This is a genomic window from Glycomyces harbinensis, from assembly GCF_900101745.1.
Lineage (GTDB): Bacteria > Actinomycetota > Actinomycetes > Mycobacteriales > Micromonosporaceae > Glycomyces > Glycomyces harbinensis.
Genome location: NZ_FNAD01000012.1, coordinates 57555 through 113905, shown reverse-complemented (window position 1 = coordinate 113905; position 56351 = coordinate 57555). Strand labels below are relative to the sequence as shown.

Genomic DNA, 56351 nt, shown 5'->3' with positions numbered 1-56351 from the left:
GCCAGGACCAGCAGCCACACGGCGCGCTTGCGCGCCAGCATGAACACGCCCGCCGAGAGGTAGGGCCGCTCCAGCGGTTCGGAACCGCCGGCGCGGACCGCGTCCTCGGTGTCCTCGGCTTCGAGGACCTCCATGGCGTCGTCCCAGGTGATCATCCCGACGAGGCGGTCCTCGTGGTCGACCACGGACAGCGCGTTGAGGTTGGCCTCCTGGATGAGGCGCGCGGCCTCCTCCTGGTCGGTGTCGGTGGAGACCTGGTAGTGCTCGTCGGCGATGAGCTCGGCGACGCGGACGTCGGGGTCGGCGCTGACGAGGTCGGCGAGCGTGACGGTGCCGAGGAGTTTGCGGTGCCCGTCGGTCACCGGGAGGACGTCCAGGTGGCGGGGGCGCTCGCGCAGGTGCCGGATGCGCTCGATGGCCGCGGCGGCGGTCATCGAGGCGCGCAGCGACACGTAGTCGGGCGTCATGATGCGTCCGGCCGACTCGGGCTCGTAGCCGAGCAGCCGGGCGGTGGTGCGCCGGTCGGCGGCGCTCAGCTGGGACTGGAAGCGGGTCGTGACCTTCGCGGGCATCTCGTCGAAGAGCTTGGCCCGGTCGTCGGCCTCCATCGACTCGAGCAGCTCGCGGACCGTGTCGGTCTTGAGCCCGTCGAGCAGTTCCTGCTGGTGGACGGGGTCGAGCTCTTCGAAGACGGCGAGGGCGCGGTCCTTGGAGAGCAGCCGGAACCGGACGGCCTGGTCGGCCAGGTCCATGCGCGGGAGCTCTTCGGCGAGTTCGACGGTCGAGAAGTCGGCGAGTTCCAGTCGGAGCGCCGCGAGCTCGTCGACGGCCGCGGGCGAAATGGGCTGGATGGTGTGTGCCATGTCAGCCACCTCCATAACATGAGGAAAGGGCCGTGCCCCCAACGCATGTGCGGAAGTCGCCGCAGGTCAGGCCGCCCGCTTCAATCTAAGAGGACGCGGGGCACGGTAAAGGGAAATCGGGAAGAACGCGTCGGTATCTCGACTGGATCCGGGGTCGTCGCCCATGGCCCTCACCTCCTCGGGTCGGAATGAAGCTTGCGGTCTCCAGGGTAGCAATGCGCTGTGAAGAACGTCGCTCTCTGGGGTTCCCAAAGACTCGCGGCTCACACTGGGACTGAACGGACAGTGAACGCAAAAGGGCCGGATCTGACGACCCGGCCCTCGCGATGGTGAACAGGGGGTGGCTGGGGAGCCCGGGCGAGTCGGTATCCGAGTCCGTTTGTTCGCTCGCAAGGCGGAAGGCCCTCCAGATACCGGTGTTGTATCTGGAGGGCCGACAACGAAGCGAGCGGGCAAACGGGCCGGATAACGGCCGTCCGGGCTCCCCAGCCACCCCCTAGCTCAGCTTGTCCAGGATGATCTGGCGGACCGTTCCCGCGTCGGCCTGGCCCTTGGTGGCCTTCATGACCGCGCCGATGAGGACGCCGGCGGCCGCGTGGGTGCCGCCGCGGATCTTGTCGGCCACGGCCGGGTTCGCACTGATGGCCTCCTCGACGGCGGCCTCGAGCGCACCGGTGTCGGAGACGACCTCCAGGCCGCGCTTGGCGGCCACGTCCGCCGGGTCCCCCTCGCCGGCGAGCACGCCGTCGATGACCTGGCGGGCGAGCTTGTCGTTGAGGCGGCCGTCGTCGACCATGCCCTGGAGCTGGGCGACCTGGGCGGGCGTGATCTGGAGCGCGCCGAGTTCGTCGCCGTTCTCGTTGGCGCGGCGCGACAGCTCGCCGAGCCACCACTTGACGGCGCCCGAGGGCGTGGCCCCGGCGGCGACGGTGGACTCGATGAGGTCGACGGCGTCGGCGTTGACGACCGACTGCATCTCCTTGTCGCCCAGGGACCACGAGGCCTGGAGGCGTTCGCGGCGCTTGCGCGGGAGTTCGGGGAGGCCGGCGCGCAGCTCCTCGACCCATGCACGGCTGGGCTCCATGACGGCGAGGTCGGGCTCGGGGAAGTACCGGTAGTCGGTGGCCTCCTCTTTCGAGCGTCCGGCGCGGGTCTCGCCGGTGGTCTCCTGGAAGTGGCGGGTCTCCTGGAAGATCCGCTCCCCCGCGTCGAGGAGCGCGGACTGGCGGCGCACCTCGTAGCGGACCGCGCGCTCGACCGAGCGCAGGGAGTTGACGTTCTTCGTCTCGGTGCGCGTGCCCCATCCGTCGCCGGGGAGGTTCAGCGAGAGGTTGACGTCGCAGCGCAGGGAGCCCTGCTCCATGCGGACGTCGGAGACGCCGAGGGAGCGGACGATGTCGCGCAGCTCGGCCGTGTAGGCGCGGGCGACCTCGGGGGCGAGGGCGCCGGTTCCGGGCACGGGCTTGGTGACGATCTCCACGAGCGGGATGCCGGCGCGGTTGTAGTCCACGAGGGACTCGGTCGCGCCGTGGATGCGCCCGGTGGCGCCGCCGACGTGGAGGGTCTTGCCGGTGTCCTCCTCGAGGTGCACGCGCTCGATCTCGACCCGGTACTCCCTGCCCTCCACGACCACGTCGACGTAGCCCTCTTCGCAGAGGGGCTCCTCGTACTGGCTGGTCTGGAAGTTCTTCGGCATGTCCGGGTAGAAGTAGTTCTTCCGGGCGAAGCGGGTCCACTCGGCGATGTGGCAGTTGAGGGCCAGGCCGATCTTGATGGTCGCCTCGACGGCGGCCCTGTTGGCGACCGGGAGGGCGCCGGGCAGGGCCAGGCACACCGGGCAGACCTGGGTGTTGGGCTCGGCGCCGAAGACGGTCGAGCAGCCGCAGAACATCTTGGTGTTCGTGTCGAGTTCGATGTGGGTCTCGAGGCCGAGGACGGGCTCGTAGGTCTCGACGGCCTTGTCGTAGTCGTTCAGCTTGGTCATGTCGCTACTTCCCCTCGGGCTCGGGCTCGGGCGCGGTGTCGGCCAGCAGTGCGTCCTGGGTGGACTCGTAGGCCGCCGCGACGCGGTAGGCGACGTCGTCGCCCATGACCGGGCCCATGACCTGGAGGCCGACGGGCATCCCCTCGGAGAGCCCGACGGGCACCGAGACGGCCGGGCCGCCGTACAGGTTCGTCGGGATCGTGTAGAGGTCCGCGAGGTACATCTGGTACGGGTCGTCCATCCGCTCGCCGAACTCGAAGGCGATGAACGGCGTGGTCGGGCTGATGATCGCGTCGACCTGCTCGAAGGCCTTCTCGAAGTCCTGCTTGATGAGCGTGCGCACGAGCTGGGCCTTGCCGTAGAACGCGTCCACGTACCCGGCGCTGAGCGCGTAGGTGCCGAGGATGATGCGGCGCTTCACTTCCGGGCCGAAGCCGGCCTCGCGGGTGAGGCTCATGACCTCTTCGAGCGAGTGCTCGCCGTCGTCGCCGGTGCGCAGGCCGTACCGGACGCCGTCGTAGCGGGCCAGGTTCGAGGAGGCCTCGGACGGGGCGATGAGGTAGTAGGTCGGCAGCGCGTAGGTGAAGGACGGGCAGGAGACCTCGACGATCTCGGCCCCGAGCTTCACGAGCTGCTCGACGGCGGCCTCGTAGGCGGCGATGACGCCCGGTTCGGCGGCGTCGGAGCCTTCGGCGAACTCCTTGACGACGCCGAGCTTGACGCCGGCGAGGTCGCCGTTCGCGCCGGCGCGGGCGGCGCGCACGACGGGCGGGACCGGCGCGTCGATGGAGGTCGAGTCGCGCGGGTCGTAGCCGGAGATGATCTCGTGGAGGATCGCGGCGTCGAGGGCGTTGCGCGCCACCGGGCCGGGAGTGTCCAGTGAGGACGAGAAGGCGATGAGCCCGTAGCGGGAGTTGGACCCGTAGGTGGGCTTGGCGCCGAAGGTGCCGGTGACGGCGCCGGGCTGGCGGATGGAGCCGCCGGTGTCGGTGCCGATGGCGACCGGGGCCATCTTCGCGGCCACCGCGGCGGCCGAGCCGCCGCCGGAGCCGCCGGGGATGCGCCCGGTGTCCCACGGGTTCAGGGTCTTCTGGAAGGCCGAGTACTCGGTGGAGGAGCCCATGGCGAACTCGTCCATGTTCGTCTTGCCGAGGATCGGCATCCTCGCGGCCTTGATGCGCTCACTGATCGTCGCGTCGTAGGGCGGGATCCAGCCTTCGAGGATCTTCGAGGCCGCGGTGGTCGGCAGGCCCTTGGTGACCACGACGTCCTTGATCGCGATGGGGACCCCGGCGAACGCGAAGGTCTCCTTGCCCGCGGCGATGTCGGCGTCGACTTCGCGGGCGGTGGCGAGCGCGCCTTCGCGGTCGACGTGCAGGAACGCCTTGATCGTGCCGTCGACGGCGTCGATGCGGTCGAGGAACGCGGTGGTGACCTCGACCGAGGTGAGGCGGCCCTCGCGGATGTCGGCGGACAGCTCGGCGGCGGTCTTGTCGATGATGCGGCTCATGCGCTAGGCCTCCTCGTCCAGGATGCGCGGAACCCGGAAGCGGTCCTCGAACGTGTCGGGGCCGCCGGAGAGGGCGGCCTCGCGGGACAGGGACGGCTGGGGCTGGTCTTCCCGGAAGACGTTCACCAGCGGCACCGCGTGCGAGGTCGGCTGGACGCCGTCCGTGTTCACTTCGGCGAGCGTCTTCATCGATTCGAGGATGACGTCGAGCTGGCCGGCGAAGGCGTCGAGCTCGTCATCGGTGACTTCGAGGCGGGCCAGCCGCGCCAGGTGCGCGACTTCCTCGCGTGAAATCGTACTCACGACAGGTGTTTCCTAACGGTTACTAGCTGCGGGAAGACCAGTCGAGTCTAGGCCGTGCACGGCGGGGGCCCGAGGCGGGCACCGGCCGGTGTGGGCCCGGTCCGAGAGGGCTTGCCGGGCCCTGTGATGAAGACTGCGCGAAAAGCGGTTGTCACCGATCGAGCAGGGTGGATATGACCCTCTAGCCACGGCGAATGTGACGTGATAGTCTCTCGATACTGGTTCGGAACGGGTTTCCTGGTTTCCTTTCTGTTTCCTTGCTAAGAACGAGTCGGTGGGTGTTCCGACTTGTGGTGGTGTTCTCGAGCCAGTGCAGGCCCCGGGCTTCGGCCCGGGGCCTGGTTCGTACCCGCCGCTTTCTGCGATGTTGCGCTACAAGGCGTTCCCTGCCGTGGCGAACTCGTCCTGCTCCCCCGACCTGCGGCGCTGCGCGCCTTGCGGACCGCGGTCCGCCTCGTCGCCGTGCCACGCGCGCCACAGCGCCGCGTAGTGCCCGTCGAGGGCGATGAGCTCGTCGTGGTTCCCCAGTTCGGCGACGCGGCCGTCCTCGACCACCGCGATGCGGTCCGCGTCGTGCGCGGTGTGGAGCCGGTGGGCGATCGCGATCACCGTGCGGCCCTCCAGGACAGCGGCGAGCGCGCGCTCGGTGTCGCGGGCGGCGCGCGGGTCGAGCATCGCCGTGGCCTCGTCGAGGATCACCACGTCGGGGTCGGCCAGGATGATGCGCGCGAGCGCGATCTGCTGCGCGCTCGCCGCGTCGAGCTCGCGTTCCTTGCCGCCCAAGGGCGTGTCGAGGCCTTCGGGCAGGTCGAAGGCCCAGTCGGCGCCGACGGCCGCGAGCGCCGCGTTCAGCGCCGCGTCGGTGGCGTCGGCCTTGGCGAGGATCAGGTTGTCGCGCAGGGAGGCCGTGAAGACGTGGTGCTCCTGGGTGACCAGGGTGACGCGCTTGCGGCGCTCGTCCAGCGGCAGTGCCGCGACGTCGACGCCGCCGATGGCGGCGCGCCCTTCGCGGGGCACGTCGGACCCTGAGATGAGCCGCGCCAGTGTGGACTTGCCCGCGCCCGAGGGGCCGACCACGGCGAGCCGCTGGCCGGCGGGGACGCTGAGGGTGACGCCGTGGAGGACGTCGCGCGGGCTGGTCGGGTAGGCGTAGCGGACGTCGGTCAGGTCCACGGTGCCGTCGACCGGGCGCTCGCTGGTCGCGCCGTCCCCGGTGTCCTCGGCCTCGGCGACGCCTTCGATGCGGGACATGGCCGCGAAGCCGCGCTGGACCTTCTCGACCCACATGAGGATGTGGTCGATCGGGAACATGATCTGGCGGGTCAGGACCGCGGCCGCGGCGACGGTCCCGAGGGTGATCGTGCCGTCGAAGTAGAACGCGCCGCCGACGAGCAGGACCGCCGCGGTCGGGAGCGCGTAGGCGCCGTCGAGGAACGGGAAGAAGACGCTGCGCAGGAACAGGGTGTAGCGCGCGGCGGCCCAGTGGCGGGAGACCGTCGCGTCGCCGGCGCCGTCGCGCGCCTCGCGCAGGCGGTAGGCCTCGGTGGTGCGGGCGCCGTCGGCGGAGGCGCCGATGGTGTCGCCGATCGCGGATTCGGCCTCGCGTTCGGCGAGGTAGCCGTTGCGGGCGCGCTTGAGGTACCAGCGGGTGCCGACGACCAGCGGGGGGACGACGACGAACATGCACAGGCCCAGCAGCGGGCTGGCGATGAACATGGCGGCGAGGAAGACCACGACCTTCAGGACCGACACGGTGATCTGCGGGAGGCCGTCGCGGAAGAGGACCCCGGCTTCGGGGACGTCGGCCGAGGAGCGGGTCATGAGGTCGCCGGAGCCGGCCTGCTCGACCACGGGCATCGGCAGTTTCAGTGCGCGGTCGACGAACTGGACCCGCATGCGGGCCGAGAGCCGCTCGCCGAGGCGGTGGGACACGAACGTCCCGGCCCAGGTGAAGGCCACGACGAGCACGATGGAGGCGACCAGGCCGAGGGCCAGGCGGTCGATCGCCCCGGCGTCTCCGGCGGTGAGCCGGTCGAGCATCTCGCCCAGGAGCAGCGGCGCGACCGCGGCGGCCACGGCGGCGACCAGGTGGAGGCTCACGGCGACCGCGGCGCGGCGCTTCTCGGACAGGAGCAGGCGCACGAAGGCGCGGCGCACGGCCGGGGTGTCGGCCACGGGCAGCTGGCCGGCGGCGGTCCGCTCGGGTGCGGTGGTGCTCATGCTTCCTCCCGGGAGACGAGGGCGCGGTAGTCGGGGTGCTCGGCGGCCAGGTCGTGGTGGCTGCCGGTGGCGATGACCTTGCCGCCCTGGACGAACGCGACGCGGTCGGCGCGCCCGAGCCACAGCGGCGAGGTGGTGGCGACCGCGGTGGCGAGGCCGGTGCGGGCCTCGGCGAGGCGCTCGACGATGCGGGCCTCGGTGTGCGAGTCGACCGCGGAGGTCGGTTCGCGGAGCAGGAGCGTCTCGGGGGCGGCGGCGATGGCGCGGGCCAGTCGCAGTCGCTGGCGCTGGCCGCCGGAGAGGGTGCGGGCCTGGTTGTCGAGTTCGGTGTCGAGGCCGTGCGGTAGGGACTCGACGACGTCGGCGGCGGAGGCGGCCTCGATCGCGGTGTCGACGCGGTCGCCGCCGTCGCGGGCGGCGATCGCGGCGGTGAGGGTGCCCGCGAACAGGTAGGCGTCGTGGTCGGCGACGAGCACGCGGCGGCGCAGTTCGTCGCGGTCGAGGTCGGCGACGGGCACGTCGCCGAAGCGGGCCTCGGACTCGGTGTAGCCGCCGAGGCGGTCGAAGGCCCGGGCGACCTGCTCGGAGTCGGCCGAGGCGACGGCGAGGAGTTCGCCGCCGGCCACGGTGAGGTCCGACTCGGGGTCGTGCAGTCCGGCGCCCGCGGCGGGGCCGGGGAGCGTCGCGGCGGGGGCTTCGCGCTCGGGCGTGTTCAGCAGTTCGCAGATCTTGGCGGCGGCGACGCGGCCCTCGATGATCCGGTAGGTGCAGCCGATGAGCCAGTGGACGGGCAGCAGCAGCGCGCTGGTGTAGCCGAAGGCGGCGACCATCTGGCCGGGCGTGAGGTCGCCCGCGGCGACCTGGCGGGCGGCGATCCAGATGACGACGCCGAGGAGGATCGCGGGCGTGCCTTCGCCGAGGGCGTTGAGCCACGCCTGGGGCGCGGCGACCTTGTACCCGGCTTCGCGCAGCGCCTCGGAGTCCTTGCGGTAGGAGGCGGTGAAGCGGGCCTCGCCGCCGATGCCGCGCAGGACCCGCAGGCCCGAGACGATGTCGGAGGCGCGGTTGGTGATGTCGCCGACGCGTTCCCGGTAGGCCTCCTGGCGGTCCTGGAGCTTGTTGAGGACCGGGCCGGTGACGAGGCCGACGATGAAGACGCCGATGAAGATCGTCAGGCCCAGGGCGACCGAGGTGTTGAACAACAGGACGCCGACGGCGACGAGGCCGATGATGCAGCCGGCGGTCGGCGAGAGCGAGTCGACGGCCCAGGAGATGCGGTTGATGTCGGTGGCGCCGACCGAGACGACCTCGCCGGTGGTGACCTTGCGGCGCAGGTCGTCGCCGAGGCGGTTGACCTTGCGGGTGGCGAGCTGGAGCGTCCGGTAGGAGGCGTCCATGCGCCAGTAGACGGTGAGGCGGTGGGACCAGACGATCATCGCGGCGGTGACGAGCCCGGCGCCGACCATGCCGAGGGACCAGCCGGCGAGGGCGCCCCAGTCGCGTTCGCGCAGACCGTAGTCGACGGCGCCGGTGAGGAAGAAGGGGAGCACCGGGAGCGAGCCGAGGGCGATGCCGGAGGTGATGAGCGCCGCGGTCATGAGGCCCTTGCGGCGCGTGGCGACCCAGACGAGGAACCGCCACGGCGTGATCGGCGGTTGCGTCGGGCGCCCCCTCGAACCGTCGGGTCTGAGGGGGTCGGCCATGGGCAGTTCGGGAGCGCGGAGGAACCTCACTTGCCGAGCGTAAAGGGAGGGTGTGACAACCGGCAATCGGTTAAACGGTGATGCGGCTCGCGCCGGGCGGGCGGCCGCGGCCGGGCGGGCCGGTCGCGGCCGCCCGGAGGCGGTCGCGTCGTCAGAGGGCGGCGATGATCTCGCGCGACTCGGCGACGACCGGCCCGGACGTGCGCTGCTCCCAGTGGCTGAGCGCGACGACGGTCCACTCGTCGTCGGGGAACCACTGGAGGTCGGCCGACAACCCCATGTTCGAGCCGCCGCTGATCTGGTGGACCCATGTGCCGTTGGTGATCGCGCCGGGGCCGAAGTAGGTGCCGAACGCGGTGTCGGTGCCGCCGAGCGGCGGCTTCGGCGACGAGGCGCCGGTCAGCAGGCGCAGGTGCTCGGCGCCGATGAGGTCGTGCGCGGCGGGCGCGGCGGTGAGGCGGTGCATGTCGTCGACGGTCGAGAAGGCGCCGCCGGCCGGGCCGCCGAGGTAGACGTGGTCGGCGACGACGTCGATGCGCTCGCCCTCCTCGCCGATGGGCGCGTAGGGGTGTGCGATGCGGGGGTTCTCGGTCCACTCGGGCCTGGTGCAGAAGTCCGAGTCGGCCATGCCCGCCGGTGCGAACACGTGCTCGCGGACGTAGTCGTAGTAGGTCTGCCCGGAGGCGGCCGCGATGATCGCGCCGAGGATCGAGAACCCGGTGTTGCTGTAGACGTCGCCGGTGCCGGGGGCGGCCTGGAGCGTGTCCTCGCGGATATAGCGCATGAGGCCGTCCCAGCACTCCGCCTCGCTCGCCCACTCGGCGGCCTCGTCCAGGTAGCCGTCGAGCCGCATGTAGTCGCCGAGGCCGGAGGTGTGGGTCAGCAGGTGGTGGACGGTGACGCGGTCGGCGACCTCGGCGGCGAAGCCGTCGAGGTAGTGGCCGACGGTCTGGTGGTAGGCGACGTCGCCGCGCTCCACGAGCTGGCCGATCGCGAGGCCGGTGAGGGCCTTGGTGACCGAGGCGAGGGCGTAGATCGTGTCGTCCTCGTTCGCGACGCCGGCCTCGACGTTCGCCAGGCCGTAGGAGCGGCGCAGGGTCCTGCGGCCGCGGTGGTAGACCCCGAAGGTGCCGGAGAACTGGCCGTTCTCGGCGAGTTGCCGGACGTGCCGGTCGAGTTCGCCGCCGGGCTTGAGGCTCTTGGGGACGCGCCCCGGGTCGGCGTGGGCCGCGTCGGCGGTGAGGGCGATGCCCGCGGCCACCGGGACGGCGCCGGCGGCGCCGAGCAGGGTTCGCCGCGTGGAGCGGTGTTCGCTTCTTCGCATGGGATTCCTTCGTGTCGGTCGCATGGATTGGCGCCGCCTCCGCGGGTACGCAGCGGAGGCGACGGCACCACGCTAGGGACGGCGGTGTTGCTTCGGCGTAACCGCGGACGAGATCCCTTGCGGGCGAGGGGCGACGGGCGCCGCAGGGGTTCGGCGGGCCGGGGCGAGCGGTTGCGCGGCCGCGCGCGGTGTTGCGAGACTGGGGAGATGAGAACCGAACTCGCACCGCTGCTCGCGGTCTCCGGCGCCCCGGGCGCAGGGAAGTCCACAGTGTTCAGGGAGCTGGTCGCGGTCGCCGAGGGGATGGTGGTGATCGACATCGACGAGCTGCTGGAGGAGGGCCGGCTTCTCGGCGTACTCATCGCCGCGCCCGAGGCCGAGCCTATCTGGCCCGCCTACCGGCGCATGTGGCGCCGGATCACCGACATGCCGCGCCGCGCGGGGCACCCGGTGCTGTTCTTCAGCCCCGACACGCCGAGCGACGTCGACGGGGCCACCGCGCATCTGCTGCTGGACTGCGCCGACGAGGTCCGGGCGGGGCGGCTCCAGGCCAGGGGCTGGAACCTCGACCAGATCACGCTGGCGCTGGAGGACGCGCAGGTGTACCGGGCCCAGTTCGAGGCGGTCGTCTACACCGACGACGCCGAGCCGCCGGAGGTCGCCGAGCGTGTCCTGGAGTGGGCGAAGATCTTCGCGCCGCAGTGAGGGTCCGGCCCGCGCGGGTGCGGGCCCGCGCGGGCCGGAGTCATGGCCGAGCATCCCCGGCCCGGGATGCTCGATCAGGCCTTAGGCGAGGGACTGGAGGTGGTTGATCGCGAACACCTCGGTCGCCTCGCCGCGCATGACCTTGCCGGGCCAGTCGGGGTCGGCGATGAGGCTGCGGCCCACCGCGATGAGGTCGAACTCGTCGTTCTCCATGCGGTCGAGGAGCTTCTCGATGCCGGTGGAGCCGGGCGTGAAGGCCATGCCCTGGGGGCCGGTGAACTCCCTGTCGAGGCCGACCGAGCCGACCGAGACGACGGGCTTGCCGGTGAGCTTCTTGGTCCATCCGGCCAGGTTGAGGTCGGAGCCGTCGAACTCGGGGAGCCAGTAGCGGCGGGTGGAGGCGTGGAACGCGTCGACCCCGGCGTCGGTGAGCAGGGCCAGGAGCTCGCCCAGCTGCCCGGGGGTGTCGGCGAGGCGGGCGTCGTAGGCGCCGCCCTTCCACTGCGAGAAGCGGAAGAGGACGGGGAAGTCGGGCGAGACGGCGGATCGGACGGCCGCGACGGCCTCGGCGGCGAAGCGGGTGCGGGAGGCGAGGTCGCCGCCGTAGGCGTCGGTGCGGTGGTTGGTGCCGGCCCACAGGAACTCATCGATGAGGTAGCCGTGGGCGCCGTGGATCTCGACGGCGTCGAAGCCGATCCGCTCGGCGTCCGCCGCGCTCTGGGCGTACGCGGCGATCACGGCTTCGATGTCGGCCCCGGTCATGGCGCGGCCCTTGGGGTTGCCTGCCAGGTCGAGCCCTGAGGGGCTGAGCACGTCGGCTTCAGGGACCGGGCCCGAGCCGGGGTCGCGGGCGGCGCCGACGTGCCACAGCTGCGCGGCGATCGTGCCGCCGGCCTCGTGGACGGCGTCGACCGCGCGCTTCCAGCCCGCGAGCTGCTCTTCGCCGTGGACGCGCGGGACCTTCTTGCCGGCCCAGGTGCTCTCGTGTCCGATGTAGGTGCCTTCGGTCACGATGAGCCCGACGCCTCCGGCGGCCCGCCGGGCGTAGTAGGCGGCGACGTTCTCGCCGGGGATGCCGCCGGGCGAGAACTCCCTGGTCATGGGCGCCATGACGACGCGGTTGCGCAGTTGGAGGCCGTTGATCGCGTACGGGCGGGCGAGCAGTCGTTCGGCTCGGACCGCGGTGCTCGGGCGGCTGTCGTTCACGGAGAACTCCTTGTGTACATCGTATCTGACAGATACAACGTACACTGAAGGAGACGGTGTCCACCACTGCTACCGTGTGACGACGAGCCCGGAGGTGACGGCCATGGCGGACAAGGCGACCGAGACCGAACCGGTCACGCTCTGGGAGCGCCTCGAACGTCCCGCCCGCGCGCCCCGCCAGCGCCTGTCGGGGCGGATCATCGCCGCGAAGGCGGTCGCGATCGCCGACGACCAGGGCCTCGAAGCGGTCACCATGCGCAACCTCGCGACGGCGCTGGAAGTCGCCCCGATGGCCGCGTACCGGTTCGTCAACGGCAAGGACGACCTGCTCGCGCTCATGGTCAACGAGGTGCACGCCGAACTGGCGATCCCCGAGGGCGAGTGGCGGGACGTGCTGCGCGCGTTCGGCCTCCAGACCCGCGACCTCATGCGGCGCCACCGCTGGCTCGCCCAGCTCCCGCCGCACGTGGCGATGTCGCCGACGCCGAACCGGCTCGCGGCGATGGAGCGGGCGCTCGCCTCGCTCGACGGGCGCGGCCTGGACGTCGAGGGGATCATGACGGCGGTGCGCACGGTCGACGCGTACGTCCACGGCGCGGTCGGCGACGAGGCTGCGATGTCCGACATGATGGAGGTCTGCCAGGTGCAGAGCCGCCAGGCGGTCAAGGAGGCGCTGGGGCCGCAGCTGCAGTGGATGCTCGCCACCGGGCGGTTCCCGGTCTACGAGCGGTACATCTACGAGGCCGGCTGCGCGGAGGATCCGCAGCAGTTCTTCGGCGCCGGACTCGAACTCGTCCTCGACGGCATCGGCGCGTGCCTCGACCGCGCCGAGGACTGAACCGGTCTCCGCGTCCATAGGATGCGGTCATGGAGATCATCGACATCGAGCCCGGCGACGCCCGGATCACCGCCGAACTGCTGCCGGTGCTGCGCGAACTGCGCCCGGATCTGACCGCGGAGGCCTACGTCGGCGTGTACGACGAGGGGTACGGGCAGGGGCTGCGCTTCACCGGGGCTTACACGGACGAGGGCCGCTGCGTCGGGGTGGCAGGCTGGCGCGTCGTGGCGAACACCAACCGGCTGCGGATGCTGTACGTCGACGATCTGGTCACCGCCGCCGAGGCCCGCTCGACCGGGGTGGGGCGCGCGCTGCTGGGGTATCTGGAGGAGCGGGGCCGCGAACTCGGCTGCACGGCGCTCCATCTGGACTCGGGCACGCACCGCCGTGACGCGCACCGGTTCTACATGCGCGAGCGGATGACGATCGCGGCGTTCCACTTCGCCAAGGAACTCGACTAAGGCCCTAGTTGCCCTTGAGGCGGTCGAGCCAGGTCTGGCCGGTGTGCGCCTGCTGGCTGCGGCGGGTGCCCACGATGTCGACCACGGTGTCCACCAGCTTCTCCGGGCTGTTCGTCGTGATGACGACGCGCGGATGGAGTTCGGCGTTGGGGTGCGAGGAGTAGAGGACCGCGGGCGTGGGGACGCCGACGGCGATCATCTGGTCGAGAAGGTGGATGCCGGCCGAGCTGCCGTTGGCCTCGTTGATGCGGCGCAGGTCGGTGATGACCAGGTCGTAGGAGCGGTCCTTGAGCGCCAGCATCGCCCGGGCGGTCGAGACGACGGCGTCCACAGTGATCCCGGCGGTGCGGAACAGGCGGATGAGCGGCTCGTTCCACTCCGGGTGGTCGTCGGCCCACAGGATCGCGCCGCCTTGGAGGAGGTCGGCCGAGAGCGCGAGCCGGGTGGCGGCGCGCAGACCGCGCTGGTCGGCCGACGGCGGCTGCCGCTGGTAGGCGGAGGGCATCGCGTACGGCGGCAGCGGTGCGGCTGCGGCGTAACGGGATCGGCTGCCGGGCACCGGCTGGCCGTAGTAGGAGCCGCCGGAGGCGGCTCCGCTCACCGGGTAGACGGGCGGGACCTGCTGCGTGGGTTGCGGCTCGGTCATGGGGACCGGGGGGTTGTCGTCGTGCTTCTTGCCGGCGTTCGCGTTGTCGGCGGGACCGTCGGCGGGCGGCGTGGCGAGCGGTTTGGCGGCCGGGTCGGCGGGGGGCTCGGTCGGGAACGGCTCCTCGTCCTCCTCTGCGGCGTCGGCGGTCTCGGTGTAGGGCGGCGAGGCGGGGCCGGCCGGGACGGGGCCCGCGTAGGGCGGCTCGGCGGGGACGGGCTGCGCGGGGACGTTGAACAGCGAGGACCAGTCCGGTTCGGGGACGGCGATCTGCTGCTGCGCGGGGCCGCGCACGGCGGCCTGCTCGATGGCCTGCTGGGCGAGTTCGACGGTGACCCAAGGGGTCTCGATCTTGCTCATGCGCGGGGCCTGCTGCGTGAAGATGCGCTTGGCGACGGCCAGCGCGATGAAGCCGAAGCCGATCCAGAGGAAGGCCGGGAGCACCTTGATCAGTTCGATCCAGACGGCTTCGCTCATCAAAGGCTCCAAAAAGGGGGTACCGGGGCCGGGCGACTCCACCTTAAACGGCAACCGCAACCGGCCCCCGACCCCCTTGACCCCTATTCGGTGAGGGCTTTGAACAGGGTGATCCAGCGGTCGGGCGGGACCAGGCCCACCGGTTGGTCGCGCGCGATGCCCGCTTCGGCGCACGCGCCGGAGGCGGCGCGGGAGGAGACGACGCGCCGCAGCGAGGCCCAGAGCGAGCCGCCCACGCCCGAGAAGCCGAGGTCGACCAGGTCCCGGTAGTCGGTCAGGTCGGCCTCGGGCAGCAGGGGTTTCTGGCGGCGGCGGACGTGGATCACCGCGGCGTCGACCGCGGGCACGGGGCGGAACAGCCGGCGGCCGATCCTCATGCCGAGGTCGAACCGGTGCTCGGGCCAGGCGGTGACCGCGAGTCGGGTCCAGCGGCCGTAGTCGCCGGTGTGCTTGCGCGCGAACTCGAGCTGGGTGACGAGCGTGGCGTCGGTGAGGCGGCGCGCGTCCAGGCACCAGCGGACGATGTCGGTGGTGATGCCGAAGGGCGCGTTGGCGACCACCATGAAGGGCTCGCGGGGCTCGCTCGCGTCCCGGAAGTCGCCCAGGTGGCAGCTGAAGTGCTCGTGGTGGCCGAGCCTCGAGCGCAGGCGCTCGGCGAAGTGGCGGTCCTTCTCGTAGGCGATCACTCGGCGGGCGCGGGCGAGCAGCGGCCGGGTGATCATGCCGTCGCCGGGTCCGACCTCGACGACGAGGTCGTCGGGGCCGACGCCGGAGGACTCGACGAGGCGGCGGGCCACGGCCGAGTCGGTGAGGAAGTTCTGGGACAGGGTCTTGCGGGTCGACGCATTCTGGCGGGCGCGCGGGTCGTTGCGGGAATGGCTGCGGGACATGGGAGTCCTCCGTGCGGAGTAGTCGAATCAGGACCTGTGATTCGCCTAGGCCGGTGGAAGGCACCGCAAAGGAACGGCTTGCCGCCGTGGAAGATGCGGGCGAGGGCCTAGGCCGCCGCGCGCAGCCTGATGAAATACGGGCCGAACGCGACGCACGCGTTCAACCCGGGACTCCCTGACATGCGGCCCACGATAGCCCGGCGAGGGCGGGCTGTCGAACCGGTTTTCAGTCGGTGCGGCGGGCGCGCGGGATCGCCCCGGTGTCGCCGGTGGAGTAGCGGCCGGGCACGTGCAGGCGCAGCACCGCGTCGCTGGCCCAGTCGGGGACCGAGCCGGGCCGGGAGGCCGCGGCCATGGTGGCGAACGCGAGCGGCACCGTCCACAGCGCCGGCTGCGACAGCAGGATCGAGATGACGCCCGGTTCGAGGTCCAGGACCACCGAGGCCAGCGCGGCGCCCGTGGAGGAGCCCGCGCCGACGAGGAGGCCGACCGTGGCGCCGGTCGCGGTCAGGCCGCGCCACCAGATGCCGAGGGTCAGCAGGGGGCAGAAGGTCGAGGCGGCGACCGCGAAGGCCCAGCCGACCAGGACGTTGATGTCGACTTCGGCGGCGGGCAGCGACAGTGCGACGGCCAGGGCCGTGCCGACGGCGACGCCCAGGCGCAGCCGGGAGAGCGAGCCGCCGAACAGGTCGTGCGACAGGCCGCCGGCGAGGGCGAGCAGGAGGCCCGAGGAGGTCGACAGGAACGCCGCGAACGCCCCGGCGGCGACCAGGGCGGTCAGGACCGCGCCGAGGGTGCCGGGGGCGATGGCGCCCGGCACGAGGACGGGGACGACGTCGGTCTCCTCGGGGTCGGGGGTGACGACGCGGCCGAGGAGCCCGTAGACGATCGGGAACAGGTAGAACACGCTCAGCAGGACGATCACGGAGACGGCGACGCGGCGGGCCGCGCGGGCGCCCGCGACGGTGTGGAAGCGCATGACGACGTGCGGCAGTCCCATGGCGCCCAGGGTGGTCGCGACGAGGACCGAGATCGTGGCGAGCAGCGAGTGGCCCGAGCCGTCGAGGTCAAGGAGCGGCCGGGCCCAGTCGGGGTCGGCGGAGACGGGCTCGAGCGCGGCTTCGCGGCGGTCGGACCCGGCCAGGACGATGAGGAACACCGCGGGCCCGGCGATGAACGCGAGCTTCACGATGTAGTGGAAGGCCTGCACGTAGGTGGCCGAGCGCATCCCGCCGACGGCGATGGTCGAGGAGACCACGAGCCCGGCGCCGACCACGCCGATCCAGTAGGGGATGCCGGAGACGAGTTCGAGCACGACGCCGGCGGCCTTGAACTGCGGCAGGAGGTACAGCAGCATGATGACGAGGACGACCAGGCCGCACATGCGGCGGATGCGCGGCGACCCGAGCCGGTATTCGGCGAAGTCGGGGACGGTGTAGGCGCCACTGCGGCGCATCGGGCCCGCCACGAGCGCGGCGACGAGCACGTACCCGGCGGTGAAGCCCACGGCGTACCACATCGCGCCCACGCCGTTCTTGACCAGCAGGCCGGCCAGGCCGAGCACCGAGGCGGCCGAGACGTACTCCCCCGCGATGGCCAGGGCGTTCCAGCCGGGCACGATGCTGCGGGAGGCGACCAGGAAGTCCGGTGTGGACCGTGCGGCCCGCACGCCCCAGACGCCGATGACGACGCTGGCGGCGAGCACCAGGCTGATGGAGGCCAGGCCGAGCATCAGGCCCCGTCCTCGGGGTCGGCGAGGTGGTCGTCCTCGATGCGCTCGGCGCGGCGCACGTGGACGGCGGCGAGGGCGAGCAGGACCGGGTAGGGCGCGAAGAACAGGACGGCCCAACCCAGGCGGCCCGGGGTGAGGACGGCGGCGGTCAGCAGCACGGCCAGGGAGAGCACGAGGGCGGCGGCGGTGCGGACGGCGAGGCGGCGCTGGCGGCGCAGGGCGCGTTCGGCCGCGGCGAGGTCGATCGCCGAGGAGGGGACGGGCGGGCGGCCGGCGAGATGGGAGAGGCGCCCCATCGCGTCGGAGCCCCGGCGCTGGGCGAGCCGGGTCTGCGGGCTGGTGACGCGGGTCCGCTGGTTCACGGCGGCTCCGGTGCGGTCGCGTGCGGACCGCGTTCACCCGGGTTCGGGGAGGGGCGGGCGGCCCTCGATGCGGGGTGGCGGCGGGTGGGGGTCGGGGTCATCGTCGGCCGCGCGCGGCTTCCAGGAGGCGGTCGCGCAGCTGCCGGGAGTGGCGGCGGCTCACCGGGACCTCGCCGGCGTCGGTGACGGCCACGAGCCCGGCCGTGGAGGTCACGCGCAGCTCGGTCACGGCGGCGAGGTTGATGAGGAAGGACCGGTGCGCGCGCACGAATCCGGCGGCGTCCCAAACCTGTTCGAGGTAGGTCAGGGACTGGCGCAGCAGGTGCGAGGCCTGGCCGGTGTCCTTCTGGGCGCAGTGGAGGCGGACGTAGTCGCCGTGGGCCTCGGCGTAGGCGATGTCGTCGCGGCGCACGAAGACGGTGCGCCCGGCGAGTTCGACCTGGACGACGGCGAGGTCGTCGGCCTTGTCCCCCGCCGCGGGCGGGCCGGGTCGGCGGCCGATGCGGGCGACGGCCTCGGCGAGGCGCTCGGGCCGGAAGGGCTTGAGGAGGTAGTCGGCGGCGCCGAGTCCGAAGGCCTCGACGGCGTGGTTGTCGTAGGCGGTGACGAACACGATCGCGGGCGGGTCCGAGAGGCGTTTGAGGATGCGCGCGACGTCCATGCCGGTGAGGCCAGGCATGGCGATGTCGAGGAACACCGCGTCGAAGGTGCCGCCGCCGAGGAGGCGGACGGCCTCGTCGCCGCCGGCGGCGCTGACGACGTCGCCGACGCTGGGCAGTTCGGCGAGCTGGGTGGCGAGTTCGGCGCGGGTCGACGGCTCGTCTTCGACGACGAGCACGCGCAGTGCGTTCATCGGCGTTCACTCCGGTTCGGGGGAGGCCCCGCGAGGCGGGTCGGCTCGGATCGGGGGCGAATGGCGGTTCGGCGGGGCGTGCGGGTCATGCGTGCACTCCTCGGGCGTAGCGGGGGATCCTGACGGTGGCCTTGGTGCCGGCGCCGGGCGCGGTGTCGAGCCACAGGCCGTACTCGGGGCCGTAGACGGCCCGCAGGCGCCGGTCCACGTTCGCCAGCCCTATGCGCCCGGCGCCCTGGCGGCTGCCGGTCAGGATCGCCTTGGCCGTCTCCGGCTCCATGCCCGCGCCGTCGTCCTCGATCTCGATGACGCACAGGGCCCCTTCGGAGAAGCCGCGCACGGCGATGTGGCCGGTGCCGGGCCGCGACTCGAAGCCGTGGCGGACGGCGTTCTCCACCAGCGGCTGGACCACCAGGAACGGGATGGGCACGGGCAGGACCTCCGGGGCTATGCGCACGGTGATGTCGAGTCGGTCGTCGAAGCGGGCCCGCTGGAGCTCGAGGTAGGTCTGCACCGCCTGGAGCTCGTCGGCCACGGTCGCGTAGTCGCCGGTGTTGGCGAAGGAGTAGCGCAGGTAGTCCGAGAAGTCGGTGAGCAGCTCGCGGGCGCGCTCGGGATCGGTGCGGGTGTGCGCGCTGATGGCGGCGAGGGCGTTGTGCATGAAGTGGGGCGAGATCTGGGCGCGCAGGGTGCGCAGGTCGGCGGCGGCGATGCGGTCGCGGGAGCGGTCGAGGTCGGCGTGGTCGAGCGCCGAGGCGACCAGGTGCGCGGCCTCGGCGAGTTCGGCGTCGGAGACGTCCCCGGCGACGACGAGGCACCCGACGACGTCGCCCGAGACCACCAGCGGCGCGCCCCGCAGCGGCGGGGCGGTGACCGGTTCGAGCACGTCGAGGGTCTCCACCAGGAGGCTTTGGGCCGCTTCGGCGTCGAGGTTCCCCGAGACGGCCAGGAAGCGCTCGCAGTCGGCCAGTCCGACCGCGTCCGCCGCCAGGAGCCGAGCGAGCCGGCGGGACGCGGTCTGGGCGCCTTTGTCGGTGAGGCCGTCGGCAAGCGCCTCGCCGATCTGGCGCGAGAGCCTCATGGCGGCCAGCGTCGCCGCGCCGCCGGCGCGCCGTCGTTGGCGTTGAGGGGATCTCGCTATCACCTGCTCACTGTAACGTGGCGCACATTAGCGCCCGCCGAAGAACCCCCGGCGGGCGCTGAATGGGCGGGGAGGGCCGCCCCGGCCCTCCCCGCCCCGGGGCAGACTCAGTGATCCACGGCCCGCTCCGAGCCCGCGCCGGTCAGTGCCCTCACCTGGAGGGTCTGGAACCGATCGGTACGGGACTCATCGCTCGTCAGCGTGCCGACCACGGCGCAGACGAGACCGAGCGGGATGGAGACCAAGCCCGGGTTCGACATCGGGAACCATGCGATGTCGACCCCTTCGCCGAGCAGCGAGGTTTCGGCTCCGGAGAACACCGGAGAGAAGACGACCAGCGTCAGTGAGGCGATGAGGCCGCCGTAGATGCCCCAGAGGGCGCCGTTGGTGTTGAACCGCTTCCAGAACAGGCTCAGCAGCAGCGTCGGCAGGTTCGCGGAGGCGGCGACGGCGAACGCGAGGCCCACCAGGAACGCCACGTTCAGGTTCTGGGCGAAGATCGCCAGCACGATCGCGACGATGCCGATGCCGATCGAAGCGAGCTTCGCGACGCCGACCTCCTGGCGTTCGGTGGCTTTGCCCCGCTTGATGACGCTGTTGTACAGGTCGTGCGCCAACGACGAGGACGAGGCGATGACCAGCCCCGAGACCGTCGACAGGATCGCCGCGAACGCCGCCGAGGCGATGATCGCGAGCATGACGGCGCCGAGCGTCGAGCCGCCGACGTCGCCGCCGACGACTTCGGCGAGTTGCGGAGCGGCGGTGTTCCCCGCCGGGTTCTGGGCGGTGATCGCCTCGACCCCGACGATCGCGGCCGCGCCGAAGCCGAGCACGAGCGTCATGAGGTAGAACGCGCCGATCAGGCCGATGCCCCAGTTGATGGACTTGCGGGCGATGCGGGCGTCGGGGACGGTGTAGAACCGGATGAGCACGTGCGGGAGGCCCGCGGTGCCCAGGACCAGCGCGATCCCCAGGCTGAGGAGGTCGAGCTTGTTCCACATGGTCTGGACCGCGTCGCCCGGGACCTCCACGCCGTAGCGCAGGCCCGGTTCGAGGAACCCGGCCTGGCCGGAGGCGGCGGCGGCGTCACCGAGGAGTTCGGAGACGTTGAAGCCGTACTGCCCCAGGACCATGACGGTGAGCACAGCGGCGCCGCCGACGAGGATGCAGGCCTGGAAGATCTGGACCCAGGTGTTGCCCTTCATGCCGCCGAGGGCGACGTAGAGGGTCATGATCAGCCCGACGAAGACGATGCCGACGATCTTGGCGGTCTCGGCGTCCATGCCGAGGAAGGTCTGGCCCTCCTTGATGCCCAGCAGGAGCGCGATGAGCGCGCCCGCGCCCACCATCTGCGCCAGCAGGTAGAAGATCGACACGCTCAGGGTGGAGACGGCCGCGGCCGTGCGGACCGGGCGCTGGCGCATCCGGAACGAGAGCACGTCGGCCATCGTGAATCGGCCGGTGTTGCGGAGCATCTCGGCGACCAGGAGGAGCGCCACGAGCCACGCGACGAGGAAGCCGATCGAGTAGAGGAAACCGTCGTAGCCGAACAGGGCGATCGTCCCGGCGATGCCGAGGAACGAGGCCGCGGACATGTAGTCGGAGGCGATCGCGAAGCCGTTCTGCCACGCGGAGAAGCCGCGCCCGCCGGAGTGGAAGTCGGTGGCGGTGCGGGTGTAGCGGTGGCCCCAGATGGTGATTCCGATGGTGATCGCCACCGTGAGCAGGAACAGCACCATCGTCAGAGTGCGGCCGGTGCCTTCGGCCTGCGCGAGGATGTCCATCAGTTGTCCTCCCCGTAGTGGATCGCGTCGTGGAGCTCGGTCGCCTTGGGGTCGTAATGGCGGGCCGCGTAGCGCGAGTAGCCCCAGGCGATGGCGAAGGTGGAGAGGAATTGTCCGAGGCCCAGCACGAGGGCGACGTTGATGTGACCGAAGAGGACCGTTCCCATGAAGTCGCGGGCGTAGGCGGACAGGAGAACGTAGAGCAGGTACCAGGCGAGGAAACCGAAGGTGGCGGGGACGATGAACCGGAACAGGCTGCGCTTGAGCTCGGTGAAGCGGGGGTCGTCGTACTTGGCGGCGAGCTGTTCGTCGGTGACCTCGGGCGGGGGTCCATCACGAGTGGGCGTTGCCATCGGGCCTTCCTCCTTGAAGGGTTGCCGTGTCGGCTTCGGGTCTGGCGCGAGTCGGCACGGTGACGGGTTTACAAGGAACCTATGAGGCGCGCGGGGCACTGAGAAGCATCGATGTGACGTGGGTCGCCGGAGCGTCGCCATCCTGCGGCGAGGGCGCGACGAGACGTCGGCGAACGGGCGGTGAGCGGTCGGCGGGCGGTCGGTGCGATTCCCTGCGCGCGAACGATGAATCAGGCGTGCGGATCTCGTCTCAACGGGGAAGGGCACCGGAACCCCCGAACGAAGGAGCGGCCCATGGCGACCAAGATGATCTTCCTGAATCTGCCGGTGGCGGACCTGGCCGCGGCGAAGTCGTTCTACGGGGCGCTCGGCTGGAGCATCAACCCCGAGTTCACCGACGAGAACGCCGCCTGCGTGGTGGTGGACGCCAACATCTGCCTGATGCTGCTCACCAAGGACTTCTACACCACCTTCGCGGAGCGCCCGATCGCCGACACCGGCACGTACTCGGCGGCGGCGTACGCCCTGGCGCTGCCGGCCAGGGAGGCCGTGGACGAGCTGACGGACGCCGCCCTCGCGGCGGGCGGCACCGAGGAGACGAGCAAGCAGGAGCGGCGCGTCCAGGAGGCCGAGGTCGGCATGTACGGCCGCACCTTCATCGACCTCGACGGCCACCAATGGGAACCGTTCTACATGCCGTACCCGCAGTAACAAGGGCCGCAAGGAAACCGGAGACGATGAGGGCCGCCCCGCCGTCGCAGGGGCGGCCCTTCGCCGTCAGGAGTGGACGCAGAACTCGTTGCCTTCGGGGTCGCCGATGACGACCCAGGTGGCGCCGCCTTCGTCGAAGCGGTCGCTCAGGCGCGTCGCGCCGAGGGCGACGAGGCGCTCGACCTCGGCGTCGATGTTGTCGATGCCGACGTGGAGGTCGAGGTGGATGCGGTTCTTGACGGTCTTGGGCTCGGGCACGACCTGGAAGAGCACGCGCATGCCCGTGGTCCTGCCGGTCGCCGGGTCCAGCGGAGCGTCGGGGTCGTTGACCGCCGCGAACTCCTTGAACGCCCGGCGCCCGTCGACCTCGGTGAGGATCTCCTCCTCGATGAGCCCCTGGTCGAGCAGGTTCGCGATGAGTTCTGAGTGGTCCTCCACGCGGTAGCCCATCGCCTCGGCCCAGAAGGCCGCGAGCAGGTGGGGGTCGGCGCAGTCGACGCAGATCTTGAAGTGAACAGCCATACCGCGAGCTTAGGTCGGGGGTACGACGGCCGCCCCGCTTTCGCGGGGCGGCCGTCGCCCGCTCAGGACTCGCGGTACTCGCTCGCGAGGCCGAACAGCGGGAAGAGCCGCGCGGTGTCGAGGAAGTAGTTGAGTCCGGCGATCCTGCCCTCCCGGATCTCGAGGACGGTGATGGACCAGGGCGTCCACAGGCCGGGCTCGTCGTCGCTCGGCTTGTAGTGGCCGAAGGCCGGGAGACCGTTGGCGCCCACGGGGACGAGCTTGGAGCCCCGGCAGGCCGAACCGGTGCCGAGCATGAACTCGGCGACGGCGGCGTGCCCCTGGACCCACAGCGGGAACGGCGGCATCGAGAGGGCCACGTCCTGCGTGCACAGGGCCGTCAGTGCGGTCATGTCGAAGGCCTCGAAGGCGCTCACGTAGCCGTCGACGAGCTTGCGCGCCTCCGCGTCGTCGACCGAGTAGTCGTCGGTGGGCCGCGCGTTGACCTGCTCCATCGTGGCGCGCGCCCGCTGGAGGGCCGAGTTCACCGAGGCGGGGCTGATCTGGAGGGTCTCGGCGGTCTCGGCCGCGGAGAAGCGCAGGACCTCGCGCATGAGCATCACCGCGCGCTGCTTGGCGGGCAGGTGCTGCACGGCCGCGACGAACGCGAGCCGCAGCGTGTCCTTGGCCTCGGCCGCGGCGGCCGGGTCGGCGCCGAAGGCCATCGAGTCGGGGATCGGCTCGACCCACATGTAGTCGGGCTCGGGCGCCGGCAGGGGCGTGCCGGCGTCTGAGGCGGGGGCGAGGTCCATGGGCCGGGCCCGGCGCTGCGGGCCCTTGATCATGTCCAGGCACACGTTGGTGGTGATCTTGTAGAGCCACGAGCGCAGGGAGGAGCGTCCCTCGAAGGCGCCGTGGGACTTCCAGGCCCGGGTGAAGGCCTCTTGGACGGCGTCCTCGGCCTCGAACGAGGAGCCGAGCATCCGGTACGCGTAGGCGCACAGTTCGCGGCGGTGCGGCTCGAACTCGGCCAGCACCTCGTCGTTGAGTGCAACGTTCATGCAGACAGCCTTACACAGGCCACCGACAATCGGCCAGACGGTGCGCGAACCCTCCCGCACAGGCCAGCGGGTGTCCGAAAACTCCCTTGTGGGACCCGGGCGCGTCCGCGGACGGGGAGGTTCGCGAACACTCCTCGGGCAGGCGCTACCGCTCTTTGCGGCGGTCGGCCATCCAGCGTTCGAACGCGTCCGCGCTCATCGGCTTGGCGAAGTGCCACCCCTGGCCGGCGTGGCAGCCCCAGCCCTCCAGCTGCTTGCGGACCTTCTCGTCCTCGACGCCCTCGGCGACCACCTCGACGTCCAGGGCGCGGCCCAGGTCGATCGTGGTGGAGACGATCGCGGCGTTGTCCGGGTCGTCGCTGAGGGTGGTCACGAAGGACTTGTCGATCTTGATCTCGGTGACCGGCAGCCGGCGCAGGTGCTGCATCGAGGAGAAGCCGGTGCCGAAGTCGTCGAGGCTGATGCCCACGCCGAGGTCGGAGAGGCGCTGCACGTTGACGACCACGCGCCGCGGGTCGGCCATGAGCGCCGACTCGGTGATCTCCAGTTGGAGCTTCTCCGCGTTCACGCCGTACGCGTCGATGCGCTCGGTCAGGAAGTCGGTGAACTCCGGCGACTGGAGGTCGCGGACCGAGACGTTCACGGCCATGCGCAGGTCGTACCCGGACTCGTTCCAGGACCGGAGCTGGCGCAGGGCGATGTCGACGACCCGCTCGGTGAGCATCCGCATCACCGAGGAGTGCTCGGCGGTCTCGATGATCTCGGCCGGGTTCACCACGCCCCGTTCGGGGTGGTGGTAGCGCAGCAGGGCCTCGGCCCCGATGACCGCGCCGTCCACCAGGCGCACCTGCGGCTGGTAGAAGAGGTTCACGCCGGGCGCGTCGGGGTGGTCCAGGGCCCGGCGCACGTCGCCCAGGAGCAGGAGCCGCTCGGGCGAGTGGTGGTCGAACTCGGGCGCGTAGCGCGCGAACGAGGAGGCGCGCTGCTTCGACTCGTACATCGCGATGTCGGCGTGGCGGAACAGGGTCTGGAAGTCGGGGCCATCGTCGGGGAAGACCGCGATGCCGACCGAGCCGTCCACCTCGATGCTCGCGTCGCCCAGGACGATCGGGGCGTCCAGGCGGGCGCGGATCTCGCGGGCGCACTCCATCGGGTCGGTCATGCCGTCGAGTTCGCCCCACACGAAGGCGAACTCGTCGCCGCCGAGGTGGGCAATGGCCTTGCCGGGCGGGATGTCGGTCTGGAAGCGCTTGGCGAGCTCGACCAGGAGCTGGTCGCCCACTTCGTGGCCGAGCGCGGAGTTGACGTCGGCGAAGCGGTCGAGGTCGAGGATGAGCAGGGCCACCGCGGTGTGGGTCTCGGCGGCGTCGGCGAGCTTGCCGTCGACGAACTCCTGGAAGCCCTTGCGGTTGAGCAGGCCCGTCAGCGGGTCGCTGTCGGCCTCGCGCTCGCGGTCGGCGGCGGTCTGGAGGATGCGGTACACGGCGAAGATGGGGATCGCCGAGGCCGCCACCAGCCACCAGGACGCGGTGGCCGCGGTCGCGAGGATGGGCGCGATCGCGACCTGGGTAGCGCGCAGCGCCCATTCGCTCTTGAGCCACTGCCAGAACAGGTCGTGCCACGGGACGCGGGTGCGCAGGCTCTGGCGCATCGCGACCAGGGAGCTGCTGGTCAGCGTCCAGGCCGTGCCCGCGGCGAAGACCGCGAGCAGCTGGGCCACGCTGCCGCTCCAGACCTCGCCGCCGCCGATGCCGAGCCACACGAACCAGCCGACGCACAGCGCGATGCCCTGCTGCGAGGCGTTGAAGACCATCCGCCAGGCCGAGGACTTGATCTGCATGGACAGCACCACGATCGCCCCCGTCTGGACGATCAGCGCGGGGACGAAGCCCCAGGTGATCATCGTGGCGAGGACGTAGACGAGGTAGATCGAGGCGATCGGCGACATCCACAGCCCGCCCCAGCGGGTGGGCCTGAACTCGGCCACGAGGGCGAGTCCGGCGGTGAGCCAGAAGGCGAAGGGCACGTCGAACCAACCGCTCGCGGGCGCGCCTTCGCGCACGGCGGTGAAACCGGCGCCGACGACCGCGCACACGGCGACCGCCGACATGAAGCCGTAATACCGGCCCGGATGCTCTCTCGGCGCAGTGTTGCGCATGAGCGTCGTGGCCATATCGCTCCTCCCACTGCCACGGCCTTCCGCGGTGACGCGCCAGAATCACCTCGGACAGGTCGTGGCCGACTCCTCTGTCATATCGCGAATTCCGCTCCCAGACAACGCTGGGGGCACATGCGGCACACTTGTGACCAGGCGCGACATGCTCGTAACAGAAACCGTTATCCATTCGTCGGCGGCAGGGTACCCCGAGGTCGATTTCGGACTCGGCGGCCCGTTCGGGCGCCGGGTCCGGCCGTTGGCACGGCAAGGGGCGAGCTTCCACAAGATGACTCTGCCTTGAAGTAACGAGGCTCCCCCCACCCCTGAATACGGATCGTTATCGATTTGTGATCATTCTGGGTCGGAGCCGTCATCGTCCGGTTCGGGTTCCGGGAGCCCTTCGGCGAGGAAACGCTCGAACTCGTCGCCTTGGACGATCGGCACGCCGAGTTGGACTGCTTTGTCATATTTTGATCCGGGCTTGTCGCCCGCGACGACCGCGCCGGTCTTCTTGGAGACCGACGAGGTGGTCTTGCCGCCGCGGGCCTTGACGGCGGCCGCGGCGCCCTCGCGGGTGTACTCGGGGATGCCGCCGGTGATGACCACGGTCAGGCCCTCCAAGGTCTGCGGGAGGGCCTCGGACGGGTCGGGGGCGTCGTCCTGCATCCGCACGCCCGCCTCGCGCCAGCGCTCGACGATCTCGCGGTGCCAGTCGACGGCGAACCAGTCCTTGATGGCGGCGGCGATGGTGGGGCCGACGCCGTCGACGGCGGCCATCTCCTCCTCGTCGGCCTCGGCGATGCGGTCGAGGTCGCCGAAGTGCTCGGCGAGGGCCTGGGCCGAGACGGGGCCGACGTGGCGGATGGAGAGGGCGTTCACGACCCGCCACAGGGGCTGCGACTTGGCCTTGTCGAGGTTCTGGATCATCTCCTCCGCGTTCTTGCGGGGGAGGATCTCACCGGTCTTCTTGTCGGGCTGCCTGGCGAAGGGCGTGACGACCTTGTCCTCGCCGGTCTTCGGGTCGGGCTTGGGCAGGCCGGAGTCGGGGTCGCGCACGACCACCTTGATCGGGAGGATCTGCTCGATGGTGAGGCTGAAGACGCCGCCCTCGTTCTCGATCACCGGGTCCATGCCGAGGGGCTCGACGAGCGCCGAGCACGCGATGTAGCCCATGCGGTCGACGTCGAAGCACGAGCGGCCCGAGAGGTAGGCGAGGCGTTCGCGCAGCTGCCCGGGGCAGGTGCGGGCGTTGGGGCAGCGCAGGTCCACGTCGCCTTCGGCGGCGGGGGCGAGCACGGCGTCGCACTCGGGGCAGCGCTCGGGCATGGTGAAGTCGGTTTCGGAGCCGTCGCGGGCGGCGGCCACGGGCGCGACGACCTCGGGGATGACGTCCCCGGCCTTGCGCAGGACGACGGTGTCGCCGATCTTGACGCCCTTGGCCTTGACCTGGTCGGCGTTGTGGAGGGTCGCGAACTCGACCTCGGAGCCGGCCACGCGCACGGGTTCGAGCACGGCGTAGGGGGTGGCGCGGCCGGTGCGGCCGATGGAGACCAGGATGTCGAGGAGTTTGGTGTTGACCTCCTCGGGCGCGAACTTGTAGGCGACGGCCCAGCGCGGGGTGCGCGAGGTGGCGCCCAGTCGCCGCTGCACGGCGATCCGGTCGATCTTGACCACGACGCCGTCGATCTCGTGTACGAGCGTGTGGCGCTGCGAGCCGAAGTCCTCGATGTAGCCGAAGACCTCGTCGAGGGTGTCGACCACCTTCCAGTAGGGGCTGGTGGGCAGGCCCCAGGCGTCGAGCGCCTCGTAGGAGTGCGACTGCGACTGCGGTTCGAAGCCGCGCAGGGCGCCGAGGCCGTGGGCGATGAAGCTCAGGGGGCGCTCGGCGGTCTTGGTCGCGTCCTTCTGGCGCAGCGAGCCGGCGGCGGCGTTGCGCGGGTTCGCGAACGGGGCCTTGCCGGCCTCGACCTGGGCCTCGTTGAGGAGGGCGAAGTCGGCGCTCGGGAAGTAGACCTCGCCGCGGACTTCGAGGAGTTCGGGGACGTCGAAGCCCTCGGCGGCGGTGAGCCGCTGGGGGACGGCGCCGATGGTGGCGACGTTCGCGGTGACGTCTTCCCCGGTGGTGCCGTCGCCGCGGGTGGCGGCGCGGGCGAGGCGGCCGTTCTCGTAGACGAGGTCGACGGCGAGGCCGTCGATCTTGACCTCGCACAGGTACGGCTCGCCGGGGACCTCGGCGGTGATCCGGTCGGCCCAGGCCTGGACCTCGTCGAGGCTGAAGACGTCCTGGAGGCTGAGCATCTTCTCCAGGTGGGTGACGGGCGTGAACGCCTCGGAGAAGGTGCCGACCTGCTCGGTGGGCGAGTCGGCGTTCTTCAGCTCGGGGTGGGCGGTCTCGAGGTCGACGAGCTCGTGCATGAGGTCGTCGAACTGGCTGTCGGAGACCAGGGGCGCGTCGTCGACGTAGTAGCGGCGGCGGTGCTCGGTGATCTCGGCGGCCAGCGCCTCGTGGCGGGTGCGCGCCGCTTCGAATCCGGGGTCGTCCGGACGCTCTGCTCCGCTGTGGTCCTCTGTGCCGTCCCGGCCGGTGTCAGTCGTGCTCACGGCCCCATTGTGTCAGCTGGGTCCGACGTTTCGGGGAAGCCGAAGCCTTATGCCACCGGTCACCTTCCGTTCACGTTCTGCTTCCCTTGGCAACCCTTCCGAACGGAAGGATCGGCTCGTAATGCCAGTCATCCCCTCAGCCGCCGCGGATCCCCGTCCGTAGTGCAGCACCGAAGGAGCCCAGGCTTTGGCGACTTTGACCATCGGCGGCTCGAACCGCCGGAGCTTCCTGCGCCGCGGTGCCCCCGCGGGCGGCGGCCTGTTCGCGCTCGCCGCGGTCGAGGGCCTGGCCGCCCGCGCCGCGTTCGCCAAGGACGGGCACAAGGACCGCGTCAGCCCCGACAACGGCGGCTACGGCGAGCTGCGGGAGCTCACGCGCACCGACCCGGAGTCGGGGTTCTCCCAGACCCTGTGGCTGCCGGAGGACTTCGACTTCAAGGTGTTCTCCGTGGCCGGGTCCGTGATGCGCGACGGCAACCGGACGCCGCTGGCGCACGACGGCATGGCGTGCTTCCCGACCGGTCGGCGGGGCGAGTGGCGGCTGGTGCGCAACCACGAGGAGCGCTCGAACCCCGGTGCCGGCGCTCCGGCGGGCACGCCCGAGCGGCGCTACGACGCGCTCGGCGCGGGCGGGACGACGACGCTGAAGGTGCACTGGGCGGACGGCGAGCCGCACTTCGACGAGGCCTGGCAGTCGCTGTCGGGCACGATCGTGAACTGCGCGGGCGGTCCGACCCCGTGGGGTTCGTGGCTCTCGTGCGAGGAGACGACCGCGGGGACGCGGGCGGGCTGGGGCGCCGACCACGGCTACGTCTTCGAGGTGGCCTCGGCCGCCGAAGGCGAGGTGGACCCGGTGCCGCTCAAGGCGATGGGCCGCTTCGTGCACGAGGCGGTCGCGGTGGACCCGCGCTCGGGCGTGGTCTACGAGACCGAGGACCAGAACACCGCCGGCTTCTACCGGTTCCTTCCGAACGTGCCCGGCGACCTGGCCGAGGGCGGGCAGCTGCAGATGCTGAAGATCGCCGACGCGTGGAACTACGACACGCGCACCGGCCAGCGGTCGGGGCGGATCCTGTACGTCGAGTGGGTCGACGTCGAGGAGGCCGACCCGGTCGAGGCCGAGGAGGACCCGCTCGCGGTGTTCAACCAGGGCTGGGCGCTCGGCGCGGCCGTCTTCGGGCGGCTCGAGGGCTGCTTCTACGGCGACGGCGCGGTGTACGTCGCCTCGACGTCGGGCGGCGACGAGGGCGAGGGCCAGCTGTGGGAGTACCGCCCGCGCGGCGGCAAGGGCGGGACGCTGAAGCTGGTGTTCGAGTCCCCCGACGCCGAGCTCCTGTCGTATCCGGACAACATCACCGTCTCCCCCGCGGGGAACCTGGTCCTGTGCGAGGACACCGGCCGCGACCTGCCCGCGCTGCGGGGCCTGACGCGCGAGGGCGAGATCTTCCCGCTGGCCCGCCACGAGGGCGCGACCGAGTGGTGCGGCGCGGCGTTCTCGCCGGACGGGCGGGTCCTGTTCGCGAACCTGCAGGGCGCGGCCAGGGGCGACCTCGGCGATCCGGCGCTGGAGCCGGGCCGGACGATCGCGATCTGGGGCCCGTGGGGCAAGGGCGTGCTGTAACCGAAGACCACCCTCCCGAGAGGGCCCGGCCGCGCGGCGAGATGGTGCCGCGCGGCCGGGTTCATTCGCATGTCCGGACTTCGTCCGCGGAGGAGGCCTCGCGGCGTAGACTGAATTCAGCAGTCGGTGAATTACCGTGGTACGGTGAATTCATCAGTTGTTGAATTACTTGGAGGCTCCCATGCCACCCACCCCGGCCGCGGCCGTCGCGGTCACCGACCTCGTGGTCGACCGCGGCAAGAAGCCCGTGCTCAAGAACGTCTCGACCGCGATCGCCGCCGGCTCCGTCACGGGCCTGCTCGGGCCCTCCGGCTCGGGCAAGACCACCTTCATCCGCGCGGTCGTGGGCACCCAGCAGGTCAAGTCCGGCACGGTGGAGGTGCTCGGCCACCCGGCCGGGTCCAAGCCCCTGCGCCGCCGCGTCGCCTACGTCACGCAGGACGCCTCGATCTACCGGGACCTGTCCGTCAAGGCCAACGTCGCGTACTTCGCGGCGCTCTACGGGAAGAACCGCCACGAGGCCATGCACGCCGTCGAACGCGTCGGCATGGGCGACCACGCCGACCGCCTCGCCGGGAACCTCTCCGGCGGCCAGAAGACCCGCACCTCGCTGGCCTGCGCACTCGTCATCGAACCCGAGGTCCTGGTGCTCGACGAGCCCACGGTCGGGCTCGACCCGGTCATCCGCGAGGAGCTGTGGGACCAGTTCCGCGAACTCGCGCGCCAGGGGGCGACCCTGCTCGTCTCCAGCCACGTCATGGACGAGGCCGACCGCTGCGACCGGCTCCTGCTGCTGCGCGAGGGCCGGTTCATCGCCGACGACACCCCGGCCGACCTGCGGGCCTCGACGGGCACCGACAACCTCGAAGCGGCGTTCCTCCACCTCATCCGCTCACTCGAAGGAGTGAACTGACATGTCGGTGCGGATCACCTTCATCACCGCAGGGCGCATCCTGCGCCAGCTCCTCAACGACCGGCGCACGGTCGGGCTCATCCTGGCGGTGCCCGCGCTCATCATCGCCCTCATCAGCGCCATCATGGACGACTCGCCGCAGGTCTTCGACACGGTCGGCCTGATCCTGCTGGCCGCCTTCCCGTTCATGCTCATGTTCATGATCACCTCGATCACGCTGCTGCGCGAGCGCACCGGCGGAACGCTGGAGCGGCTCATGACCACGCCGACGGGCAAGCTCGACCTCGTGGTCGGCTACGCGCTCGCCTTCGGCGCCGCCGCCGCGGCCCAGACGACGGTGGCGGCCACCGTCGCGTTCGTCTTCCTCGGCCTGGACACCGCCGGTCCCGCGTGGGTGGTGCTCCTCATCTGCATCGTCACCTCCATGCTCGGAATGGCCTTGGGGCTCTTCGTGTCGGCGTTCGCGACCACCGAGTTCCAGGCGATCCAGTTCATGCCCGTGTTCGTGATCCCCCAGCTGTTCCTGTGCGGGCTCATCTGGCCCGCCGACCAGATGGCCGGCTGGCTCCAGGGCGTCTCGGACGCGCTGCCGCTGACCTACGCGGTCAAGGCCCTCACCGAGGTGCAGCTCAATCCCGAAGTCACGGACGCGATGTGGGGGTACCTCGCCGTCGTGTTCGGTGCGGTCCTCGTCGCAACCGTGCTCGGAGCCGCGACGCTGCGGCGGCGCACGAACTAGGGTCGGCACGTGGCCAGAACGAAGCGCGCCGGACGGCGATCAGGGAATCCCGACACCAGAGCCGAGATCCTGGCCGCCGCCCGGCGCCTGTTCGCCGACGAGGGGTACGAGTCGGTCTCCATGCGGCGCATCGCCGCCGAGGCCGGCGTCGACCCGTCCCTGATCCACCACTACTTCGGATCCAAGGACGACCTGTTCATGGCGGCCATCGAGCTGCCGCTGGACCCGGCGCCGGAGGTCGCGGCCGTCCTCAAGGACGGCGACATCGAGGGCGCGGGCGGGCGGCTCATGCACGCCTTCGTCAAGATCTGGGACGGCCCGCACCACGAGAAGCTCCTCGCCGTGGTCCGCACGAGCCTCTCGAAGCCGGCGATGTCGTTCGTGCTCAAGCAGCTGTTCGAGCACCGCATCGTCAAGACCGTGCAGGAGCACCTCGGCGACCAGGTCGACCACGTCCCGGTGCGGGCGAGCTTCATCGCGAGCCAGGTCTTCGGCCTGGTCGTGGCCCGGTACATCCTCAAGCTGGAGCCGCTGGCGTCGCTGAACGAGGCCGAGCTGGCCGAGAGCATCGGGCCGACCATCGACCGGTACCTGACGATGCCGGTCGAACACCTCATCGACGGGGACTGAACGCCCGCACCGGATTCCGGGCGTCACCGAACGTCACGGCCGGTCAGGGGCGCGAGGCGTGTCGCGGGCGGAGCCTAAGCTGGGTCCATGCCGATCGTCGACAGCGCCATCTACCGCAAGGGCGTCCGCGAGTCGCAGCACGTCACCCTCGATCTGACCTTCGAAGACCTGCACGAGCACGGCGGGTTCGCCTGGATCGGGCTCTACCGTCCCACCGCGGCCGAGCTCGCCGCGGTCGCCGAGGAGTTCGAGCTGCACCACCTCGCGATCCACGACGCGCAGGCCGGGCACCAGCGTCCCAAGCTCGAACGCTACGGCGACACGCTCTTCGTGGTGCTGCGCGCCGCCCGCTACCTCGACGAGCCCGAGCAGGTCGAGTTCGGCGAGGTGCACCTGTTCATCGGCCCGAACTTCGCCATCTCCATCCGCCACGCCGAGTCCCCCGACCTCGCGCAGGTCCGCACCCGGCTCGAAGCCGACCCGGCGCTGCTGGCCTTCGGGCCCCAGGCGGTGCTGTACGCGGTCATGGACGAGGTCGTGGACGGCTACGTGCCCGTCGTCGCCGGCCTCGAGAACGACATCGACGAGATCGAGGAGGAGATGTTCTCCGGCGACGTGGCGGTCTCGCGCCGGATCTACGAGCTGCTGCGGGAGGCGATGGCGTTCCAGCGGGCCACCCACCCGCTCGTGGGCGTCCTGAAGTCGCTGGAGGCCGGCTACGACAAGTACGGCGTGGACCTCGAACTGCGCCGCGACATGCGCGACGTGCTCGACAACGTCTACAAGTCCGTCGAGCGCGCCGACACGTTCCGGGCCGTGCTCCAGAACGCCCTCACCGTGCACTCGACCCTGGTGGCCCAGGCGCAGAACTCGGAGATGCACCAGATCGCGGCGCAGACCCACGAGCAGGGCGACCAGGTCAAGAAGATCAGCTCCTGGGCGGCGATCCTGTTCACCCCGGGCCTGGTCGGCGGCGTCTACGGCATGAACTTCACGCACATGCCCGAGCTGTCGTGGACGCTCGGGTACCCGATGGCGCTGGGCATGATGGTGGCCTCGGCGGGGATCCTGTACGCGGTCTTCAAGCGCCACAACTGGCTCTGACCTCAAGCGGCGATGTCGAACGCCGATCCCACGAGATAGGTCACGGCCATCGTCGCGGCGCCCACGCCCATGATCCGCAGCATCGCCGGGCCCTTCGGGGCGCCGCCGAGACTCGCGGAGGTGTAGCCGGTCAGCGCCAGCGCGGCGACCACGGCCAGGGCGCAGCCGATGACGCGGACGCCCTCGGGCAGCAGCGTGATCGCCAGGAGCGGCAGCAGCGCGCCGCAGGTGAAGCTCAGGAACGAGGAGAGAGCGGCCTGCCACGGGTTGGTCAGCTCCTCGGGGTCGAGCCCGAACTCGACCACGGCGTGGGCGCGCAGCGGGTCGCCGTCGGAGAGTTCGCGGGCCGCCGCGCGCGCGGTGCCTTCGGACAGGCCGCGGGCTTCGAGGCTCGCGGCCAGCTCGTCCTCGGCCTCGCCGGGGTTCTCGGCGAGTTCGCGCCGCTCGGCCTCGACGAGGGTGGACTCGGTGTCGCGCTGGGTGGAGACGGAGGTGTACTCGCCGCCGGCCATCGAGAAGGCCCCGGCGACCAGTCCGGCGACGCCCGAGACGAGGATGGTGGATCGGTCGGCGGTCGCCCCCGCGACGCCGATGACGATCCCCGCGACCGAGACGATGCCGTCGTTGGCGCCGAGCACGCCCGCCCGGAGCCAGTTGAGGCGGTTTCCTATCGTTCCGGGTCCGTCGCCGCCGTGCACGCCGCCGTCGTGCGCGTGGCCTTCATGTCCGCCTTGCGCTGTCATCGCACCAGTGAACCATAAAGGTTGCGTCGAGTGGACGTTCTCACAGCGGCCGCTGATTTGCACCGCGGTGGGCGAAATACCCGGCAGCGGCAATGCGGTGTCCCCAATGGAGTATTCCCTTGGTGGCCGGGGCTCGCTATTGTCGCAATCCCTCCGATGAGAAGGGGCTCACTTCATGAGCGCTCCCGCAGACACCCCCGCGCCGCCGCCGGAGGACGCCGAGAGGCGCCCGGCCGAGGACGCGCCATCGCAGGCCGAGGCGCCCGAGGCGGCGCCCGAAGAGCCGCAAGGGCCGCCGCACGACGAGGCGCCGTCCGCCCCCGTGCCGCAGGACGCGCCGGTCGAGCCGCCGGCGCCGCGGCAACAGCAACAGCAACAGCAACAGCAACAGCAACAGCAACAGCAACAGCAACAGCAACAGCAACAGCAGTATCCGCCTCCGCAGTACGCCCAGCCGCCGCATTACCCGGCCTCGGCGCGCGCGTACTACCAGCAGCCGCCGGTGATCCTCCCGCCGAACCCGCGGTGGCACCGGCCCGACCTCACCCCCGGGCAGGCCACGGTCCTGATCGCGGTCGCGGTGGCGCTGTTCGGCGCCTGGGCCGCGTTCCACGCCGAGGGCGTCGGGATCGGACTGGCGCTCTCCGGCATCGCGCTCGTCGCGGTGCCGCTCGCCGTCTCCGACCGCAAGGACCTCGTGCCGCGCCTGCCGGGCGCGGTGCTCGTCGCGGCCCTGTGGTCGGTCGCGGCGATCCGCGACGCGGGCTGGGTCGTCGCGCTCTGCGCGGTCGCCGCGTTCGCGCTCACGCCGCTGGCCCTCGCGCCGCAGCGGCGCTTCGGCGGCAACCTGATCACGATGATGTTCGGCTGGCTCGAAGGGCTGAGCGAGTCCTTCAGGTGGGCCCGGCGGGGCCGGAGCCGCGGCGACGGCCGCAGCCCCGGCACCATGCGGGGCCTGTGGACCGCGCTGGTCACCGTCGGGCTCCTGGTGGTCTTCGGCGGGCTCTTCGCCGCCGCCGACTCGACGTTCGCGGACCTGATCGCGAGGCTCCTGCCCGAACTGGACCCGGTCGAGGTCTTCCTGCGCCTGATGCTCGCCGCGATCCTGTTCCCGCTGGCGCTGGTGTGGATCTACACCGCCGTGGCCAAGCCGCGGTTCGACGGCGTGCTGCCCGAGGGGCGCCGCACGGTCTCCCGCTTCGAGCTCGCGATCCCCTTGGGGGCGCTGAACCTCCTGTTCGCGGCGTTCATCGCCGTGCAGCTGCGCGTGTACCTCGGCGGCGAGGACTACGTGATGGAGACCGCCGGGCTCACCTTCGCCGAGTACGCCCGCCGCGGCTTCTGGCAGCTGAGCTTCGTCGCGATGCTGTCCCTGGGCGTCATCGCGCTCGCCGCGCATCTGGCGCCCAAGCGGGCCAAGGAGGACCGGTGGACGGTTCGCGCGCTCCTGGGGCCGCTGGGCCTGATGTCCCTGGTGGTCATCGCCTCGGCGCTGTTCCGGATGTACACGTACTTCGAGACGTACGGGCTGACCCGCCTGCGGGTGTGGGTGTTCACCGTCGAGATCTGGCTGGCGGTCCTGTTCGCCCTGGTCCTGGTGTGCTGCTGGAAGCTGCGCGCGACGTGGCTGCCGCGCGCGGTCCTGGCCTCGGGTGCGCTGACGCTGCTGGGCCTGGCCGCGGCCAACCCCGACGCGCTCATCGCGCGGTACAACATCGACCACGATCACGACCTCGACCTGTACTACCTGCAGGGATTGTCGGACGACGCGGCGCCGGAGTTCGCGGCGCTGAGCGAGTCCGACCAGGACTGCGTCTTCGACTACCGCTCGTACGGCGACGACGACCGGGACGTCATGGCCTGGAACCTCGGCTGGCAGCGGGCCCGGGGCCTCGCACCCGAGCCGGACGGGACCTCGGTCTCCTGCACGAGCCGGAACGAATACGGGTACGAGGACCAGGGCGCCGGCCTCGAGTCGGCGGCCGAGTCCGAGACCACGGCCGCCGCGGCCGGCGACGTCGAAGGGTTCTTCAGCGCCGGCACCTGCGAGTCGCTGGACATGACCGCGGCCAACGAGATGTTCGGGATCGGCGCGAACGGGGACTACGGGGTCGAGCCCGACTCGTCCCGGACCTACGGGACCGTCGGCGAGGCCTACGAGGACTCGGTCTCGTCGGGGTACCTCGAATGCGGCTTCTACGGCACCGGCACCGGCTACCTCCTGGTCGGCGCGGACCGCTACGGCGAGGAGTTCGCGGGCGGCCTCCAGAACCAGGAGCAGGCCATGGACGCGAGCGACGGCTACACGGTGCTGGAGCTCAACGACTTCGACACCGGGTACACCGCCGTCTACGACACCCCGGCGTACAAGGAGTACAAGTTCACCCTGGCCGAGGGCGAGCTGATCCTGCGGGTGAACGTCCTCGACGGCGATGTCGGCGACGCCGCGTTCACCGTCGGCGAAGACCTCACCCGGCAGCTCGCCGACCTGTACGCGGGGGCCTGACCGCGGCCCGGCGGCGCGGGCGCCCGCGCCGCCGGGCCGCGGTCCTCCGTTCTGGACGGTTTCGTCAGTGCTGTTTGCCTGCGCGCGCGCACCGCGCGTAGCTTCGGTCCATGCTGCGAGTGATCGGCGCGGGACTCCCGCGCACCGGGACCATGACCCTCAAGAGCGCCTTGGAGACCCTGCTCGGCGCGCCGTGCCACCACATGGCGGAGGTCTTCCGCAACCTCGAGACCGACCCGCCCGCGTTCCTCGCCGCCGCGCGCGGGGCGCCGACGGACTGGGACGCGGTGCTCGCGGGATACGCGGCCGCCGTCGACTGGCCGTCCTCGGCGTTCCACGCCGAACTCGCCGAGCGCTTCCCGGACGCGGTCGTGGTGCTCTCGCGGCGCAAGGACTTCGACACGTGGTGGACGAGCTGCAACGACACCATCTTCACCGGCATGGACGGCGGCGACTTCGCCACCGAGACGTGGGCGGCGATGATCGCGGCGATCTGGGACCGGACCTTCGAGGGCGCCCCGCGCACCGACCGGGACGCCGTGGAGGCGGCCTACCACCGCTACCACGAGCGGGTGCGCGAGACGATCCCGCCGCACCGGCTGGTCGAGTTCACGACCGGCGCGGGCTGGGAGCCGCTGTGCGACGCGCTCGGCCTGCCGGTCCCCGCGGAGCCCTTCCCGCACTTGAACACGACGAGGGAATGGCACGAGCGCACCGGCGACGTGCCGCCCGGCGGCGTCCCGGGGCCGTCGAAGGAGTCCTGACGTCAGCCGTGGAGCCGCTTGGCGGCCTCGCGGCTGACCTCCATGGCGAAACGGGCGTAGTCGGGGCTCGCCCCGGCCATGCCGCAGGTCGTCGCGATGCTCACCTGGCGCGGCAGCAGTTCGGGCGCGAACCCGAGCCGGTGCCACAGGCCCTGGACGCGGTCGGCCGCGGCCTTGTCGAGCCCCGGCCGCACCTGCCCCAGCGGGGGGACGGTCCCGGCGATGAGGCGCCCGCCGCCGTCGAGGTACTCCCCCAGGGCGTCGACCTTCGGCACGTCGTCGAGGCCGACGAGGGTCAGGTCGACCGACAGTGCGCCGACGCCGGACTCGGCCAGGAGCTTCACCGGCACGTCGGGGGCGCAGCAGTGGACGACCACGGGGACGCCGACGCTTTCGGTGACCTCGCGGAACCGGTCACGGGCCACCTCGACCGGCACCCGCCGGTAGAAGTCGAGGCCCGACTCGTTGTTGACGCGGCCCGCCAGCGCGGCGGGCAGGTTCGGTTCGTCGAGCTGGATCGACAAGGCGGCCTTCGGCATCCGCGCCTGCGCGGCGGCGATGAAGCGGCGCAGCCCCTCGGTGAGGGACCCGGTGAGGTCGGCGACGGCGCCGGGGTCGGCGAGCATGGCGCCGCCGGTGCGCCGCCACAGGTTCGCGGCGAGCGTGAAGGGCCCGACGGCGGTGAGCCGGACGGGGCCGCTCGCGTCGGTCGAGTGGAGGGCGTCGAGGTCGCGTTCGAGGAAGTCGGCGGCGCGTCGCGCGTCGCGCCCGGGAAGGTCGGCCATCTCCCAGCGGAAGCCCCACCACTGGACGGGCAGGCCTTCGAGGAGGGCCGCGCCGCGGCCGATCATGTCGGCGCCCAGGCCCCGGTGGGGCAGTTCGGGCAGGTGGGGCCATTCGGGGAGTTCGCCGAAGACGATGTTGACGGCCTCGGCGATCTCGGTGCCGGGCATGGACCCGACGCCGGTGGCCACGCCCGAGGGGAGTGCGCGGTCGGCGTCAGCCACGGGTCGACTCGGTGCCGCTGAGGGAGAGGGCGCTCTCGTCGGCGCTCGCGGGCTCGTCGGCGCCGCCGGTCTCCTCGATGGTGCCGGAGGCGAGGACCGCGTCGCCGTCGCCCGCGTCGGGGTCGTAGACGACGAGGGCCTGTCCGGCGGCGACGCCGAACGCGGGCTTGCGCAGGCGGGCGGTGAGGCCGTCCCCGTCGGCGGTGACGCGGGCGGGGTAGACCTCGCCGTGGGCGCGCAGCTGGACTTCGGCGTCGAAGGAGCCGGTCCGCTCGGGGGCGAGCCACACGGGCCGGCCGGTGCGGATGCGGTCGACGCGCAGGGCTTCGCGGGGCCCGACCTGGACGCGGTTGTCGACCGGGGTGATCGACAGGACGTAGCGGGGCCTGCCGTCGGCGGCGGGGCGCTTGAGGCCGAGGCCGTGGCGCTGGCCGATGGTGAACTGGTGGGAGCCGTCGTGGCTGCCGAGGACCTCGCCGGAGGCGGCGTCGACGATCTCGCCTTCCTTGGCGCCCAGCCGGTTCTTGAGGAAGCCGGAGGTGTCGCCGTCGGCGATGAAGCAGATGTCGTGGCTGTCGGGCTTCTGGGCGACGGCGAGGCCGCGGGTCTCGGCCTCGGTGCGGACCTGGTCCTTGGGGGTGTCGCCGAGCGGGAAGATCGAGTGGGCGAGCTGGGCGGGGGTGAGGACGGCGAGGACGTAGGACTGGTCCTTGCCGGGGTCGACGGCGCGGCGCAGGAGGCCGTCATCGCCCTTGCGGGCGTAGTGGCCGGTGGCGACGGCGTCGAAGCCGAGGGCCATGGCGCGGTCGAGGACGGCGGCGAACTTGATCTTCTCATTGCAGCGCAGGCACGGGTTGGGGGTGCGCCCGTTCGCGTACTCGGCGTAGAAGTCCTCGACGACGTCCTCGTGGAAGCGCTCGGCCATGTCCCAGATGTAGAAGGGGATGCCGATGACGTCGGCGGCGCGGCGCGCGTCGCGGGAGTCCTCGATCGTGCAGCAGCCGCGGGCCCCGGTCCGGTAGGTCTGGGGGTTCTTGGACAGCGCCAGGTGGACGCCGGTGACGTCGTGCCCGGCCTCGACGGCGCGGGCGGCGGCCACGGCCGAGTCGACGCCGCCGCTCATGGCGGCCAGTACTCGCAGTTTCACGTGATCAACCTTAATGAGAGTCCGGCGGTCTTGGCGCGTCGGACGGCCTCGGGAATGGCGGCCAGGAGCGCGTCGACGTCCGCCTTCGTGGTGGACCAGCCGAGCGTGAACCGCAGGGAGGAGCGGGCGTCGTCGGCGTCGGCGCCCATCGCCAGCAGGACGTGGGAGGGCTGGGCGATGCCCGCCGAGCAGGCCGAGCCTGTGGCGCATTCGACACCGGCGGCGTCCAGGAGCATCAGGAGCGCGTCGCCTTCGCACCCGGGGAACGAGAAGTGCGCGTTGCCGGGCAGGCGCGAGTCGGGGTCGCCGTTGTAGATCGAGTCGGGGACCAGTGCGCGGATGCCCTCGACGAGGGAGTCGCGCAGGAGCGCGAGCCGCTGGGACTCGACCTCCTGGGTGCGCACGGCGTGCGCGACCGCCTCGGCCAGCGCGGCGATGCCGGGCACGTCGAGGGTGCCCGAGCGGATCTCGCGCTCCTGGCCGCCGCCGTGGAGCAGCGGGACGGCCTTGACGTCGCGGCGCAGCAGCAGCGCGCCGGTGCCGGTGGGGCCGCCGAGCTTGTGGCCGGAGAGGGCGAGCGCGGCCGCGCCGGAGGCGGCGAAGTCGACGGGCACGTGGCCGACGGCCTGGATGGCGTCGGTGTGGACGGGGATGCCGTGGGCCTGGGCGAGGGCGGCGATCTCGGCGACCGGCTGGAGGGTGCCGACCTCGTTGTTGGCCCACATGCAGGTGAGCACGGTGACTTCGGCGCCGCGCGATTCGAGGAGGTCGGCGAGGACGGCCGTGTCGACGCGGCCGAGCTTGTCGACCGGCAGCTCGGTGACGTCGGCCTTCTCGTGGTCGCCGAGCCAGGCGACGGCGTCGGCGATCGCGTGGTGCTCAATGGCGGTGGTGACCACGAGGTTGCGGCCCTCGGCGCGGCGGGACCAGTGGACGCCCTTGACGGCGAGGTTGTCGGCCTCGGTGCCGGAGCCGGTGAAGATCACCTCCCCGGGTTTCGCCCCCAGCGCCTCGCCGATGCGTTCTCGGGCCTCCTCGACGGTACGGCGGGCGGTGCGCCCGGAGCCGTGAAGAGACGAGGCGTTGCCGAGTGCGCGCGCGGTCCGCACGTATGCGTCGAGCGCCTGGGGGAGCATCGGCGTGGTGGCGGCGTGATCGAGATAGGCCATGGCCTCTCCAGTCTACGTTTGATTTACGGCTCGCAAGCTTCGCCGTGGCTGGCGCGTTCCGGCTCACGCCCTCCGGCGGCGACGCCGGGCCCCGCAGAACCCCGGCGTTCCGGTCCGTGGGAACGCTGCCCGGTGATCCGACCTGTCGCCGTCTCACAGCGTGGTGCGCACGAGCTAGAATCTGACGAATCCTCCTACCTTTCCGGTTGTGAGGAGTCGCCGCCCCGAGACCGGGTGCCGCGGAGTGCGGACTCCCCGAGCCCGAGTCGAGAGAAAGTGTGTGCCGATGACGCCCGAGCTCGCCGAAGCGCTTCGCACAGGGCCATTCCACACTGCCCTGCGCGTGGCCATCCAGACCAGCGGGCTCGGTCTCGACCGCATCCGCCACCGCCTCGCCATGCGCGGCATCACCGTCTCGACGACGAGCTTGAGCTACTGGCAGTCGGGCCGCTCGCGCCCCGAGCGCGCCGAGTCCCTCGCGGCCGTGACCGCCCTCGAAGACCTCCTCGAACTGCCCGCCGGGTCGCTGCGGGTCCTCCTCGGCCCCAAGCGGGCCCGCGGGCCGCGCTCGATCCGCGGGCAGCTCCCCCGCCCCGACGCCGTGCTCGGCGGCGACGCGGTGCGCGAACTGTGCGACCAGGTGCCGGCCTCCCGCGAGCACACGCTCGACATCCTCAGCCAGCAGGTGATCGTCCACGTCGACTCGCAGTGGCAGGAGTCGGTGTTCGAACTGTCGATGCTGGTGCGCGCCAGGCGCGACGGCGTGGACCGGTACATCCTGCTCTACCGCGGCGACGAGGGCTGCGACGTGGACGACATCGAGTTCAAGCCGGTGCGCGACTGCACGGTGCCGAACGTGCTGCGCCACGCGGACGCGCCGGTGGCGCTGGCGGAGATCGTGTTCGACACGCCGCTGCCGAAGGGCGCGACGCACCTGTTCGAGATCGTGGTGCAGGGCAACGGCGGGATCTCCAGCGGGCACGGGAACGCGTTCCGGTACCCGGTGGACCAGTACTCGCTCCAGGTGCGGTTCGCGCCGGACGCGATCCCGAAGCGGGTGTACCGCTTCGCGCAGTCGAGCCTGCAGCGGGAGAAGCGCGAGACCGGGGATCTGCAGCTGGGTCCGAACCACACGGTGGCGCTGGCGGAGCCGGTGCCGAGGCCGGGCGCGCTGGGCATCGGCTGGGACGCCGTCTAGGGACGGCATCGGGCAAGCAGAAAGGGCCTCACCGGTGGTGAGGCCCTTCGTGACGTGTGCGGCTAGTCGTCGGCGTTGCGGAACTTGTCGACGGCCCACCAGGTGCCGGGCAGGAGCAGGGCCGCGAAGACGAGCTTCACGGCGTCGCCGGCGAGGAACGGGAGCATGCCGGCGCCGATGGCGTCGCCGGCGCTCATGTCGAGCGCGGCGGCCAGGTAGGGGACGCCGAAGGCGTACATGATGACGTTGCCGACGACCATGAGGCCCACGGTCTTCAGGATGGTGCGGTCGGCGCCGCGCTTGGCGAGGAAGCCGACGGCGACGGCGGCGGCGAGGAAGCCGAGGATGTAGCCGAAGGTCGGCATGGCGTAGCCGGAGGTGCCCTCGGTGAACCAGGGGACGCCCGCGGCGCCGGCGGCGAGGTAGAGCGCGAGGGTCAGGCCCGCGCGGAGCGGCCCGTAGGCGGCGCCGACGAGGAGCACGGTGAACGTGGTGAGCACGAACGGGACCGGGCTGATCTGCGGGATCGTGAACGCGATCTGGGCCGAGGCGCCGATGGCGGCGGCACCGCCGAGCACGAGCACGGCGTCGCGGGCGACGGCGACGGCGCGCGAGCGGGCGGGCAGGAGATCGGCGAGAACGCCGGGCGCGGCAACCGCGGCAGCTGAGGCGACCATGGCGGATTCCTCCAACATCATCTGTAGGTTATATATAGCGAGAGGCTGGGTCGAAGCCTAACTCACCGTTGTTTCGACAACATGAAGCCCCATCGGAACGAGACCCGACCAGCGAAGCGACCCGCTCGGCACCGATGTCGGACCCCGGGGGCACCATCGAACCGGGGGCGCCTGCGAACGCCCGTTTTGCACCGATAGCCACGAACCTCCCGAGCAGCCCTTGCCTTCCGAGCCGCCTGTCACACCCCCGAGCAACCATCGAACCGGGGGAGGCACCGAACGCGAGCCCCACTCACCCGCGCTCCCCACCGGCCCGCAACGCCGCGCGGCCCGGCCCCGCCGTTTCGGCGGGGCCGGGCCGCGGCGCGCGTGGTCCTACTTGCGCTTCTCGATCTCCTCGAGCGCCTGGGGCAGGACCTGGAAGAGGTCGCCCACCACGCCGAAGTCGGCCATGCCGAAGATCGGGGCGTCGGCGTCCTTGTTGACCGCCACGATCACCCGCGAAGTCTGCATGCCCGCCCGGTGCTGGATCGCGCCCGAGATGCCGGCCGCCACGTACAGCTGCGGGCTCACCGTCGTACCGGTCTGGCCCACCTGGAACTTGTGCGGGTAGTAGCCCGAGTCGGTCGCCGCGCGCGAAGCGCCGACCGCGCCGCCGAGCGAGTCGGCGACCCGCTCGATGAGCGCGAAGTCGTCCGCCGAGCCCACGCCGCGCCCGCCCGAGACGACGACGCGCGCGTCGGCCAGGCTCGGCCGGTCCCCCGCGGGCTCGTCCACCCGCTGGGTGATCCGCACGCGCTTGTCGGCCTCGGACACGGTCGCGGCGACGCTCTCGACCGCGGGCGAACTCGCGGCCGGCGCCGGCTCAGTAGCCCCGGACTTGACGGTGGCGAGCGTGAAGCCCTTGGTGGCCTTCGACTTCACCACCGTGGCGCCCGCGAAGGCGTCCTGCTGCACGGTCCCGTCGGCCTCCAGGCCGGAGACGTCGGTCAGCAGGCCGTTGTCGAGCGCCACCGCCACGCGGGCGGCCAGGGCCTTGCCCTCGTCGGTGCTCGGCAGCAGGAAGAAGTCCGGAGCGGCCTGGCGGGCAAGGTCGACCAGGACGGTCGCCTTCGGGTCCACGAAGTAGTCCGCGGCCTCGGGGGCCTCGACGCGGTAGACCTTCGCGGCGCCGTACTCGCCCGCGAGGCCTTCGGCGGCGTCGTCGAACGCGATCGCGGCGACGTCGCCCAGATTGCGGGCCAGGGTGAGGACCTCGGCGGCGTGCTTGCCGGAGTTCGGTACGTACACGAGGATGTCGGTCATGATGGTCTCCAGATCTCGAATACGGCTCAGACGAACTTCTCGGCGGCGAGGAAGTCGGCGAGCGCGGCGCCGCCCTGGCCCTCATCGGTGACGATCTGGCCCGCGGCGCGCGGGGGCCGCTCGGCGGCGCTGAGCACCTCGTTCTGCGCGGCGTCCGGGCCGGCGGCCTCGACGCCGAGGTCGGCGAGCGTCAGGGTCTCCACGGGCTTGCGCTTGGCGGCCATGATGCCCTTGAGCGACGGGTAGCGCGGGTTGTTGATGGTGTCCCAGACCGAGACGATGGCCGGAAGGTTCGCGGTGAGCACGTCGTAGCCGTTGGCCCGCTGGTGCTCCACGGTGATGGAGGCGCCGTCGGTCTCGATCTTGCGGGCGCCGGTGAGCGCGGGGGCGCCGGTGCGGGCGGCGAGCAGGTGGGGCATGACGCCCATGCCGGAGTCGGTGGACTCGGCTCCCGCGATCACGAGGTCCCACTCGAGGCGGCCGAGGGCCGCGGCGAGGATCGCGGAGGTGGTGAGCGCGTCGGAGCCGCCGACGGCGTCGTCCTCGATGTGCACCGCCTTGTCGGCGCCCATGCCGAGGGTCTTGCGCACGATCTCGGTGGCCTGTCCGGGGCCGAGGGTGAGGACGGTGACCTCGCCGCCGTGGGCCTCTTTGAGCTGGAGGGCGGCTTCGACGGCGTATTCGTCGAGCTCGCCCATGACGTTGTTGGCGCCGTTGCGGTCCACCCGCAACTGGGCGTCCAGCTGTCTCGCGAGCCCCGAGTCAGGGACCTGCTTGACCAGAACCACGATGTTCATCGACAACCTCCGAGGTCGTACTTGGCCACACCGATCCGCTGCTCGCGAACGTCTCGCGGGCCGCGAATCGGCTCAGGCGTCTTGGCGTGAACTATATCCTACGAAGTTACTTTCGAGTAACACCCCGAGGCGTTGTTGTCCCCGGCGCGGCGGACAGGCATGATTGGACCATGGTCCGCGCGTTCCTGTTCTTGTTCCTGGCGCACCTCGCGCTGGTCATCGCCGCGCTCGCCGACTGCCTCGGCGGTGAGCACGCGCCCAGGAAGTTGACGCGTGCCTGGTGGGTGCTCATCATCTTGCTGCTGCCGGTCGCCGGCGGGGTCCTGTGGTTCGCCCTCGGGCGCGCCAGACCGCCGCGCCCGAAGCCGGGCACCGGCCGCGGCGGCAGCGCCGGCGGCCCGCGGAACCCGCACGGTCCCGTGGCGCCCGACGACGACCCCGACTTCCTCCGCGACATCGATCGCCGCCTGCGCGACGACAACAAAGAGGATTAGCGCTCGCCTTCACCCACACCTTCGGGTGACACCTGGGGTGCGGGCGCCCTTTCCTGTCACACCCGCAGGGCACCGTCGAACCCACGGTCCCCTCTGGGTGGGTGGGGGTTAGGGATGGGCCTTCGACCTCAGGTAGTAGCGACCGCTCAGGCCGACTTCTCGCGCCTGGGGCGGATCGCCCTCCGGGGCGTGGCCTTGGTCCTCGGCACCAGCGTGGGGTTCACGTTGCGGCGCACCACATCGGCGGTGATCTCGACCTTCGCGACCTCGTCGGCGCGCGAGGGGATCTCGAACATGACCGGTTGGAGGACCTCCTCCATGATGGCCCGCAGCCCGCGCGCGCCGGTGCCGCGCAGCAGCGCCGACTCCACGATCGGCTCCAGGGCGTCCTCGGCGAACTCCAGCTCCACGCCGTCGAGTTCCAGGAGGCGCTGGTACTGCTTCACCAGGGCGTTCTTCGGCTCGGTGAGGATGCGCAGCAGCGCCGCCTTGTCGAGGTGGTCCACGGTGGTGAGGATCGGCAGCCGCCCGACCATCTCGGGGATGAGCCCGTACTTCAGCAGGTCCTCGGGCATGATCTGCGAGACGATCGCGTCGTCGGGGTTCTCGACCTCGTGCAGGGGCGAGGTGAAGCCGACGGTGCGCTTGCCGATGCGGCTCTTGATGATCTCCTCGATCCCGGCGAAGGCGCCGCCGCAGATGAAGAGGATGTTCGTGGTGTCTATCTGGATGTGCTCCTGGTGCGGATGCTTGCGCCCGCCCTGCGGCGGCACCGAGGCGAGGGTGCCTTCGAGGATCTTCAGGAGCGCCTGCTGCACGCCTTCACCGGAGACGTCGCGGGTGATCGAGGGGTTCTCGGCCTTGCGGCCGGCCTTGTCGATCTCGTCGATGTAGATGATGCCGGTCTCGGCGCGCTTGACGTCGAAGTCGGCGGCCTGGATGAGCTTGAGGAGGATGTTCTCGACGTCGTCGCCGACGTATCCGGCCTCGGTCAGCGCGGTCGCGTCGGCGATCGCGAACGGCACGTCCAGCATCCGCGCGAGGGTCTGGGCCAGGTGCGTCTTGCCCGAGCCGGTGGGGCCGACCAGAAGTATGTTCGACTTCTGGAGCTCGACGTGGTCGGCGCTGTTCCTGCCGGAGTTCAGTTCGTCCAGCTGCACGCGCTTGTAGTGGTTGTAGACCGCCACGGCGAGCGAGCGCTTGGCGCTGTCCTGGCCGATGACCCACTGGTCGAGGAACTCGACGACCTCCTTGGGCTTGGGCAGGTCCTCCCAGGCCACTTCGGCGTCCTCGGCGAACTCCTCTTCGATGATCTCGTTGCACAGGTCGATGCACTCGTCGCAGATGTAGACGTTGTTCGGCCCGGCGATGAGCTTGCGCACCTGGCGCTGCGACTTCGAGCAGAACGAGCACTTCAAGATCTCGCTGTCACCCAGGCGTGGTGCCATCGCGGTGACTCCTTCCCTCGGCGGGCCCGTGGGCCGTGCTGCCGCAGTCTCGGTGCTGCTTGCGAGCCATGTGTCGGCGGTCGTGACGCTGTGTGCGAACCGTGGTCCGGTCCGCGTTCGTGCTTGCTCCGTTGATTCAGGACGAACCGATGTCCCGATCCAGTATTTCGCATTTGCGGCCACGGCGCCAGGGCCGTTCCAAAGCCGGGCGTCCGACGCCAGCGACACGGTATCGCGGCAGGGCAACTCCGGGGGGCGATCGTACAGAGACGAGGGTCCGTCGACTGGAGCGGGACGCGGCGGGTCCGGCGGTCCGCGGGCCGGTCACCGGGCCCGCCGCGTCTCTTTTGGAGTTGGGTGCTACGCGGCCGCTTCGGCCGGCAGGGCGTTCTTCTTGCGGTAGGTCAGCACGTTGTCGACGATGCCGTAGGCGACGGCCTGGTCGGCGGTGAAGATCTTGTCGCGCTCGATGTCGCGGCGGACCTGGTCGACCGGCTGGCCGGTGTGGCGGGCCAGGATCTTCTCGAGCTGGTCGCGCATGCGCATGATCTCGCGGGCCTGGATCTCCATGTCGGAGGCCTGGCCGAAGGTGCCCTCGGTGGCCGGCTGGTGGATGATCACGCGGGAGTTCGGCAGCGCGGTGCGCTTGCCGGGGGTCCCGGCCGCGAGCAGCACGGCGGCGGCCGAGGCGGCCTGGCCCATGCACACGGTCTGGATGTCCGGGCGCACGTACTGCATCGTGTCGTAGATGGCCATGAGCGCGGTGAGCGAGCCGCCGGGCGAGTTGATGTACATGATGATGTCCCGGTCGGGGTCGTTGCCCTCGAGGACGATCAGCTGGCTCATGATGTCGTTGGCCGAGGTGTCGTCGACCGGGGACCCCAGGAAGATGATCCGGTCTTCGAACATCTTGTTGTACGGGTTCATCTCCTTGATCCCGTACGAGGTCTTCTCGGTGAACGACGGGACGATGTAGCGGGCCCGCGGGTCGAAGCCGCCGGACTGCGCCCCCGACGACTGTGCGTGGATGTCCATCATCTGGTTCCCCTCATTCCTTCTAGTTGGCTTCGGCGGGGACGTCGGCCACCCGCTTGACGACGTGGTCGATGAAGCCGTAGTCCTTCGCCTCGGCGGCGGTGAACCAGCGGTCGCGGTCGGAGTCGCGCTCGATCTCCTCGATCGTGCGGCCGGTGTGCTCGGCGACGCGCTCCTGGAACATCTGCTTGGTGTAGAGCATCTGCTCGGCGAGGATCGCGACGTCGGAGGCGGTGCCGCCGATGCCGCCGGAGGGCTGGTGCATCATGATGCGCGCGTGCGGGAGCGCGTAGCGCTTGCCCGTCGTGCCCGCGCACAGGAGCAGCTGGCCCATGGAGGCGGCCATGCCCATGCCGACGGTCTGGACGTCGTTCTTGATGAACTGCATGGTGTCGTAGATGGCCATGCCGTCGTACACCGAGCCGCCGGGCGAGTTGATGTAGAGCTTGATGTCGCGCTGGTCGTCCTCGGCCTCGAGCAGGAGCAGCTGGGCGCACAGGCGGTTGGCGATCTCGGAGTTGACGTCGGAGCCCAGGAACAGGATGTGCTCCTTGAGCAGGCGATCGAAGACCATGCTGTCCAGGCCGACCGAAGCCTCGCCGCCGCCGCGACGGGCGACCGCGCCGACGACGTCCTTCTCCAGCTGCGAGGAGAATGGAATCGAATGGTCCATGTCTTGCACCTTCATTCTGTCTCGACGATATGCACTCAGCTTCACGGTTACCAATCCAGACCTTAGCCCGTCGGGGCGACGATCGGACGCGCCTGGGGACCGTGTTCGCTGCGAGCGGAGCGGTCGCCGTCCCGCAGCCCATCCTCGGGCACCGGCGGCCCCGGGGCCTCGCACACGGCGTCCGCCGCGGCGGACGCGCGGGCGGTCGGGCACGGCCGAGCTCGCCGAGGTCCGCTGAGGTCGGGCAAGCGCTTCACACGTGACTTGGCACACGTGGTGCGCCACCCCCGAACGCGCGGCCCCGCACAGGCGTCCGGCAATTCGTTCGACAACGATGCGGCCCTGCGAAATCCTGGGCGGATGGAATCGAACGACATTTGGGACGCTGAGACGGCCCGCGGCTATGACACGCCCGGTGAGGGCATGTTCGCGCCGGAGGTCCTGGCTCCGACGGTGGACCGCCTGGTCGAGCTGGCCGGCGGCGGCCGGGCCCTCGAGTTCGCGATCGGGACGGGCCGCGTGGGGGTGCCGCTGGCCGAGCGCGGGGTGCCGGTGACCGGGATCGAGCTGTCGCCCGCGATGATCGGGCAGTTGCGCGCCAAAGTGGACGAGGCGGCGCTCCCGGTCCTGGAGGGCGACATGACCACCGTGCGTGCGCCCGGCGAGTTCCAGCTGGCCTACCTGGTGTTCAACACGATCTCGAACCTGCTCACGCAGGAGCAGCAGGTCGAGTGCTTCCGCAACGCGGCACGGCATCTCGTCCCGGGCGGACGGTTCGTCATCGAGCTGTGGGTGCCCGAGCTCCGGGCGCTCCCGCCGGGCAGGAAGGCCACAGTCGGCGTCGTCGAGTCCGGCTACATCCTCCTCGACACCTACGACGTCCTCAACCAGCACGTCGTCTCGCACCACTTCACCTTCGACGAGACCCGGCGGGCGCGTCTGGGCCGCAGCCCGCACCGCTACATATGGCCGGCCGAACTGGACCTCATGGCGCAGCTCGCGGGCTTCGAACTCGAGTCCCGCCATGCCGACTGGGAAGGCGGCGAGTTCACCGCCGAGTCGGGTTCGCACGTGTCGGTGTACCGGCTCGCCTAGGCGGGCAGGCGAAGAGGCGCCCTCCGGTGCGGAGGGCGCCTCGTGGCCGTTCGGTCCTCACATGACGCCGAGGGCGTAGGCGGTGGCGCCGACGACGGTCATGAGCAGGGCCGAGCCGGGGTGCATCCAGATGGAGGCGCGGATGTCGTGCTTGCCCCAGACGAACCAGACGCCGGGGAGCAGGAAGAGGATCTTCGACGGGACCGTCCAGATCGCCCAGAAGTGGTAGATCGAGAACAGGCCCGTGTTGAACAGCGGCGCCCAGCGGCCGAGCTGCGGAAGGCGGGGCAGGAGGAAGCCGCGGAAGTAGTACTCCTCGATCAGCGGCAGGAGGAAGCCGGTGAAGGGGCCGAAGACCAGCAGGGTGGTGAGCACGACGTCCTTGTCGTACGCGTCGAGGTAGGTGGTGCCTGAGCTGCCCGAGCTCTCGAACGTGACCCAGGTGAAGAAGTGGTCGTACGTCCAGGCGTCGAGCGGTGCGAGCGCGAGCGCCACGACCGTCATGTACAGCAGGAAGCCGATGCCGATCAGGGTGATCTTGCCGCGGGAGAACGGCTTGTCGCGGTAGCGGACCACGCCGCCGCGCATCGTGTAGCGCCCGGTCCTCTTCTTGCCCAGCCAGAACAGGCCGAACCAGATCGGGAAGAGCACGACCATGAGCGCGATGGCCCAGGCCGCGAAGATCGGGGCGCCGACGGCGCGGCTGACGGGTGCGCCGACGAGCGCGTAGACGGCGACGATGAGGCCGCCGGGGACGAGGTGGAGGGCGATGGACAGCGGGATCGAGTGGCGGTCGGCGAGGAGCTTCTCGACGAGGCGGTTCGGCCGGGCGGTGGTCGCGGCGGCCGCGGAATTCGGTGTGCGGTTCATGCAGGGAATGTTCGCGGGGGCCGCTGTCACGGCCCTGTCATGGACCTGACAGCCCTCCCACACCGGTTCGCCTGCGGCCGTCAGGGGTTCGCGGCCACCGCCTCGGTGCCGAAGTACGCGGCCCGCCGGAGCGGGCCGGGCGAGAGTGACGATCGTCGCTACCGCAGACCGCAAGGGGCCCACCGCTACCGCGGTGGGCCCCTTGGAAAGCGGGAGGACTACTCCTCGGTCTTGTCCTCGGCGTCCTCGAGCTCGACGTCGGCCTCGTCGGCCTTCGCGCGGCCGGGGAAGAGGTCTTCCTCGGACAGCTCCTTGCCGGAGGCGTCGACGACCGTGGCCTGCTTGATGACCTCTTCGAGGGCCAGCTGCTGGCGCAGGGAGGCGGCGATCTGCTGCAGGCCGCCGTTGGTGCGCAGCTCGTCGACGAACTTCTGGAACTGGTCCTGCGGGACGCCGCGCTGCTGGGCCTGGCGCACGACCTCGGCGGTCATGAGCTCGCCGGAGACCTCGAGCTCGCGCTCGGAGGCGATGCGGCCCAGGATGATCGACTGGCTCAGGTTCGACTCGACGTCGCCCTTGAGCTCGGCGTCGAACTCCTCGGCGGTCTTGCCGACCGCGGTCAGGTACTCCTCGAAGCTGCCGGCGAGCTGCACGACCTGCTCCTGGAGGTGGCCGCGGGTGTGCTCGATCTCGGCCTCGACGGTCTTCTCGGGCAGCGGCAGGTCGACGGCCTCGATGAGGGCCTCGAGGGTCTTCTGGCGGGCCTCGTTGGCCTTGCCGGTCTTGCCCTGGGTCTCGAGGCGCTCGCGGGTGGAGTCGCGCAGCTCCTGAAGGGTGTCGAACTGGCTGGCCATCTCGGCGAAGTCGTCGTCCAGCTCGGGGAGCTCGCGCTCCTTGACCTGGGTGACCTTGACCTCGACCTCGGCGGTCTCGCCCTCCTGCTCGCCCGCGAGGGTCGACTGGATGGTCTTCTCGTCGCCGGCGGACATGCCGATGAGGGCCTCGTCCAGGCCGTCGAGCAGGTTGCCCGAGCCGACCTCGTGGCTCATGCCGGTGACGGAGCCGCCCTCGACCTCTTCGCCGTTCTGGGTGGCGCGCAGGTCGATGACGACGAAGTCGCCCTCGGCCGCGGCGCGCTCGACCGTCTTCAGCGACGAGAACCGCAGGCGCTGGGAGTCGAGGTCCTTGTCCACGTCCTCCTCGGTGACGTCGCCGGACTCGACGGTGACCTTCAGCGAGGCGAAGTCGGGGAGCTCGAACGCGGGGGTCACGTCGGTCTCGACCACGAACTCGAAGGGCTTGCCCTCTTCGATCGGCTTGACCTCGGTCAGCTCGGGGCGGCCCAGCGCGTTCACGTCGTTCTCGGTGACGGCCTTGTTGAGGTTGGCCTGCACCGCGGGGTCCATCGCCTGGGCGTAGACCGACTCGCGGCCGATGCGCTGGTCGATGACCTGGCGGGGGGCCTTGCCGGGGCGGAAGCCCGGGACGCGGATCTGCTGCCCGACGCTCTTGTACGCCTCGCTGATGTAAGGCGCCAACTCCTCGAACGGCACCTCGACCGACAGCCGCACCCTGGTCGGGCTCAGGGTCTCGACAGTGCTCTTCACAGACGTACTCCTAGATCAGATTTCGCTCAATTGCCTTCAGAATCGGCGCGGAGGTGTCTCCAACCGAATCGGGCCGCCGTCAGCGCAGCATCGACCCCCGATCCGATCGAGTCTAGGCCGCCGCAGGCCGGCGGCCACGGCGGGTGTGGTCGATATCGCCCGCGCTCACCATAGAGAACGGTGCGCGGCCGGGCGCCCGCGGCCGCTGCGAAAGCGGGCTCCGCCACCTCCCGCCCGACGCGGTTCGCCCTTTCGAGTGCCCCCGCGGCGGGCCGCGAAACGGCCGCTGGGGAGGTGGATCGCCATGATCGCCTAGACTCTGGCGTGCAATCGTTCTCCGGAGGAGTAGACGCCGACCCGCACGTCGACCCTCCGCCCGACCCCCGGGGGCGCTGCGCGCCCACAGCACCGAGCCGGCGCCGCCTGGCGGCGCCGCACCCCGAACAGGAGTGAACGCCGTGGCCTCTCCCGCCATCCTCGTCTTCACCAAGACGACCGGCTTCCGGCACGACTCGATCCCGGCCGGGACCGAGGCCGTCGAGCGCATCGCCGCCGAACTCGGCTTCGAGGCCGAGCACACCGAGGACTCGTCGGTGTACAACCCGGTCGACCTCGCCCGCTTCGCCGCGACCGTGTGGCTCTCGCCCTCCGGCGACGTCCTGGACGAGCTCGAACGCGCCGCCCTCGCGGACTTCGTGACCGGCGGCGGCGGCTGGTGCGGCGTGCACGGTGCCTCGACCGCCGAGCGGTCCTGGCCGTTCTTCACCGAGCTCGTCGGGGCCCGGTTCATCGGCCACCCGCCCGGCTGCACGCCCGGCGAGATCGAGGTCAAGGACGCCGAGCACGCCGCGACCGCGCACCTGCCGAAGCGCTGGTCGTGGACCGACGAGTGGTACAGCTTCGACGAGCGGCCCGCGAACGTCGACGTCCTGCTCGAGGTCGACGAGGACTCGTACGACACGGCCGACCTCGCGATGGGCGGACCGCACCCGCTGGCGTGGCACCGGCGGCTGGAATCGGGCCGGTGCTTCTACACCGCCCTCGGCCACGACGCGAGCGCCTACGCCGACGCGGACTTCCTCGCCCACCTCAAGGGCGGACTCCAGAGCGTGCTCCCCACCAAGTGATCTGCGCCACGTAGGATGGTGGGCCTCGGTCCTCCGATCCTCCGGCAGGTGGTCACATGGGCGACGCCGCCCGCATCCTCGTAGTCGACATCGGCTCCGTGCTCTTCGCGTTCGACCCGGCCAGGCGCCTCGGCCTCCTCGCCGAGCGGACGGGGCTGGCGCCGGACGAACTGCACGCACGGCTCTTCGCGTCGGGCTTCGAGACGCGGTGCGAGTCGGGGGCGTTCACGGCCCCCGAGATCCGCCGGGAGGTCGCCGGGCTGACCGGGTTCGACGGCGGCCTCGAGGAGCTCGAGGCCCTGTGGACCTCGGCGTTCACGCTCGACCGGGAGGTCCTGGAGACGCTGTCGGCGACCGGTGCGGTCATGGCTGTCTTCTCCAACAACGGCCCGCTGTTCGCCGACTGCTTCGATACGCGGTTCCCGGAGGCCGCCCGGTGGTTCCGGCACCGGTACTTCGCCTGCCGGCTGGGGGTCCGCAAGCCCGAGGACGCCGCCTTCGCGGCCGTCGAGCAGGGGCTGAAGGAGGCGTTCGACGCCGCCCCGGGCGATCTGCTCCTGGTCGACGACAACCCGGACAACACCGCGACCGCCGCCCGCCGGGGCTGGCGGGCCCACACGTTCACCAGCGCGGAAGCGCTCGAAGCGGCCGTCACCGCACGGGACTGAGCCGATGCGCTACACTCGTTTGCGTTCCGTTATGCGGATCATGCGGGTGTAGCTCAATGGTAGAGTCTCAGTCTTCCAAACTGATTGCGCGGGTTCGATTCCCGTCACCCGCTCCAGTTCTCCCCCGTTCGGGGTCCCTCTCTAGTTCAGGCCGGTCGGCCTTCCATCCTCACGTCACCGCAGCGCCCGCGTGGGCGCTGACGGGGCCGCTTCCCGGACGCTTGGGGTCGAGCCTCGCCCTGTGGCGCGTCAGGAGGCGGGGACGGGCTGGGCGGCGCGTTCGGCCGCCAGGAGCTCGTCGCGCTTGACGCGGTGGAACACGAACGGTGCCAGCGGGACCACGGCGCAGACAAGGGCGACCAGCGTGGTGCCGAAGCCCCACTGAAGGCGGCGGCGGATCAGCAGCGTCCCCAGGATCAGGAGCACGAACAGGGCGCCGTGGAGCGAGCCGAGGGGCATCACCAGGTCGATGTCGGAGATGCGGCTCAGGAGCGATCCGAAGACCAGCAGAAGCACGAAGGACCAGCCTTCGGCGAGCGTCAGCATGCGGTAGCGGAAGACCGGGTTGGCGAGCATGTTCGGATTCCCTTCGGTGGCGCGGGACCGTCGTCGCGGTGCGCGCGTTCGGCGGGAGCGCCGTCGAGCGCGGTGCGGTGGGGTCCGCGATGCGCCCCAGCGGGTGTCGCGGGGCGCCGTGGCCAGACCCTAACACCGTGCGCGGCAGGCGACGGGCGCGAGCAGCGGCCCTCGGACGCCGGTCACGGTGTCGCGCGGATCTGGCCTTGGCCCTGGTCGGAACGCCGAGCGAGGGGAGCGACGATGCCCCCTCGCTCGGCGTTCTCGATCAACGCGGGTAACGGGGCTACCGCCCGGATCCGAGGATGATCGCGTTGCATTCGCGCTGGATTTCCTCGTCGGCCCACATCGGGTGCTGCGGGGCGGCGTTCGAGCACACGATCGAGCCCCAGGCCTCCACCCGGGCCGCGTGGGCGGCCGCGTCCCGGCAGATCTGGGCGCCCACCGGCCCCTCCTCGAAGCGGCAGTCCCGCGGCGTGTACCCGACCCAGCCCTCGCCGAAGACCAGCGGCACCCCGAGGCGTGCGGCGTTGTCGGCGGCCGCGTCGATCCAGTCGCGCAGCTGCGCGGCCATCGCGAGGCGGTGCGCGCCGTACCTGTCGTAGAGCCAGCGGTCGACCTTCTCCGGGTCGCACCAGTCGTGCACGTACACCTCGGTCCGCTTCATGATCGAGGCCCGCGACCGCCACGCGGCCTCCGGCGGGAGGTTCCAGTCGGCGAGGCGCGGCGCGCCGGGGCGGAGCAGTTCGGCGTCGGCGCGCTCCTGCGGGAACTCGGACGGGTCGTCGCGCAGCGCGAACTCCCGCACCAGGTCGTCCAGGACCCCGTAGACGTAGGGGTGGAACGCCAGTGCGGTCGCGTTGCGCGGCAGCCCGCGCATCGAGGCGACCGGGACGCCCGCGTAGTTCGCGGCGCACAGCACCTCGGGTCGGCGCGCCCGGAACGCGTCGATGCCGGCCTCCAGGCGCTCGCGGAGTTCGACCACGGGGTCCGCTCCGGGGAGCCCTTCGGTGAGGTAGCCGAGCTGGACCTCGTTGTGCAGTTCGACCATCGCGACCGTGTGGTCGAGTCCGTGTTCGGCGAGGAGGTCGACGAGGTCGGCCATGGCCTCGCCGAGTTCGGTGAGGCGCCGGGCGGGGTCGACGGCGTGGAGCGCGTCGTACCAGTCGCGTGTCGCGGCGAAGGCCGGGCTCTGCTGGTACTCCCAGGAGGAGGCGATCACGGTGACGCCGTGGCGGTCGGCGGCGCGGAAGAAGTCGAGCAGGTGCGATTTCGCGTCGATGACCGTCGGGGAGGCGAGGTCGTACCAGCGCACCCGCGAGCCGTAGCCGTCGCCGAGCGCCTCCAGGCGGAGCGCCGTGGTGTCCAGGCCCGAGCGGAACAGCAGGAACGGCATCGCGCAGATGCGGACCGCGTTGTAGCCCAGGTCGACGGCGCGCGCGAAGGCGGCGTCGAGGTCTTCGAAGGGCTCGCCCGGTCCGGTGCGCACGTACCAGGAGAAGTCCCAGAGCGAGATGGCGAGGCGTTCGGGCAGGTGTGAGGCGGTCAAGTCGGCTCCTTGCGTGACGGTCATGACTTCACCGCGCCCGCGGTGAGTCCGGAGATGAGCTGCTTGCGCAGCAGGACGAACACGGCGATGGCGGGGATCGCCGCGAGGACGGCGCCGGCCAGCACCAGGTTGTACTGGCGGCCTTCGGCTCCGAAGAGCGCCTGGAGTCCCAAGGGGACGGTGTAGTACTGGGGTTCGGAGACGACGACCAGGGGCCACAGCAGCGTGTTGTAGGTGTTGAGGAAGCTCCACACGGCGAGCGCGCCGAGCGCGGGGCGCAGCAGCGGCAGGACCACGGACCAGAACGTGCGCAGTTCGGAGCACCCGTCGATGCGGGCGGCGTCGAGGATCTCGTCCGGAATGGACTGCTCGGTGTACTGGCGCATCATGAAGATCCCGAAGGCCGGGGCGACCCAGGGTACGACGAGTGCGAACAGCGGGTGGGCGAGGCCGAGCTTGGCGACCAGGACGAACAGCGGGACGACGATGACCGCGAAGGGGA

At 71.1% G+C, this 56351-nt stretch carries 51 protein-coding genes and 1 tRNA gene (2 of these 52 cut by a window edge); 17 read left to right on the top strand and 35 right to left on the bottom strand.

Annotated features, from left to right (window positions below):
- The 7 genes from mgtE to BLQ63_RS18815 all read right to left on the bottom strand — a co-directional run.
- Positions 1–863 carry the 5' portion of a magnesium transporter gene (gene mgtE / locus BLQ63_RS18845; protein ID WP_091038695.1) on the bottom strand. 484 nt of this gene lie to the left of the window's left edge, so only the first 863 of its 1347 coding nucleotides appear in the window; it begins with the start codon at positions 861–863; the stop codon falls past the left edge of the window.
- Positions 864–1359: 496 nt separating this feature from the next.
- The gene (gene gatB / locus BLQ63_RS18840) at positions 1360–2847 is read right to left on the bottom strand and encodes an Asp-tRNA(Asn)/Glu-tRNA(Gln) amidotransferase subunit GatB (protein WP_091038693.1); all 1488 of its coding nucleotides are present in this window, start codon (positions 2845–2847) and stop codon (positions 1360–1362) included.
- Between the two features lie 4 nt (positions 2848–2851).
- On the bottom strand, positions 2852–4357 hold the full coding sequence (gene gatA, locus BLQ63_RS18835) for an Asp-tRNA(Asn)/Glu-tRNA(Gln) amidotransferase subunit GatA (protein WP_091038690.1): 1506 nt from the start codon (positions 4355–4357) through the stop codon (positions 2852–2854).
- A gap of 3 nt (positions 4358–4360) precedes the next feature.
- Entirely contained in the window at positions 4361–4660 is a 300-nt protein-coding gene (gatC, locus tag BLQ63_RS18830; protein ID WP_091038687.1) for an Asp-tRNA(Asn)/Glu-tRNA(Gln) amidotransferase subunit GatC, read from the bottom strand.
- Between the two features lie 372 nt (positions 4661–5032).
- A complete protein-coding gene (locus BLQ63_RS18825; protein ID WP_091038685.1) occupies positions 5033–6880 on the bottom strand; it encodes an ABC transporter ATP-binding protein in 1848 nt (615 codons plus the stop codon).
- Positions 6877–8613, bottom strand: a complete 1737-nt coding sequence (locus BLQ63_RS18820; protein ID WP_143014990.1) for an ABC transporter transmembrane domain-containing protein — start codon at positions 8611–8613, stop codon at positions 6877–6879. Before BLQ63_RS18820 ends, BLQ63_RS18825 begins: the two co-directional genes overlap by 4 nt.
- 121 nt (positions 8614–8734) lie before the next feature.
- Positions 8735–9907 (bottom strand): serine hydrolase domain-containing protein, encoded by a 1173-nt coding sequence (locus tag BLQ63_RS18815; protein WP_177155011.1) that lies wholly within the window; start codon positions 9905–9907, stop codon positions 8735–8737.
- 207 nt (positions 9908–10114) lie between these two features.
- Between BLQ63_RS18815 and BLQ63_RS18810 the strand changes: the two genes are divergently transcribed.
- Positions 10115–10612 carry a P-loop nucleotide/nucleoside kinase family protein gene (locus BLQ63_RS18810; protein WP_091038669.1) on the top strand — a complete coding sequence of 166 codons (498 nt, stop codon included), beginning with the start codon at positions 10115–10117 and terminating at the stop codon, positions 10610–10612.
- A gap of 81 nt (positions 10613–10693) precedes the next feature.
- Here BLQ63_RS18810 and BLQ63_RS18805 read toward each other — a convergent pair whose 3' ends face one another.
- The gene (locus BLQ63_RS18805) at positions 10694–11818 is read right to left on the bottom strand and encodes an NADH:flavin oxidoreductase (RefSeq protein WP_245681015.1); all 1125 of its coding nucleotides are present in this window, start codon (positions 11816–11818) and stop codon (positions 10694–10696) included.
- Between the two features lie 103 nt (positions 11819–11921).
- Between BLQ63_RS18805 and BLQ63_RS18800 the strand changes: the two genes are divergently transcribed.
- Both BLQ63_RS18800 and BLQ63_RS18795 read left to right on the top strand, forming a co-directional pair.
- Entirely contained in the window at positions 11922–12656 is a 735-nt protein-coding gene (locus BLQ63_RS18800) for a TetR/AcrR family transcriptional regulator (protein WP_091038863.1), read from the top strand.
- Positions 12657–12685: 29 nt separating this feature from the next.
- Positions 12686–13117: a GNAT family N-acetyltransferase gene (locus BLQ63_RS18795; RefSeq protein ID WP_091038665.1), complete on the top strand. Its 432-nt coding sequence runs from the start codon at positions 12686–12688 to the stop codon at positions 13115–13117.
- 4 nt (positions 13118–13121) lie between these two features.
- On the opposite strand, the gene BLQ63_RS18790 is transcribed toward BLQ63_RS18795, so the two are convergent.
- The 8 genes from BLQ63_RS18790 to BLQ63_RS18755 all read right to left on the bottom strand — a co-directional run bounded on the left by BLQ63_RS18790 (position 13122) and on the right by BLQ63_RS18755 (position 21355).
- A complete protein-coding gene (locus BLQ63_RS18790) occupies positions 13122–14240 on the bottom strand; it encodes a response regulator (RefSeq protein ID WP_091038663.1) in 1119 nt (372 codons plus the stop codon).
- Between the two features lie 83 nt (positions 14241–14323).
- Complete coding sequence (erm, locus tag BLQ63_RS18785) at positions 14324–15130, bottom strand: ErmE/ErmH/ErmO/ErmR family 23S rRNA (adenine(2058)-N(6))-methyltransferase (RefSeq protein ID WP_091038660.1); 807 nt, start codon at positions 15128–15130, stop codon at positions 14324–14326.
- A 226-nt stretch (positions 15131–15356) separates the two neighbouring features.
- Positions 15357–16862 carry a sodium/solute symporter gene (locus BLQ63_RS18780; protein ID WP_091038657.1) on the bottom strand — a complete coding sequence of 502 codons (1506 nt, stop codon included), beginning with the start codon at positions 16860–16862 and terminating at the stop codon, positions 15357–15359.
- Positions 16862–17224 carry a hypothetical protein gene (locus tag BLQ63_RS18775; protein ID WP_091038655.1) on the bottom strand — a complete coding sequence of 121 codons (363 nt, stop codon included), beginning with the start codon at positions 17222–17224 and terminating at the stop codon, positions 16862–16864. Before BLQ63_RS18775 ends, BLQ63_RS18780 begins: the two co-directional genes overlap by 1 nt.
- Positions 17225–17321: 97 nt before the next feature.
- A complete protein-coding gene (locus tag BLQ63_RS18770) occupies positions 17322–18077 on the bottom strand; it encodes a LytR/AlgR family response regulator transcription factor (protein ID WP_091038652.1) in 756 nt (251 codons plus the stop codon).
- A gap of 85 nt (positions 18078–18162) precedes the next feature.
- Positions 18163–19158 carry a sensor histidine kinase gene (locus BLQ63_RS18765; RefSeq protein WP_091038650.1) on the bottom strand — a complete coding sequence of 332 codons (996 nt, stop codon included), beginning with the start codon at positions 19156–19158 and terminating at the stop codon, positions 18163–18165.
- Positions 19159–19325: 167 nt separating this feature from the next.
- Positions 19326–21002: a solute symporter family protein gene (locus tag BLQ63_RS18760; protein ID WP_091038647.1), complete on the bottom strand. Its 1677-nt coding sequence runs from the start codon at positions 21000–21002 to the stop codon at positions 19326–19328.
- Positions 21002–21355, bottom strand: a complete 354-nt coding sequence (locus BLQ63_RS18755) for a DUF485 domain-containing protein (RefSeq protein ID WP_091038644.1) — start codon at positions 21353–21355, stop codon at positions 21002–21004. The genes BLQ63_RS18760 and BLQ63_RS18755 overlap by 1 nt, the downstream gene beginning before the upstream one ends.
- A gap of 294 nt (positions 21356–21649) precedes the next feature.
- Here BLQ63_RS18755 and BLQ63_RS18750 point away from each other — a divergent pair, with 294 nt between their 5' ends.
- Positions 21650–22066: a VOC family protein gene (locus tag BLQ63_RS18750; protein WP_091038643.1), complete on the top strand. Its 417-nt coding sequence runs from the start codon at positions 21650–21652 to the stop codon at positions 22064–22066.
- 66 nt (positions 22067–22132) lie between these two features.
- Here BLQ63_RS18750 and BLQ63_RS18745 read toward each other — a convergent pair whose 3' ends face one another.
- From BLQ63_RS18745 to ligA, 4 genes are all read right to left on the bottom strand, one after another.
- Positions 22133–22588: a VOC family protein gene (locus BLQ63_RS18745; protein ID WP_091038641.1), complete on the bottom strand. Its 456-nt coding sequence runs from the start codon at positions 22586–22588 to the stop codon at positions 22133–22135.
- Positions 22589–22650: 62 nt separating this feature from the next.
- Positions 22651–23628, bottom strand: a complete 978-nt coding sequence (locus tag BLQ63_RS18740; RefSeq protein WP_091038639.1) for a sigma-70 family RNA polymerase sigma factor — start codon at positions 23626–23628, stop codon at positions 22651–22653.
- A gap of 145 nt (positions 23629–23773) precedes the next feature.
- Entirely contained in the window at positions 23774–25801 is a 2028-nt protein-coding gene (locus BLQ63_RS18735) for a putative bifunctional diguanylate cyclase/phosphodiesterase (RefSeq protein WP_091038636.1), read from the bottom strand.
- A 336-nt stretch (positions 25802–26137) separates the two neighbouring features.
- Positions 26138–28387 carry an NAD-dependent DNA ligase LigA gene (gene ligA / locus BLQ63_RS18730; RefSeq protein WP_091038633.1) on the bottom strand — a complete coding sequence of 750 codons (2250 nt, stop codon included), beginning with the start codon at positions 28385–28387 and terminating at the stop codon, positions 26138–26140.
- Positions 28388–28574: 187 nt separating this feature from the next.
- Here ligA and BLQ63_RS18725 point away from each other — a divergent pair, with 187 nt between their 5' ends.
- The 5 genes from BLQ63_RS18725 (at position 28575) to BLQ63_RS18705 (ending at position 33394) form a co-directional block, all read left to right on the top strand.
- Positions 28575–30008, top strand: a complete 1434-nt coding sequence (locus BLQ63_RS18725; protein ID WP_143014989.1) for an alkaline phosphatase PhoX — start codon at positions 28575–28577, stop codon at positions 30006–30008.
- Between the two features lie 181 nt (positions 30009–30189).
- Positions 30190–30921, top strand: coding sequence for an ABC transporter ATP-binding protein (locus tag BLQ63_RS18720; protein ID WP_091038631.1), 732 nt, complete (start codon positions 30190–30192; stop codon positions 30919–30921).
- Position 30922: 1 nt separating this feature from the next.
- Positions 30923–31660: an ABC transporter permease gene (locus tag BLQ63_RS18715; protein ID WP_091038628.1), complete on the top strand. Its 738-nt coding sequence runs from the start codon at positions 30923–30925 to the stop codon at positions 31658–31660.
- A 9-nt stretch (positions 31661–31669) separates the two neighbouring features.
- Complete coding sequence (locus tag BLQ63_RS18710) at positions 31670–32290, top strand: TetR/AcrR family transcriptional regulator (protein ID WP_091038625.1); 621 nt, start codon at positions 31670–31672, stop codon at positions 32288–32290.
- A gap of 87 nt (positions 32291–32377) precedes the next feature.
- Positions 32378–33394: a magnesium and cobalt transport protein CorA gene (locus BLQ63_RS18705; RefSeq protein WP_091038623.1), complete on the top strand. Its 1017-nt coding sequence runs from the start codon at positions 32378–32380 to the stop codon at positions 33392–33394.
- 2 nt (positions 33395–33396) lie between these two features.
- Here the strand turns inward: BLQ63_RS18705 and BLQ63_RS18700 are convergent, their stop codons facing one another.
- Positions 33397–34137, bottom strand: a complete 741-nt coding sequence (locus tag BLQ63_RS18700) for a VIT1/CCC1 transporter family protein (protein ID WP_091038620.1) — start codon at positions 34135–34137, stop codon at positions 33397–33399.
- Positions 34138–34312: 175 nt separating this feature from the next.
- Between BLQ63_RS18700 and BLQ63_RS18690 the strand changes: the two genes are divergently transcribed.
- Entirely contained in the window at positions 34313–36643 is a 2331-nt protein-coding gene (locus BLQ63_RS18690) for a DUF4153 domain-containing protein (RefSeq protein ID WP_143014988.1), read from the top strand.
- A 110-nt stretch (positions 36644–36753) separates the two neighbouring features.
- On the top strand, positions 36754–37407 hold the full coding sequence (locus BLQ63_RS18685; protein ID WP_091038616.1) for a sulfotransferase family protein: 654 nt from the start codon (positions 36754–36756) through the stop codon (positions 37405–37407).
- A gap of 2 nt (positions 37408–37409) precedes the next feature.
- Here BLQ63_RS18685 and BLQ63_RS18680 read toward each other — a convergent pair whose 3' ends face one another.
- The 3 genes from BLQ63_RS18680 to BLQ63_RS18670 are packed head-to-tail and all read right to left on the bottom strand — an operon-like array spanning position 37410 to position 40730.
- Positions 37410–38414, bottom strand: coding sequence for a uroporphyrinogen decarboxylase/cobalamine-independent methonine synthase family protein (locus tag BLQ63_RS18680; protein ID WP_218125353.1), 1005 nt, complete (start codon positions 38412–38414; stop codon positions 37410–37412).
- Positions 38407–39555, bottom strand: coding sequence for a tRNA 2-thiouridine(34) synthase MnmA (gene mnmA / locus BLQ63_RS18675; RefSeq protein ID WP_091038857.1), 1149 nt, complete (start codon positions 39553–39555; stop codon positions 38407–38409). The genes BLQ63_RS18680 and mnmA overlap by 8 nt, the downstream gene beginning before the upstream one ends.
- Positions 39556–39557: 2 nt before the next feature.
- Complete coding sequence (locus BLQ63_RS18670) at positions 39558–40730, bottom strand: cysteine desulfurase family protein (RefSeq protein ID WP_091038615.1); 1173 nt, start codon at positions 40728–40730, stop codon at positions 39558–39560.
- Positions 40731–41073: 343 nt separating this feature from the next.
- Between BLQ63_RS18670 and BLQ63_RS28550 the strand changes: the two genes are divergently transcribed.
- Positions 41074–41928: a hypothetical protein gene (locus BLQ63_RS28550; RefSeq protein WP_177155010.1), complete on the top strand. Its 855-nt coding sequence runs from the start codon at positions 41074–41076 to the stop codon at positions 41926–41928.
- Between the two features lie 62 nt (positions 41929–41990).
- Here BLQ63_RS28550 and BLQ63_RS18660 read toward each other — a convergent pair whose 3' ends face one another.
- The 3 genes from BLQ63_RS18660 to BLQ63_RS18650 form a co-directional block, all read right to left on the bottom strand.
- The gene (locus BLQ63_RS18660) at positions 41991–42605 is read right to left on the bottom strand and encodes a biotin transporter BioY (protein ID WP_091038613.1); all 615 of its coding nucleotides are present in this window, start codon (positions 42603–42605) and stop codon (positions 41991–41993) included.
- A 375-nt stretch (positions 42606–42980) separates the two neighbouring features.
- Positions 42981–43910 (bottom strand): electron transfer flavoprotein subunit alpha/FixB family protein, encoded by a 930-nt coding sequence (locus BLQ63_RS18655; protein ID WP_091038610.1) that lies wholly within the window; start codon positions 43908–43910, stop codon positions 42981–42983.
- 26 nt (positions 43911–43936) lie between these two features.
- Positions 43937–44707 carry an electron transfer flavoprotein subunit beta/FixA family protein gene (locus BLQ63_RS18650; RefSeq protein ID WP_091038608.1) on the bottom strand — a complete coding sequence of 257 codons (771 nt, stop codon included), beginning with the start codon at positions 44705–44707 and terminating at the stop codon, positions 43937–43939.
- A 170-nt stretch (positions 44708–44877) separates the two neighbouring features.
- Here BLQ63_RS18650 and BLQ63_RS18645 point away from each other — a divergent pair, with 170 nt between their 5' ends.
- Positions 44878–45201, top strand: coding sequence for a PLD nuclease N-terminal domain-containing protein (locus tag BLQ63_RS18645; protein ID WP_091038607.1), 324 nt, complete (start codon positions 44878–44880; stop codon positions 45199–45201).
- Between the two features lie 146 nt (positions 45202–45347).
- Here BLQ63_RS18645 and clpX read toward each other — a convergent pair whose 3' ends face one another.
- The 3 genes from clpX to BLQ63_RS18630 all read right to left on the bottom strand — a co-directional run bounded on the left by clpX (position 45348) and on the right by BLQ63_RS18630 (position 48357).
- Complete coding sequence (gene clpX / locus BLQ63_RS18640) at positions 45348–46649, bottom strand: ATP-dependent Clp protease ATP-binding subunit ClpX (RefSeq protein WP_091038603.1); 1302 nt, start codon at positions 46647–46649, stop codon at positions 45348–45350.
- A 360-nt stretch (positions 46650–47009) separates the two neighbouring features.
- Complete coding sequence (locus BLQ63_RS18635; RefSeq protein ID WP_091038854.1) at positions 47010–47684, bottom strand: ATP-dependent Clp protease proteolytic subunit; 675 nt, start codon at positions 47682–47684, stop codon at positions 47010–47012.
- A gap of 22 nt (positions 47685–47706) precedes the next feature.
- Positions 47707–48357: an ATP-dependent Clp protease proteolytic subunit gene (locus BLQ63_RS18630; RefSeq protein WP_091038599.1), complete on the bottom strand. Its 651-nt coding sequence runs from the start codon at positions 48355–48357 to the stop codon at positions 47707–47709.
- 360 nt (positions 48358–48717) lie between these two features.
- Between BLQ63_RS18630 and BLQ63_RS18625 the strand changes: the two genes are divergently transcribed.
- Positions 48718–49452, top strand: a complete 735-nt coding sequence (locus tag BLQ63_RS18625) for a class I SAM-dependent DNA methyltransferase (RefSeq protein ID WP_091038597.1) — start codon at positions 48718–48720, stop codon at positions 49450–49452.
- A 57-nt stretch (positions 49453–49509) separates the two neighbouring features.
- On the opposite strand, the gene BLQ63_RS18620 is transcribed toward BLQ63_RS18625, so the two are convergent.
- Together BLQ63_RS18620 and tig are read right to left on the bottom strand one after the other, a co-directional pair.
- Positions 49510–50322: a CPBP family intramembrane glutamic endopeptidase gene (locus BLQ63_RS18620; RefSeq protein ID WP_091038595.1), complete on the bottom strand. Its 813-nt coding sequence runs from the start codon at positions 50320–50322 to the stop codon at positions 49510–49512.
- Positions 50323–50540: 218 nt separating this feature from the next.
- Positions 50541–51929, bottom strand: coding sequence for a trigger factor (gene tig, locus BLQ63_RS18615; protein ID WP_091038592.1), 1389 nt, complete (start codon positions 51927–51929; stop codon positions 50541–50543).
- A 458-nt stretch (positions 51930–52387) separates the two neighbouring features.
- Here tig and BLQ63_RS18610 point away from each other — a divergent pair, with 458 nt between their 5' ends.
- The 3 genes from BLQ63_RS18610 (at position 52388) to BLQ63_RS18600 (ending at position 53840) form a co-directional block, all read left to right on the top strand.
- Complete coding sequence (locus BLQ63_RS18610) at positions 52388–53056, top strand: ThuA domain-containing protein (RefSeq protein WP_091038852.1); 669 nt, start codon at positions 52388–52390, stop codon at positions 53054–53056.
- A gap of 56 nt (positions 53057–53112) precedes the next feature.
- Positions 53113–53724, top strand: a complete 612-nt coding sequence (locus tag BLQ63_RS18605; RefSeq protein WP_091038590.1) for an HAD family hydrolase — start codon at positions 53113–53115, stop codon at positions 53722–53724.
- Between the two features lie 42 nt (positions 53725–53766).
- A tRNA-Gly gene (locus tag BLQ63_RS18600) sits at positions 53767–53840 on the top strand.
- A gap of 133 nt (positions 53841–53973) precedes the next feature.
- Here BLQ63_RS18600 and BLQ63_RS18595 read toward each other — a convergent pair.
- From BLQ63_RS18595 to BLQ63_RS18585, 3 genes are all read right to left on the bottom strand, one after another.
- Complete coding sequence (locus tag BLQ63_RS18595; RefSeq protein WP_091038587.1) at positions 53974–54300, bottom strand: DUF3817 domain-containing protein; 327 nt, start codon at positions 54298–54300, stop codon at positions 53974–53976.
- A 286-nt stretch (positions 54301–54586) separates the two neighbouring features.
- Positions 54587–55849, bottom strand: coding sequence for a cellulase-like family protein (locus BLQ63_RS18590; protein WP_218125351.1), 1263 nt, complete (start codon positions 55847–55849; stop codon positions 54587–54589).
- A 20-nt stretch (positions 55850–55869) separates the two neighbouring features.
- Positions 55870–56351, bottom strand: the 3' portion of a protein-coding gene (locus BLQ63_RS18585; protein ID WP_091038583.1) for a carbohydrate ABC transporter permease. 367 nt of this gene lie beyond the right edge of the window; only the last 482 of its 849 coding nucleotides appear in the window; its start codon lies beyond the right edge, outside the window; it ends in the stop codon at positions 55870–55872.

Bases quoted from the DNA above. Each gene is read 5' to 3' on its own strand.
- BLQ63_RS18660 (WP_091038613.1), bottom strand. From the start codon at position 42,605: ATGGTCGCCTCAGCTGCCGCGGTTGCCGCGCCCGGCGTTCTCGCCGAT.
- BLQ63_RS18700 (WP_091038620.1), bottom strand. From the start codon at position 34,137: ATGACAGCGCAAGGCGGACATGAAGGCCACGCGCACGACGGCGGCGTG.
- BLQ63_RS18780 (WP_091038657.1), bottom strand. From the start codon at position 16,862: ATGCTCGGCCTGGCCTCCATCAGCCTGGTGCTCGCCGCCAGCGTCGTC.
- BLQ63_RS18810 (WP_091038669.1), top strand. From the start codon at position 10,115: ATGAGAACCGAACTCGCACCGCTGCTCGCGGTCTCCGGCGCCCCGGGC.
- BLQ63_RS18630 (WP_091038599.1), bottom strand. From the start codon at position 48,357: ATGGACCATTCGATTCCATTCTCCTCGCAGCTGGAGAAGGACGTCGTC.
- BLQ63_RS18740 (WP_091038639.1), bottom strand. From the start codon at position 23,628: ATGAACGTTGCACTCAACGACGAGGTGCTGGCCGAGTTCGAGCCGCAC.
- BLQ63_RS18690 (WP_143014988.1), top strand. From the start codon at position 34,313: ATGAGCGCTCCCGCAGACACCCCCGCGCCGCCGCCGGAGGACGCCGAG.
- BLQ63_RS18705 (WP_091038623.1), top strand. From the start codon at position 32,378: ATGCCGATCGTCGACAGCGCCATCTACCGCAAGGGCGTCCGCGAGTCG.
- BLQ63_RS18595 (WP_091038587.1), bottom strand. From the start codon at position 54,300: ATGCTCGCCAACCCGGTCTTCCGCTACCGCATGCTGACGCTCGCCGAA.
- BLQ63_RS18760 (WP_091038647.1), bottom strand. From the start codon at position 21,002: ATGGACATCCTCGCGCAGGCCGAAGGCACCGGCCGCACTCTGACGATG.
- BLQ63_RS18720 (WP_091038631.1), top strand. From the start codon at position 30,190: ATGCCACCCACCCCGGCCGCGGCCGTCGCGGTCACCGACCTCGTGGTC.
- BLQ63_RS18790 (WP_091038663.1), bottom strand. From the start codon at position 14,240: ATGAGCGAAGCCGTCTGGATCGAACTGATCAAGGTGCTCCCGGCCTTC.
- BLQ63_RS18635 (WP_091038854.1), bottom strand. From the start codon at position 47,684: ATGGACATCCACGCACAGTCGTCGGGGGCGCAGTCCGGCGGCTTCGAC.
- BLQ63_RS18750 (WP_091038643.1), top strand. From the start codon at position 21,650: ATGGCGACCAAGATGATCTTCCTGAATCTGCCGGTGGCGGACCTGGCC.
- BLQ63_RS18795 (WP_091038665.1), top strand. From the start codon at position 12,686: ATGGAGATCATCGACATCGAGCCCGGCGACGCCCGGATCACCGCCGAA.
- BLQ63_RS18745 (WP_091038641.1), bottom strand. From the start codon at position 22,588: ATGGCTGTTCACTTCAAGATCTGCGTCGACTGCGCCGACCCCCACCTG.
- BLQ63_RS18815 (WP_177155011.1), bottom strand. From the start codon at position 9,907: ATGCGAAGAAGCGAACACCGCTCCACGCGGCGAACCCTGCTCGGCGCC.
- BLQ63_RS18765 (WP_091038650.1), bottom strand. From the start codon at position 19,158: ATGAGGCTCTCGCGCCAGATCGGCGAGGCGCTTGCCGACGGCCTCACC.
- BLQ63_RS18625 (WP_091038597.1), top strand. From the start codon at position 48,718: ATGGAATCGAACGACATTTGGGACGCTGAGACGGCCCGCGGCTATGAC.
- BLQ63_RS18685 (WP_091038616.1), top strand. From the start codon at position 36,754: ATGCTGCGAGTGATCGGCGCGGGACTCCCGCGCACCGGGACCATGACC.
- gatB (WP_091038693.1), bottom strand. From the start codon at position 2,847: ATGACCAAGCTGAACGACTACGACAAGGCCGTCGAGACCTACGAGCCC.
- BLQ63_RS18645 (WP_091038607.1), top strand. From the start codon at position 44,878: ATGGTCCGCGCGTTCCTGTTCTTGTTCCTGGCGCACCTCGCGCTGGTC.
- BLQ63_RS18715 (WP_091038628.1), top strand. From the start codon at position 30,923: ATGTCGGTGCGGATCACCTTCATCACCGCAGGGCGCATCCTGCGCCAG.
- BLQ63_RS18605 (WP_091038590.1), top strand. From the start codon at position 53,113: ATGGGCGACGCCGCCCGCATCCTCGTAGTCGACATCGGCTCCGTGCTC.
- BLQ63_RS18620 (WP_091038595.1), bottom strand. From the start codon at position 50,322: ATGAACCGCACACCGAATTCCGCGGCCGCCGCGACCACCGCCCGGCCG.
- BLQ63_RS18670 (WP_091038615.1), bottom strand. From the start codon at position 40,730: ATGGCCTATCTCGATCACGCCGCCACCACGCCGATGCTCCCCCAGGCG.
- BLQ63_RS18735 (WP_091038636.1), bottom strand. From the start codon at position 25,801: ATGGCCACGACGCTCATGCGCAACACTGCGCCGAGAGAGCATCCGGGC.
- clpX (WP_091038603.1), bottom strand. From the start codon at position 46,649: ATGGCACCACGCCTGGGTGACAGCGAGATCTTGAAGTGCTCGTTCTGC.
- BLQ63_RS18650 (WP_091038608.1), bottom strand. From the start codon at position 44,707: ATGAACATCGTGGTTCTGGTCAAGCAGGTCCCTGACTCGGGGCTCGCG.
- BLQ63_RS18800 (WP_091038863.1), top strand. From the start codon at position 11,922: ATGGCGGACAAGGCGACCGAGACCGAACCGGTCACGCTCTGGGAGCGC.
- gatA (WP_091038690.1), bottom strand. From the start codon at position 4,357: ATGAGCCGCATCATCGACAAGACCGCCGCCGAGCTGTCCGCCGACATC.
- BLQ63_RS18755 (WP_091038644.1), bottom strand. From the start codon at position 21,355: ATGGCAACGCCCACTCGTGATGGACCCCCGCCCGAGGTCACCGACGAA.
- erm (WP_091038660.1), bottom strand. From the start codon at position 15,130: ATGTCCCGCAGCCATTCCCGCAACGACCCGCGCGCCCGCCAGAATGCG.
- BLQ63_RS18655 (WP_091038610.1), bottom strand. From the start codon at position 43,910: ATGACCGACATCCTCGTGTACGTACCGAACTCCGGCAAGCACGCCGCC.
- BLQ63_RS18825 (WP_091038685.1), bottom strand. From the start codon at position 6,880: ATGAGCACCACCGCACCCGAGCGGACCGCCGCCGGCCAGCTGCCCGTG.
- BLQ63_RS18770 (WP_091038652.1), bottom strand. From the start codon at position 18,077: ATGAACGCACTGCGCGTGCTCGTCGTCGAAGACGAGCCGTCGACCCGC.